Origin of the sequence: Sphingobacterium lumbrici, from assembly GCF_006476045.1 — a bacterium.
In the GTDB taxonomy this organism is placed as follows: domain Bacteria; phylum Bacteroidota; class Bacteroidia; order Sphingobacteriales; family Sphingobacteriaceae; genus Sphingobacterium; species Sphingobacterium lumbrici.
Genome location: NZ_SRZY01000006.1, coordinates 1 through 41927 on the forward strand (window position 1 = coordinate 1; position 41927 = coordinate 41927).

A 41927-nucleotide genomic window follows, 5' to 3' on the forward strand; every position below is an offset into this window, starting at 1 on the left:
GTACTTGTACGCAAACGACAGGTAGTTCGGGGCAGACTACATGTCGTCTGAAACAAACTGCCTGTCGTTTCTTACGCTAACTCCTACGTTTGCCCTTGGAGGCAAGCAGTATTTTGTTCAGATCACGGGGGAAATAGTAATCGATCTTCCCCAGCCACATGGGCTACAGCTTTCCTTCGTCCACATAGGCACGGTAGGTCGAGTCGGCGATATCTAATTTTGCCATTACCTGAGGTTTGAGAAGCAATGGCTGGTCTAAAAGGCTGAGCAGGTCATTGGTCCTGACCGCTTGTTCAATCAGTTGCTGGAAGTATTTTTCCATGTTAATAGGGGGATGTGCTGCCGCACCATTTCCGGAGCATGCTCATTATTTCCCGATCAGCCAGCTGTCCCTCTGGCGCGAGCCCAATGTCGTTAAGTTAGCACGTTTTGTCATCCTGACGAACGGAAGCCTGCCTGACGGCAGTCAGGGATATGTAAGCTATGCCTTTCTGTGCAGCGAACAGATACTTATTCGTCAATACTTATTCCTAAGGTACTCATGAGCTTGCTTCGCGCGGTTCGGCAAGCCTCAGTATGTCAAAAAAGAACGATTTAGTTCTTAACTTAACGACATTGAGCCTGGGCTAGCCTGGGTGGTCAGTAAAGAACATAATATTCATATTCAATAATATCCTTGTTTATCCGCTCATCAATATACGTCTTAAGTTTTCTATCCAATAAGGAAGATATTGAAAATTCCTTTCCATCAGGCATTATAATAATCAGGATTAATCAGTAAAGGAATATTAGGTCTTGTTAATCCAACATGCCCGTGAAATATTACACCTTGTGCCTCTGTCAAATTGATTTCCCTGCCACCTTTTAGTACTAAAAATAAGTTGTTGCTAGAAATCCCTATTTTTTTCCCCTCATCACGCAATTGATATTTAAAATGCAGGTACAATGTTGGCAATATCAACCTGGGTCTGCAACCCGGAGACATATAATCCCGATAAAACAAATATCAACAAGCTTGCTCTTTTTAACATGGTTCTGATCTGTATTTATATAGTTGTACTTAACGAAAACGAAACGAATTCCCTCCAACAATCTAAACCCATCTTTAAAAACATGCTTGCTCTTCACAATTCAGGCCGGCGTCATAACCACAAGCAGGTTACTATCAGACAAGTATAAAAAATAATATATTGAATTACAAAATATATGTTGTTTTTTTTACGCGTTCTATCGAAATGACGAAGCTCCGGGAATTGTGCAGGCGGCGAAGCGCTTTCTGCAAAGATTATTTGATACCTATCAAATTACACTATCGTTAAAAGGATACATATCACTAAAGAAAAGGTAAGGCATGGGTAACCCAACGGGCAAACAACTTCCGAACAACTTCCGAACCAAGAGCGAAGTAAGTCTCCCGAAATGACGCTATACAACTATTCAGAAGAACTGCTCTTCTTAGTAACCTCGTCTTCAAATAGAATTCGGATGGAAGGTGTGCAAGTATCCTCATGTTGGCCACTCTTATTGGCCCAGAAAAAAGCAAATAAAAATATGAGTGCGATCACCACACTGCATCCAATTAACATAAATATGATATTCATCTTTAAAATTCAAAAGTTAGATCCTTCGTGACTCAGGATGACAAATTAAAAAAACAATTGCACAACAGGCTAAACTAATCTTCTTCGTTTCGCATACCATCGGGTCATCAGACTGGTGAATGAAATAATAGTGACCGTACTGATAGGCATTAATATCGCAGCAAACAACGGCGACATCGTACCCTGAACAGCAAAACTTAACCCAATAATATTATAGGAGATCGATATAGCAAAACTCATTTTTATTACTTTTACCGCATCCTTAGCAAATCCAAAGAATTGAGGTAATTTATCGAAACGCTCTCCGTCTAATATGGCATCACAACCCGGAGAAAAATTATTGATATCATCCGAGACAGCAATTCCAAAATTCGCTACGCGAAGAGCACCAGCATCATTCAGCCCATCGCCGAGCATACATACATTTTTACCCTCATGTTGCCACGACGCTATACGTGTCAACTTATCCGTCGGTGTCTGATTGAATAACAATTTTGACTGCTGTGGGAAGATTAACCGAAGTGTATCTGCACGTCGGTCATTATCACCAGATATCAAATGCAGTTCGTATGTATTATTTTTCAATTCATTTACCACATCAGACAAACCCATACGCCACGATTGCTCCAATGTGAAATAGCCTTTGATTTGCCCATTTATATTGATATACACCACAGCCTCCACATGTGCTGCCCCACGGTGTTTAACAAAACTTGCGCTACCTATGCGGACAACGTAATCTTGATAAACCGCTTCTTGCCCTTGCCCCACTATTTCAACATACTGCTCTACAGGTAAAATATGCTCTTCATCCAACCACTTGACAATCTCCCGGCTCAACGGATGGCTAGAATTTCGACAAATAGAAGAAACAATCTGTCTATCTATTTTTGCCAGTTCACCATCAAAGCACATCGCTGACGATGTTGGCGAAGAAATCGTTCCTGTCTTATCAAATACAACCGTATCTATTGCCGCCATCTGCTCAATGACAGACGTATTTTTTATATACAGTTTATTCTTATCAAAAATACTGAGTGCTGCCGACAAGGTAAATGGAGAACTCAATGCCAACGCACACGGACAGGCAATAATTAATACGGCCGTAAATGCTTCCCAGGCTCTATCAGCATTTTCGCCTAATATCCAAAACAAAGCCGCTATCAGTGCAATCGAAATTAACGCGATGGTAAAGTACTTACTAATAAACTCAACAAAGGTTTCGAATTTTTTCTCATAGCTTTTAAAAGCTTCATTATTCCAAAGCCGGGTAAGGTAACTCTGCGACACGGGTTTAATAACTTCCAACTCTATGGCTCCGCCTATCTGACGTCCACCGGCATACACCAACTCACCTAAAGTTTTATCAATGAGCTTGCTTTCTCCGGTAACGAAGCTGAAGTCCACAGCTGCATTTCCTTTCAACAAAATAGAATCTGCGGGAATGATTTCATTATTACGTACCAGAATCCGATCGCCTACCTGTAAATCTGAGATTTGCTTAGGCTGATCTACTTTATTTTGCAATACCGTGACCGCCACCGGAAAATAAGAACGGTAATCGCGCTCAAACGAGATATGATAATATGTTCGTTGCTGTACCCATTTACCAATAAGGATAAAAAACACCAAACTACAGAGTGTATCCGTAAACCCGGCTCCCGTGTGGGTTAAAATCTCATAAGCCGACCGTAGAAACAGCACCAGAATTCCGAGTGCTAAAGGCACATCCAAGTTCAATCTCTTCTGCTTCAAACTATACCAGGCAGATTGAAAATAGTCAGACGCGCTATAGAGCAAAACAGGGATACCGAATATCAAATTCATGTACCCAAAAAAGTTAGCATACTCCCGCTCAAAAGCACCCATTCCAAAATAGTCGGGAAAACTAATCATCATGGAATTACCAAAGCAAAATCCTGCAACCGTAATTTTCCTTAAAAGCCCTCCTTGGTTGATTTTCTTCCCTTCCTTCACGACATCTTGCAAAGTTATCTTTGGCTCGTATCCGATATTGACCAGTAATTGAACCAGCTCCCTCAGCGAAATCTCCTGATTTTTAAAGGTAATACTAGCTTGCTTTTTCATAAAATCCACTTGCGAGCTTGTTACAGCGGGATTTAATTTGTATAAATGCTCTAGCAACCAGATACACGAACTGCAATGGATAACCGGAATATAAAATGTAACAACAGTGATCTCGGAATCTTGATAATCAACAATTTTTGCAATGATATTCGGTTCTTCCAGATAACTTAAATCAGCGTGAGCTGCCTTTTGCGATTTTCCGGGATGGGCATTATATCTGTAATAGCTTTGAAGATTATTTTCGTTTAAAATCTGATATACAGCCTGACACCCTAAGCAACAGAATGCCCGATCTTCCAACAAATAAGATGTATCGGCTACCGCTTCTCCACAATGATAACACGATGTCGCGATTTCCACACTATTGTGTATTGCCATAATTCTAAATTGCTTGACTAAATAAATTATTACATTCGTTGCTTTCCTGAAGTCTTTCGTCAAACGCCATACATATATTTCTTAAAAACGATTTACCGATTTCCGTCGCCGTGATGAAATGTTGATCGACCTCTACTAATCCATCCAATACCAGTGGTTGTAAACGTGCTATAATTTTGACATTCAACGGGAATCCATCTATTAAATTCACTTTTCCGCGGCACATCATATCCAATATATATTGTCGGATATAGATGTCCTCCTCATGCAACAAGTGCCCTTTAACTACTGGCAATTTATTTTCGGCAATTAATTGATGATACTCTTCCACCGTTTTTACATTCTGTGCAAAGGCAGTCCAAACATCACTTATAGATGAAACGCCGAGCCCAATCATCATCGGCGTATAACGATCAGCGTAGCCCATAAAATTGCGATGTAGCTTCCCTTCTTGCGAAGCACTATATAATTTATCGGTTTTTTTTGAAAAATGATCCATACCCACGTCTTGATATCCAGCTTGTTGAATTATTTCCCTTCCTAATTTATAAAGATCTAATTTTTCTTTTCCAACAGGAAGGTCTTGCTCTGTAAAACGACGTTGCCCCGGTTTAATCCAAGGCACATGAGCATAGCTATAAAAAGAAATGCGGTCCGGAGCCATCGACAGGGATCTTTCTACAGTCATCTTGATCGATTCGGAAGTCTGCAAGGGAAGACCATAGATCAGGTCGAAATTAATAGATTCATATCCAATGTTGCGTGCTTGTTCCATCACACGTGATACGTCTTCTATTGTCTGATGCCGATTAATAATAAATTGCACGCGCTCATCAAAATCCTGTATCCCTAAACTCAAGCGCTTAAATCCTAAATCGTATAAGATTTTAAGATGTTCTACAGTCGTATTGGCAGGATGAGCTTCAAAAGAAAAAGAGGCATCGCTGCTTTTTTCATTTCCGGCTAAAATACCGTTAATAAGCAGCATTAAATTTTCCGGACGAAAAAAAGTAGGTGTGCCGCCTCCTAAATGAATCTCGCTTATTTTAATAGAACGACCTCCCAATATGTTTTTGTACATTTCCCACTCTTTGAGCACAGAACGAATATATGGGTCTTCTACATGATGATTTTTAGTAATACGGGTATTGCAACCACAATATGTACAAAGACTTTCGCAATAGGGCAAATGGATGTAAACACTTATTCCTTCAGCTTCAGATTTTGCATAATTATCATGAACCTGAAACTTCCAATCTCTTTCGTTAAATGAAGCATTTTCCCAAAATGGCACAGTAGGATAGCTCGTATACCGCGGAGCAGCTACATTATATTTAGAGATCAGCGCGTTTAAACCTATTTCTTTCATCTTTCAAAAATTTTTCTTTTTTTGCACATTTCATCGTACACTGACATGCAGATCCTGTACAGCCACTATTGCTCCACTGATTCAAATTCAACACCACTTGTTCTGCGATACCCTTCAGCGATTGGTCTTCAAAAGGTGTATTGGCTACATGCAATTCCAAAAAACCAGCATGAACTATATCAATATGAGCCGTTGATATGGAGCGTGTAACGATATGTTTGATCCCAATTCTATTCAATTCATTGAGCAATTGAGAATCTAACGTGTCTTGATCTGAAATTATTATCGCATCCTTTCCTATAGCATAGTGAAGAGTATTAAAACTCAACCTATTAGAAATCAGTGTTAAATCATGAACCTTGGCATTTGCTTTGGCAAGCAACTCCTTTTCGTATTCTTTGATATTGTATGCTACTACTTTCATGATTAAGGTCAAAGCTACGAGACAATTGGATAGTTGTGAATGTAGTGCATCAACTTAATAAATGACTTTCATCACAGACGGATCCGCTGAACTATTTTGTTCAGCAGATAAAAAAAAGAGAGACACACTCTTGAAGTGCATCTCTCTTTTTAGTTTATTTCCGCTATAAGAACGTAATAATCTTTATTGTTTGATATTTCGAAGCCTTTCGACCGAATAAATCCGAATTGCATTTCCTTCCTTCGTAATCAGTTTCTCATCTTTAAAATCAGCTAACATGCGACTAATGGTTTCATTGGCCGTGCCCGCTAATGCTGCGAGATCATCTCTGGATATCCGAATCACGATTTCACCCTTATCTTCCCGCTTTACACTTTTTTCAGCGACGTTTACTAATGCATTTGCTACACGCTTACGAACAGAGTCATAAGCAAAACCAAGCATCTGTTCTTCTTTTTCCTTGATATTCCCGGATAATAGTTTGATAAACTTACCTGCAATAGCCGGCTTTTTGAGCAACAGCTCATAAAATCGTTCTTTTGGAATCAACGCTAACTCCGAATCTTCCAACGCAGCGGCATTGTCTGTATATTTTTCATTTAACAACAGTGATTCATATCCGAAAAACTGATCGTCGATGTGGATCCCTGTAGACAATTCCCTTCCATCCTGATAGTAAAGAAATGACCTAACTTTCCCCTTTATAATAAAATAAAGAAATATCGGATTGTCCCCTACTTCAAAGATAGACTGTTTTTTTCGAAAGGTTTTAACACGGGAATCTTTTACCAAATCCTGGAGAAGATAATTTTGTTCTTCGTCACTCAATTCCAGGTTCATCTTACCTTCCGTATTCAATAATAGTTTATCTCTTTTTCTAAAACGGCTTTCGATGGCATTAAATAATTCAATATCGTCAAAGGGTTTTATTAAATAATCGTCAGCTCCCATCTCCATTGCTTTACGCATATCAGCACGTTCGGATTTGGCTGTTAAAAAGATAAAGGGAATATTTGCAGTCGAATCATACTTATTAAGCATGTACAACACTCCATAACCATCTAGCTCGGGCATCATGATATCGCACAAAATCAAATCAGGCAAATGTTTGGTGGCCATTTCTACCCCTATCTTGCCATCCTCTGCAGTAAGAATATTATACCCTCCTGTCAATTCTAATATCTCGGCAGTTCCTTCTCTAATTTCCAGGTTGTCTTCAATAATCAAAATAGTTTTCTTTTCCATATATTATGTATTTTGTAGAAAGGTCATTTTAAACATAGCTCCCTGATTGATTGCAGATTGGTATTCCAGATTGCCTCCCATCAGTTTTACATATCTTTTAACGATATTCAGACCCAAACCCGTCCCCGGAATATTACCGGTATTATGTGCTCTAAAAAACGGTTCGAACAAATTTACTTGGTCTTCTTGCGGAATACCGATGCCATTATCCTTAACAATGATCGTACAGACATCTTCGTTAATCTCTGTCGAAAACTCAATAAAAGTATCCTCGCCTGAATATTTTACAGCATTAGAAATCAGATTAATAATGCTGTTTTTTAAAAGATGTTGATCCAACAAAAATTCAGCTTTCGATCCGGTATGTTGATAAACGATAAGTTGATTCGTTTTGCATATCATTTGCATTTCTTCCGTAATTTCTTCCCCCAGATGAACCAGATTAATAACTCTATTATTTACCGCTACAACTCCGGCTTCGAGCTTTTCTAAAGATAAAAAATCGTTCAGTATATTATTTAACAGCTGAACGGCTCCTTTAATACGAGCCGTATGTTTTTTTACCGCCGGAAAGTCAGGTCGTTCAATATATTTTTCGATCAATGAAGCTGAAAGCTGCACAGAACTTAATGGTGTCCGGAATTCATGAGAAGCCATCGACACAAATCTGGACTTCAATTGGTTGAGTTCCTTTTCTTTTTCCAGAGAAGTACTCACATCTGCCTTTGCCCGCTCCAATTCCGAAACCAAACTAATTAGATTTTTGGTACGTTCACGAACAATCTCTTCCAATTCCAGGGTATGTTGCAATAAGCGATCCTCAGCCTGTTTTTCTTTTGTCAAGTCATGAATAAAGCCCGTAAAAATACTTTTATCTTTATAGAACACTTCGCTCACAGCCAAACGGAAAGGGAATGTCGTCCCATCTTTCTTTTTTCCCCTAACCTCACGACCAATACCTATAATCTTCTTCCGGCCTGTTGTTTTATAATTGTGAATATAGCCATCGTGATTACTTCTATCAGGTTCAGGCATCAGTATAGAGACATTGTTTCCAATTACTTCGGAAGCTTCATAACCAAAAAGTTCGAGTGCCGCCGGATTAATGGATTCTACTACTCCCCTACTATCAATCGTAATTATACCATCGATAGCCGTATCAATGATGGCCTCTAATAATCTTGCGGTCTCTAACACGTTACTTTACTAATTTCTTATATTTAATACGTTTCGGTCCTGTATCTCCTAAGCGCTTTTTACGATTTTCTTCGTATTCTGTATAATTTCCTTCAAAGAAGTACACTTGTGAATCACCTTCAAAAGCAAGAATATGTGTACAAATACGATCTAAAAACCATCTATCATGCGAAATGATTACCGCACATCCTCCAAAATTTTCAAGTCCTTCTTCCAGGGCACGCAACGTATTCACATCAATATCGTTGGTAGGCTCATCCAACAGCAAAACATTCGAAGCGTTTTTCAATGTAATTGCCAGATGTACACGATTTCGTTCCCCTCCCGAAAGCACGCCGACTTTCTTTTGTTGATCTGCACCATTGAAGTTGAACTTCGAAACATAAGCTCTGGAATTGGTCGGACGGTTACCCAATAAAATATTGTCGTTGCCCTCTGTTATATTCTCCCAAACCGACTTATCCGGGTCGAGATCATTATGCAATTGATCCACATATCCCAATACAACCGTTTCTCCAACTTTAAACGTACCCGTATCCGGCACTTCCTGCCCTGTTATCAATCGGAAAAGCGTTGTTTTACCTGCACCATTAGGGCCAATAATTCCTACAATTCCGGCCGGAGGTAACGAGAAACTCAAGTTTTCGAATAAAATACGATCTCCATACGATTTGGAAATATTATTTGCTTCAATAACCACATTGCCCAATCGCGGTCCCGGCGGAATGAAAAGTTCTAGTTTCTCTTCGCGTTCTTTTGTCTCCTCCGAAGCTAATTTTTCGTAATTATGAAGACGGGCTTTAGATTTGGCATGTCGCGCTTTAGGGGCCATTTTCACCCACTCCAATTCCCGTTCGAGTGTTTTCTGACGTTTTGTTTCTTGCTTTTCCTCTTGTGCTAACCGCTTTGATTTTTGATCCAGCCAAGAGGAATAATTTCCTTTCCAGGGGATTCCTTCTCCTCGATCCAATTCAAGAATCCAACCTGCAACGTTATCCAAGAAGTACCTATCGTGCGTTACTGCAATTACAGTTCCTTTATATTGTTTCAAATGCTGTTCTAACCAATCGATCGATTCGGCATCCAGGTGATTGGTCGGTTCATCCAACAGCAACACATCCGGTTCCTGAAGCAACAAACGACACAATGCCACCCTTCTACGCTCTCCTCCTGACAGATTGGCAATTTTCGCATCTGGCTCCGGACAACGCAAAGCATCCATGGCACGCTCCAGTTTACTATCTAACTCCCAAGCATTTGTTGCATCAATTTTATCTTGAAGCTCACCTTGGCGGGCCAATAATCTATCCATTTCATCTGGATTTTCGTAAACTTCAGGAAGACCGAATTTTTCATTGATATCTTCGTACTCTTTTAAGGTCGCCGTTATTTCAGCAACACCTTCTTCTACAATCTCCCGTACTGTTTTTTCGGCATCTAATTCGGGTTCCTGCGCCAGGTAACCCACAGAATACCCTGGAGAAAACACCACTTCACCCTGATAAGATTTATCAAGACCGGCAATAATCTTCAACACCGAAGATTTACCGGAACCATTCAAACCGATGACACCAATTTTGGCACCATAGAAGAACGATAAATATATGTTTTTTAAAACTTGTTTTTGAGGGGGATAAATTTTATTTACCCCAGCCATAGAAAAGATTATTTTTTCGTCAGACATAGATCTAAGTCAATATTTTCAATAAAAATCACTTACCTCTCAAAGGTATTAAATTTACTCCGCTAAATAAAACGTGATGTCGCATTAATTCTGCCTCATTCGTTTACTCTACGTGTCTACAGCTGACAATTTGACTATTATCAGCTATGGCGTGATTGTTGATAAATTATAGAAAATAATAAGGCCGGATTTTATAATTATTTCCTACATTTATAACATCCTTAACTTATTTTAATACAGAAAGGTAATTATCCATGGAAGCAAAATTCTCACCAAGAGTAAAAGATGTGATCTCATATAGCCGCGAAGAAGCTTTACGCCTTCGCCACGACTATATTGGCACGGAGCATCTTTTGCTAGGGCTGATCCGAGAAGGTGATGGTGTAGCGATTAAAATACTTAGAAATCTTACTATAGACACCGGAGCAATACGCCAATCGATAGAAGATGCCGTAAAAGGCTCTTCTATTTCAAGAGCACCGATCGGAAATATGCCATTGACAAAGCAAGCAGAAAAAGTTCTCAAAATAACATATTTGGAAGCTAAAATTTTCAAAAGTGACATTATCGGAACCGAGCATTTATTATTGGCTATTCTACGCGATGAAGACAACATTGCGTCTCAGATATTGCAACAATATAATGTATCATACGACTTGTTCAAAAACGAAGTGGAGCAAAATAAAACGACGGTAACCGATGAGGCTCCGGGTTCTCCTGCGAATGATGATGACTATGCCGAAGAAGAAAACTTCTCTGCACCTAAGAAAGTATCGGACATTAAATCTAAAACTCCGGTTTTAGACAATTTTGGCCGCGATTTGACCCGAGCAGCAGAAGATGGCAAGTTAGATCCCATTGTTGGCCGTGAAAAAGAGATCGAACGTGTCTCTCAGATTCTTTCCCGCCGTAAAAAGAATAATCCTATTCTGATCGGTGAGCCAGGAGTTGGTAAATCGGCTATTGCTGAAGGTCTCGCTTTGCGTATTGTACAACGTAAAGTTTCACGTGTACTGTTCAACAAACGCGTGGTTACGTTAGATCTTGCTTCTTTGGTAGCAGGCACTAAATATAGAGGGCAATTTGAAGAACGCATGAAAGCCGTTATGAATGAATTGGAAAAATCTCCGGATGTGATCCTTTTCATTGATGAGATTCATACTATCGTAGGTGCTGGTGGTGCATCAGGCTCTTTAGACGCATCCAATATGTTCAAACCAGCTTTAGCAAGAGGCGAAATTCAATGTATCGGCGCAACAACATTGGATGAATATCGTCAGTTTATTGAAAAAGATGGTGCTTTAGATCGTCGTTTCCAAAAGGTAATGATCGAACCGGCTAGTCATGACGAAACGATTGAAATCTTAAACCGTATCAAAGACAAATACGAAGAACATCACAATGTTAATTATACACCCGAAGCAATCAACGCTTGTGTGACATTAACAACACGCTATATCACGGATCGTTTTTTACCGGACAAAGCTATTGATGCATTGGATGAGGCCGGTTCACGGGTGCATTTGACAAATATTCACGTACCACAATCGATTTTGGATATTGAAGAAAAAATCGAGGAGGTAAAAGTAGAGAAAAACAAAGTAGTTCGTTCTCAAAAATATGAAGAAGCAGCTAAACTTCGTGATACAGAGAAAAAACTTCTCGAAGAGCTAGAACGTGAAAAAACGGCTTGGGAAGCGGAAACAAAAACCAAACGTTATGAGGTAACGGAAGATAATGTAGCCGAAGTCGTATCCATGATGACCGGTATTCCGGTACAGCGGGTAAGCCAATCCGATAGCCAAAAGCTATTGAACATGGGCGATTCGATGAAAGATAGAATTATCGGTCAGGATGATGCTGTTCAAAAGTTAGTAAAAGCGATTCAGCGCACACGTGCAGGGTTAAAAGATCCTAAAAAACCGATTGGTTCGTTTATCTTTTTAGGCCCCACCGGTGTTGGTAAAACGGAATTAGCAAAAGAACTTGCGCGATTCATGTTTGATTCCGAAGATTCATTGATTCAGGTCGACATGAGTGAGTATATGGAAAAATTTGCCGTTTCTCGTTTGGTTGGAGCGCCTCCGGGATATGTGGGATATGAAGAAGGCGGACAGTTGACCGAGAAGGTACGCCGTAAACCGTATTCCGTTGTATTATTAGATGAAATCGAAAAAGCTCACCCCGATGTATTCAATTTATTACTTCAAGTGCTAGATGAAGGTCAATTGACCGATAGCTTGGGTCGTAAAGTAGATTTCCGTAATACGATCATCATTATGACTTCTAATATTGGTGTACGCCAATTAAAAGAATTTGGTCAAGGTGTCGGCTTCACCACTGCAGCAAAAGAAAATCAAGCGGATGCACATTCACGAGGTGTGATTGAAACCGCATTGAAACGTGCCTTCGCTCCAGAATTTTTAAATCGTATTGATGATGTAATTGTTTTCAATTCATTAACAAAAGAGAATATATTCAAAATTATCGATATCGAACTGAAATCTTTATTTGGTAGAATCGAAGCATTGGGTCATACCATCGAATTGACACCCAAAGCAAAAGAACATATTGCAGAAAAAGGGTACGACACAAATTTCGGAGCCCGCCCATTGAAACGTGCTATTCAGAAATATTTAGAAGATCCTATTGCAGAAGAAATTCTGAAAGGAGAATTAAAAACCAATGCAGTTTTGTATGTCGATTATGATGAAGACAAAAAAGACATCATAGTCAAGGGACAGTCTGCTGATGACGATGACAATTCTGTTTCATCCGATCTAAAAGGCAAAAATAACAAATAAAAGAAAACGCCGTTCAATTCAATTTGAGCGGCGTTTTACAGTATAATATATCTGCTCCTAAAACAGGGACAATTGCCCCTCCTTCCTATTTTTATTTCCGAACGAAAACCGCTGCATTATCTCGTACTGCCCTTTATCCGGATTAAATTTGCGCAAGGAGAAACTATCACAAAAAAAACTTTTGTCGATATGCGTAAATAACTTCTTCGATACAATCATTTTATCTTCATCCAGTTTACGCGCTATCGTAATATGCGGATCATTACCCTTGTCGCTTAATCCAACGATGTACGGCCTGAGATGGTTAATTACCCGGCGAAATATATCTTTCAAATAGGCCTTGGAATATAAAGAAGGCTCTATGAAAAATGTATGTTGCTTGTAATAATTAAAACCACTCAAATAAACATATTGAGCCTTTTCAAATTCCGCCAAATGAATGAGTTTTGTCTTAATTTTTTCAATATCAACTTCATCAGATTCAAATTCAAATTCACATATACTAATATGTGCTAAAGAATTGACACTAGCATACCATCCAATTTTTTGCTCCAATTTCTTTTTCAAATCCTTTACGTAATCTATAAAGTCTATACCCGGATGTATGACTACTGAATATTTCATGCTAAAAAATGTACTTTCTACAATATAGTAATATTGTACAACAAAACCTCATTTTCATCCAGTGCTAAAGACATAACGATCAATTTCAACAGATAAAAAGAGTTGCCTTTTTTGACGAAATTTTGATTGAATATTTTAAGAGAGCTATTTTACGATTCTTTTTTTGATTTCTTAGGGAATCCTGAACCGAAAATTATATCCCACAAGTAAGAGCTCACCCCAAATCCCTTTTCCGGGTCAGAATAATGATGCAACATCTGATGATCTTTTATTTTCTTGAATAACCCGTTGTGCATTATTACTTCAAAACTGTCATCCTGACGATAGGAAGCCTGCCTGACGGCAGTCAGGGATCTAAAGATCGGGTTATAGATGGTTATCTTCGATGAGCTCCCTGAGGTCGGTTCGACTTCGCTCAACATGACATTAAAGCGTTTTACGATTTCATAATGCACAACGGGTATTAATAAAATACATCTATATGGAATTATGATTTGTATCCGAACTTAACAAAGATTTTCTTAATTTTACCCCAATTGAAACAAACAATTTTTAATTGGAGACAATTAGTAAACAGCTTAAATGAGTGACGAAACGAATTATCCTGACGAGAACAACTCAGAAGAGTTAGTACCACACGAAAACGAACAAACTTCAAATACAATACCATTATCTGGGCTCTATGAAAATTGGTTCCTAGACTATGCATCGTATGTAATTCTGGATCGTGCTGTACCGCATATAAATGATGGATTCAAACCCGTACAACGTCGGATTCTACATTCATTAAAAGAAATGGATGATGGCCGCTTCAACAAAGCGGCTAATGTTATCGGTAATACCATGAAATATCACCCCCACGGCGATGCTTCCATTGGTGATGCTATGGTACAGTTGGGGCAAAAAGATCTATTGATTGATTGTCAAGGTAACTGGGGAGATCCTGTAACCGGAGACTCCGCCGCTGCACCTCGTTATATTGAAGGAAGGCTCTCCAAATTCGCTACTGAGGTTGTGTTCAATGCAGATACCACAGAATGGCAATTGAGTTATGACGGACGAAACAAAGAACCCGTAACTTTGCCGGTGAAATTTCCTTTGTTACTCACACAAGGGGCCGAAGGTATAGCTGTAGGCCTTGCGACCAAAATCATGCCCCACAATTTTATCGAACTAATCGATGGTTCTATCCAGGTTTTAAAGGGAGAACGACCGAATATTTTCCCGGATTTCCCGACAGGTGGTTTAGCTGATGTTTCTAATTATAACGAAGGGCAACGTGGCGGAAAAATTCGTGTCAGAGCAAAAATTGAAGAACGCGACAAAAAAACCTTAGCTATTACTGAAATTCCTTTTGGTACCACGACTGGCGCATTAATTGAAAGCATTGTTTCGGCCAACGATAAAGGGAAGATTAAAATCAAAAAAATAGAGGATAATACCGCAGAATTTGTAGAAATCATGATTCACCTTGCGCCGGGTATATCACCCGACGTAACCATAGATGCACTATATGCTTTTACTTCCTGCGAATCTTCCATATCTCCAAATACCTGTGTCATACAAGATAATAAACCTCATTTTCTAAGTGTCAATGACATCTTAATTGAAAATACAAAACAGACAAAATCTCTTTTAAAGCAAGAATTAGAAATACGCTTAAAAGAATTGCTTGAGAAAATTTTCTTTAGCAATCTGTTGAAGATTTTTATTCAAGAAGGAATGTACAAAAATCCGGATTACGAAAATTCAGGCGATTTCGATACTGTTGTACAGGTTTTAAGCAATTTGTTTACACCATTCTTTGATCAATTCTATCGTGAAATCACGCCAGAAGATTATAAAAAGCTGATCGATAAACCGATGAGTAGCATTACGCGCTTTGATGTTAAGAAAGCGGATGAACAAATGAAAGCTCTGGAAGAAGAGATCAAAGAGATAAAGAAGAATCTACGACACCTAACTGAATATGCCATAGACTGGTTTGAGCATTTAAGATCAAAATATAGCAAAGGCCGTGGGCGTAAGACAGAATTACGAGTATTTGATAAGGTTGAGGCGGCACAAGTAGCGTTGGCAAATGCTAAACTATATGTAAATCGCGCCGAAGGATTCATTGGTACCCACTTAAAGAAAGATGAATTCGTAAGCGATTGTTCGGATATCGATGAGATCATCGTATTCCGTGAAGACGGAAAATACATGGTTACCAAGGTACAGGATAAGGTTTTTGTCGGTAAAGATATTATTTACGTTGCTGTATTTAAACGAGGTGATGAACGCACGATCTACAATGCCATATATAAAGATGGGTCTACGGGTACAAGTTATGTCAAACGTTTTGCGGTTACCGCTGTTACACGTGATAAAGAATACGATATTTCAAAAGGAGCCAAAGGTTCTAAACTCTTGTATTTTACAGCTAACGCTAATGGAGAAGCCGAAATGGTAAATGTACAGCTTAAACCTCATACGAAATTAAGAAAACTTGCATTTGACCTTGATTTTGCCGAAGTAGCCATCAAAGGTCGAAGCTCTCAAGGTAATATCGTATCTAAATATCCCGTTAAGAAAATAAATTTTAAAAGTGCCGGTGTTTCCACGCTCTCAGGCCGCAAGATTTGGTATGATCCGATTCTTAAACGGTTAAATGTAGATGAGCGAGGAACATTTTTAGGTGAATTTGACGGAGACGACAAAATCTTAATGGTCATGAATGATGGTTCGTATGAATTGTCAAATTTTGACCTCAACAATCACTTTGAAGAAAAGATGACTCGAATTGAAAAATATTTAGCAGATCATGTTTATACAGCAATTCATCAAGATGGTAAATCGGGCACCTATTATGTAAAGCGTTTCAAATTTGATGACATTCCATTAGGAAAACGTATATCATTTATCATAGATGACCCGAAATCAAAACTTATTCTTTTAACAAATAATACATCAGCAGTAGTCAAATTGGATATTCTTAAAGGAAAATCCCAAACATCTGAAACGCTGGAACAACCATTAAATGAAATTATAGATCTTAAAGGAATGAAGGCTCAAGGAAATAGACTTTCTTTTCATACTGTGAAAGATATTAAGCTATTAACAGATGAGATCGACTTATCTTTGAACCTCAACTCCGGAAACGAAGATATACCCAAAGAGCTTAACTCAAATGGGGAAATTTCGCTGGAAATCACGAATCCCGATGATGTCCAGATAGATGACGACGGACAAATCGAACTGTTTTAAACATATCGGTTTAGGATATGTCGCTGAAACGCGACATATCCTAAATCTAATCAACTATAAATAAAGCACTTAAACAACAAACCACTTTTTCAGCAAGATATAACCATATATTGGCATCATGTTTGGCTTATTAAATTGTAGCACAAATACCTCTTTTATCGTTTTATTATAGATGAATTTTTTTAGCGGATTTTTTAGCGGTAACAGTTTTAATAACAAAAAGATAGCCGATTTAAGTTGGATGGAAATAGACATCCACAACCATATTCTCCCATCTATTGATGATGGCAGCAAAAGCATAGAACAGTCCCTCGATTTATTACGAAACCTCAACAAAATGGGATTGAAAAATTTTGTATGTACGCCTCATGTAATGGAAGATATTCACCCTAATACACCTGAGACAATTGCTGAAGCACATCGAAAACTTACCCAAGCTTTGAAAGAAGCCGACAACGACACGAAAATTAAGTTTAGTGCTGAATACATGATTGATTCGGGTATAGAAAAATGGATAGGTTCTAATCAACTATGTCCGCTACCTAACAATTACATGCTTATCGAGATGTCCTACTTAAACGAATCTAAGGCGCTCTTTAAAACTATTCAAGATATTCAAAATTTGGGATTAAAACCCATACTGGCTCATCCGGAAAGGTATAATTATTACCACATGAATTTTAATACCTATAAGCAGATTAAAGATGCGGGGTGCGCGCTTCAATTAAACCTGCTGTCTGTTAGTAGATACTACGGTGAACCTGTAAAATCGACTGCACTAACCTTAATTAAATCGGGAATGTATGACTTTGTAGGAACCGATTTACATCACGAAAAACATCTAAACGCATTAAATGAGGTTGCTTTGAAATACGATATACCGGATTTATTGACCCCCTGCACGATAAGAAATGGTGAACTTCTTTAATAAATAGAAGATTCAACATGAAAGATCATTCATATTATACAAATTAATATACCATGAGTTTATCGAATTGGGAAACTAAAAAAATGGGGAAGTTTACCCTAAGATACCAACCGTACACTTTGGCAATGCGACACGTATTTACCGTTGCATCCTTCAGTCGTACCACCACACCTGTTGTATTAACCGAATTAGAATACGATGGAATAATTGGATACGGTGAAGCAAGTATGCCTCCGTACCTGGGCGAGTCACAAGAGAGTGTGATCTCTTTCCTAAAACAAGTGGATTTGACATCGTTTAGTTCACCTTTTCAAACCGAAGAAATTTTAAGCTATGTGGATGCTCTCGCAACAAAAAATACCGCAGCAAAAGCAGCTATAGATATCGCATTGCATGATCTGTTAGGCAAGATCATGAATCAACCATTTTATAAAATCTGGGGATTAAATCCAGACTTAATCCCTCCTACTTCTTATACAATAGGCATTGATACGGCCGAAATGATTCGTAAAAAAGTTGCAGAAGCAGATCAATTCAAAATCCTGAAGATAAAATTAGGATTGGAAACAGACAAAATGATTATAAATACGATTCGCTCGGTTACTAACGTTCCGCTCTGTGCTGATGTAAATCAAGGCTGGAAACATAAAGAAGAGGCTTTAGAAATGGCGTATTGGCTTGCTGAACAAAATGTAGTTTTCCTGGAACAACCAATGCCAAAAGAACAAATAGACGATAATGCCTGGCTTACGGCTCACTCTCCGATTCCAACTATTGCAGACGAAGGCTGTCAACGTTTATCAGATGTAACCAAACTTCAAGGTGTGTATACGGGAATTAATATCAAACTGATGAAGTGTACGGGTATGCGTGAAGCAAAACGGATGGCAGAATTAGCACGATCGTTGGAAATGAAAGTCATGCTGGGCTGTATGACGGAAACATCATGTGCCATATCAGCTGCGGCACAACTGGGCCCCTTAGTGGATTGGGCAGATCTTGATGGCGCACTATTAATCGGTAACGACATTTATAACGGTATGACGGTTGAAGATGGGATCTGTAAATTACCCGACCGAGCAGGCATTGGTATTATCAAAAATTAATCCTTTTTAATGAACTCTATTTTTAATTATCAAATCGTTAATGTTCTTCGACAAATCGATGAGATAACCATTAAATACAGCATATTTCAAATTACCGTATAAATCGCCTAAATAAAAATTGGTAGTCCCACCCAAATCAATCGAAGAAGTGGTAAAAAATTGCTTCTGTGTAAATAAATGAACAGGTAAACCATGAAGGCCACTTTCTCTTGTTGCTCCAACTGCTTTAACAGGAATAGCCATAAATCCTTGTTTCAACAAAGCATAAGCTTGCTCCATAGTTAACGAAGAAATATCATTAACCACATTGGCAGACACCTTTCCTGCAATAAAATGAAGTCCCTCGGCATCTACCTCCTCATAACCAATAGATTCGGACAAATCACCGATATCTTCTACTCTTCCTCTTACGAAATAATCTCTTCCCACCGTTGTTTCCCCTCGTCGTATAGCAATATCAGTTTTCAATGCAATGCTATCCGTCCCCACGGACAAATTCCGAATGACCACATCATGTAAAAGAGAAGCATTGAACGGAATATCTTCATAATCTGCTGCTTCGTACTTCTTATAGCTTCCTTCGGCGATTTGAATCAACGCATTTAAGATGATGATAAAATTCAAACGTCGGATTTCCTGTTTCTCCGGGTCTCCTTTAAGTCCACCCGATTCTATAAGTACCGTACTTGCACCCCAGGATTGGAAATTGTCTCCAAATCCCCTAGGCGTATACGTGTCATCATACTTTGCTACTGCATCGGGAATATATTGTTGTAATATCTCATTCATTCCTACAATCAACTGCATCGCTCCTATACGTACATCGTTGATTTCCCGTTCTTCATTGTAAGCCGGTGCCAACAGCGAAATGGTCACCGGGTTTTTAGTATCGGGCACATTATAATAGATACTTTGATCGTGGAGATTAAATCCATACTGTGGCACTATTGCTTTTGCCCGGGCTTTAAGCAGGGTCCCTTCTACCGTTTGTCCGGCTCGTGCATCCCGATTCAGGTCAATACTTTGTGCATTTCTTCTATTATAAATTTCTGCGCCATCGGGATTGAGCATAGGAATAAAATGAATCCGCAATTTATTTTTAAGTAGATCTCTTATTCCAGATGAACCATCGTCTTTTCCTTCTAAATAATTAAACAGGTCAAACAATGCCATGGTTGCTGTCGGTTCATCTCCATGCATCTGCGACCATAGCATTACTTTAATATCTCCCTCTCCATAAGTCAATTCATAGATCGATCGTCCTTGCACGGATTTCCCGATTTGTTCAATGAGGAGCACATTTTTTTGTGCATGTATCTTTATCAGCGAATCGATATCGCTATGTTTAAAACGGCGATGAAACAATGCAGTTTCTTTATATTTTTTATGTAGCGTATTAAACTGTGCTGTATCTAATGTCATTGCTATTGAAAAGTCTGAATCAGAGGTTGATGAGAGTGAGTTTCCGCAGGAGGCGAAAACCGTAATTGCAAACAAAACGAGCAGTAATTTCATACGTATATAATTTGCTTTTTTTTGACTATATAGAATCCACATGTGGTTTGTCTTTATTGGTAATTGTCTGCTTTAATTTGCATCAATGAACTCACTACATTCGGTTTCTGAAACATGAATATTTCACATGTATATAACCTGTTTTCTAATGATTTGTTCAATCACCGCGTCAGAAAATTTGTCTATCAAACAAAAATTATTCTCAACCCGTTGTGCATTATGAAATCGTAAAACGCTTTAATGTCATGCTGAGCGAAGTCGAACCGACCTCAGGGAGCTCATCGAAGATAACCATCCATAACCAGATTTTTAGATCCCTGACTGCCGTCAGGCAGGCTTCCTATCGTCAGGATGACAGTTTTGAAGTAATAATGCACAACGGGTTATTCTTAATATTCTTTTATCTATCAGCGATTAAATAATAAACGATGACCTGTACCCACTTCAATGATCTTCTCTTTGGAGTAAGCCAGATTGCCAGATACAATAGTGTGCTCAATAGTTGATGAAAACGTATGATTTTCAAACGGAGACCATCCACATTTCGATAAAATATTTTCCTTTTTCACGGTATATGGCTTATTCAAATCCACTAAAACTAAATCGGCCCAATAACCTTCACGGATAAATCCGCGTTGTTCGATTTGGAAACAAATAGCTGTATTATGTGCCGTTTTCTGAACAACCTGTTCCAACGTCATCGTACCTTGCTTTACCATATCCAAAAGAGCCAGTAAAGCATGCTGTACTAAAGGCCCTCCAGACGGAGCCTGTAAATAAGATTGTTCTTTTTCTTCCAGCGTGTGTGGGGCATGATCCGTAGCTATAACGTCAATATGATCGTCTAACACCGCCTTCAAAATTTGATTTCTATCTTCTACCGTCTTAACAGCCGGATTCCATTTAATAAAATTTCCTTTCGTACTATAATCTTTATCTGAAAACCACAAATGATGTACACATGCCTCTGCCGTAATTCTCTTTTCAGCAAGTGGTATAGAATTATCGAATAAAGAAGTCTCCCGACCCGTTGAGATATGTAAAATATGTAATCGCGTATTGTTCTTCTTTGCAAGCTCTACCGCCTTAGCCGACGATAGGTAACAAGCCTCGGCTGAACGAATTTTCGGGTGCATTTCTATCGTTATCGCCTCACCAAATCGCTCTTTATAACTGGCCAAATTCGCTTTTATAGTCGCTTCATCTTCACAATGTGTCGCAATCAAAGTCGGGGAATTTCTAAAAATATTTGACAGAGCGGTTTCATTATCGACCAACATATTTCCGGTAGACGATCCCATAAAGACCTTTACTCCACATACATCGCGGGGATTCGTTTTTAAAACTTCGTCCAAATTATCGTTACCCGCCCCCATAAAGAACGAGTAATTCGCTAACGAGGAATCTTGCGCAATATCGTATTTATCTTGAAGGAGTTTCTGTGTCAATGTATTGGGTACGGTATTAGGCATTTCCATGAAGGAAGTGGTCCCTCCGGCTACTGCAGCACGGCTCTCGGTAAAGATATTGGCTTTGTAGGTCAACCCCGGTTCGCGAAAATGCACCTGATCATCTATCAAGCCAGGCAAAAGATGTAATCCATCTGCATTTATCTCCCTATCCGCTAGTTTATCAATTTGATTGCCAATAATTTCTATACGCCCATTTTTGATATATATATCCTGAACCTGTACAGTTCCTTCATTTACAATTTGGGCATTTTTTATAAGTAGGGTCGACATGAAGTGTGTGTATTTAATCCGTATTACAAACTTAATAAAAGTATTTAGAGTTCTCCTTAAATTAGGTGTCAAAAGTACCTTCAGGCACATAAAATAATTCTAGTTCCTTTTTGTCTTTTAATATACGGCAACCTCCATTCTGTAATAACAAGATCTTATTACTAATCGCCAATACGTTGGTATAATCGTGGTCTGAAATCAAAAAGCCTTTTTCAGCACACTGATTTACAATCAGATTTTGTATTTTTTCTTTATATACGGGGGATACGCCAGAGAATGGTTCATCCAACAGAAAAAATGTCGCCTTTTGATTTAGCAATAATAAGATCTCTAAATAACGTAATTCTCCCCCCGAAAGATCGGCAATTTTTGTTTGCCAAATAGGTTTTAAAACCCCATCCTCTTGAAACTTCGCCCTGCTATTCTTTTCACGCACCATAAAATGGACAACCTTATCAACAGTTTTTGCTGTAGGCAGAAAATTTTGTTGCGGTAGATAACAGACTTCATTAGTCAGAAAGGCTTTTTTATGTATACGTTTACCATGGAGTCGAATATAAGCAAACTTGGGCTTTAGCGTTCCAAAAATGATCTTCATTAACGTAGACTTTCCACTCCCATTACGTCCGAGCAATCCGACAATTTCTCCAATTTTTATATGTAAGTATACGCCACTCAATAATTGTCGATTATTCGAATAACTAAATTCAATCGAATCTACATATAGCTCCCTCTGATCTATATCCATATAATCGCTAACAAAAATAACGTAATAAGGCTATTAAACAACAGCGATCCCAATAACAGCTTTGTTCTCGAGAAACCTAAATTATAGTACAAGTACATCGTATTATTTTCAAAGAACCAGACGAAAAAACAGGATAAAACAAAGCCTATAGTTGCGAATATATATGGCAACATACTGAAGTCGCCAAATCCAAAAGCTACAGAAAGGCTAACATTAACAATAAGTATTGTTTTATAATAATTCCAATAAATGTACATTTTTAGCCGTATTAAATAATCCCGTATAAAGAGCCCCCTTTCGTGCCTAGTCGATCCACTCTTCGTTCAACTACCTCGTCTTTTATCAAGTCAGGTGCGTGATGAGGTTTACGACGCGCATCTATAATTACAGGGCCACGACAACCCCAATGCTTATATTTTGTAAAACTATTTACGCCATATATATCGTAAGCCGGATTTGAACGTGTAAAAGTAACCCAAACAAAATTGTTGATATTCTCGGCTGTATACGCGGCATCGTCGGCCAATACAATCAGTTGAATACCGTTAAAATTTATTTCACGCATGGCATTGCACCAATTGTCCAGGATTATTTCTTCCTGTTCATACGAACTAAAATCAGCTCCATCGACAACAAGGATACCAGGTAAAGCCATCTTCACTTGATTAAAGGGACGAGGGATATCCAAATCGTTCGGAATTTCGGTAGCAAGCATCCTTTTTTTGGAACCTGCTGCTGCAAAAACGACCTTAGAGCCCGCATTCAATCCATCCCCGGAATAATCTAACGTGTCTATTGTCGTATTCGTATGAAAATGGAGATCACGGGACAAATCAATACGTTCTAATATATGGGTAAAAAATCCCGCTACATCATGAATATCCAATGCCGGATTATCTTCTATTGCTCCTATAAATAAGTATTTAGCTAGACTTAGTTGATTCTTACCTAAAGCCTGACTTGCAATCGTCAAAATTTCTTGCGGCCGATCCACTTTATGATACGGCGTATAACTCTCTCTACCTATCGCAAACAGCAGCGGATGCACTCCCGCTGCATCTACAGCATGTACCGCCTGCAGTCCATTAATTTCTTTTGGAATGGCCGCTCCCGTTATCTCATGGATCAGATTACCAAAGCTGGTATCTTCTTGAGGAGGTCGCCCTACCACCGTGAAAGACCAAATAGGATCCTTTTTGTGGTACACGTTGTGCACTTTCATCAACGGAAAAGGATGCGTCAACGAATAGTAACCAATATGGTCTCCAAATGGGCCTTCCGGTTTAGTTTCATTCGGATATACAGTTCCCGTAATGACAAAATCCGCATCCGCAGAAATACAAAACCCTTCTTCATCATAAAAATAGCGGAAACGTCTATTTCCTAGTGCCCCTGCAAATATCATTTCGGAGAGTCCTTCTGGGAGGGGCATGACGGCAGACAAGGGATGCGAAGGCGGCCCACCAACAAAAATACTCACTTTCAAAGGCCGTCCCAGTTCATTAGCTTTCATTTGATGGATTCCAATCCCCCTGTGCAGTTGATAATGCAAGCCAATCTCCTCATCCTTAATATATTCGTTTCCGGAAATCTGAATACGGTACATACCTAGATTAGCCTTCATAATACCAGGACTACTTATATCTTCTGTGTACACCTGTGGCATAGTCACAAATGCACCACCATCCATTGGCCAATTGACTATCTGGGGTAACTTACTGATCTGGGTTTTACCGTACAAGATCGGAGCATTCGATTTCTTCTTCCATGGTAATGCACCTAATGCAACCGCTGAAGATCCAATATATTTGAATGGATTTTTTAACACGGCTGTAGGATCCATCTTCACATCGACTAATTTTTTGATGTGATCTAATGTATCACGGAACATAAATTTAGATCGATCCAATGTACCGAACAAATTGGAAACAGCAGGAAATTCGGATCCTTTGATATTTTCGAAAAACAAAGCAGGACCTTCTGCATCAAAAACACGCATATGAATAGCTGCCATCTCTAAATATGGATCCACCTCTTCCTTGATACGTATTAAATGACCATTTTTCTCTAAATCAGCCACACAGGCTGCCAAACTTGAATATCCCATTTTTTGTGCAGTAGTTGAATCACAAAAATAGCAGAATATTTGGCTTAACTATAACAAATGCGGAGATAATAAGGGTTAAATCCCTTCATCGATAGCCGTATATTCAAAGTCAAACTGCTTTTCCCAAGACGAATTGTCGACAGGTGGAGATTTACTTAATTCCAAGATATAATCGCTATATAAGTCACATTTGATCCCATAGAAATATTTATTACATAGCTGAGGGAGCAGTTTATTTGTGAAAGGCAGTATTTTGAATTTTATATCAGGTTTTCTTTTCTCAGCATATTTTTTAAAGACATCATAAAAATCAACTAGTTTAGGCCCTCCAAACTCCACATATTGGTTGATGAACGACGTACCCCAATCAATATTCTTGATCCATCTAAATACATCTTTTAGTAACACAGGATTAAACTTAATTGACGAATGAGGTTTAAATAAAAAAACCACAGGATGTTTTAACATTTCATTCATAAAGCGATCGAAGGTTGTTCCTATACCAATAGCTATATCTTTCAATAAGATGGTAAATACGACATTTAGCTCTCGAAAAAGTTGTTCCACTTCTTTCAGGTGCTTCCTATCATACAACCTTCCTACATAAATAATTCTGTTGCAGGAATTTTTCTGCGAAAGATGGATAAAGTTACGAAGAGATAATAATTCATAATTCTTCGCTATTTTATCATCCAGATCCGGTATTTGTGTAAAATAAAAAGCCAACATAAGATCATGTAATTGGAAAGAGTCAAAATCTACTCCTTTTCTAATTAAATCCACGGAGCTAATACTTGCCGCTATGGGTAGCTCCATGTTCTTCTTAAAAAGAACTTCATCTCGTACTGAACCGTGAATACGATATGTTTCATCTTGCATGTAACTCACGCAGGCTTTTCCCAAATATGAATGTAACCCACAAACCAAGATATTCATAATCCTTTATTTCAATATGCTGAAATTATAACCTTGTTTATTGTGTTTTTGTTTTTCACCGAGCCAAATTGCTTTCAAATGTTTATATAGTGTCAATATTGGTTCTTTATATGTAATACATGGCTCAAATGATCTATATTTGTTGTATTTCAAGCAATTTAAATAGTAAATCAGGCATGAGCAAACGGGTTATCTTAGTATGGTTTAGAAACGATCTTCGCACACACGATAACGAAGTTTTACATGCCGCAATCGAGAAGGCGGATTTTGTAATTCCTGTTTACATCTTTGATCCACGATATTATCAAATAAACAAGTCCGGATATACCAACACAGGTAAACTCAGATCATTATATATCTTAAATACCGTCCGTTCCCTGAAAGAAAAACTTCAATCCCTGGGAGGCGATTTAATGACATTCGAAGGTTTACCTGAAGAAATTATTCCTCATCTTGTACAAAAATATGATGTCAATGAGGTATACCATCATCGTGAAATCGCGCGAACTGAAACTTCCATTTCGGAAAGAGTTGAAGAAGCGTTGTGGAAAATACAATGTAATTTAAAACATTTTATAGGACACACCTTATACCACAAAGAGGATCTCCCTTTTCCTATAAAAGACATTCCGAACAGTTTTAATATATTCAAGAAAAAAATAGAACGCGAAAGTAGTGTTAGAAGCCCTTTGTCAGAAATTGCTTCGATTACCATTCCTCCTCATTTAGAGAAAACCGAACTCTCTGAATATGGGGAGACCGAGCATTACAGTTATGGAGAAAAAGCGGCAATCAATCAATTAAATATGATCTTCAGTCAACCGTTGGGGAATGAAGATTTGTATATAAGACTTTCGCCATTTCTTGCTATTGGATCGTTATCTCCTGTATATACTTATCATTATATTAACGAGCGTATCACCACGTCTAATAAAAAACAAGTAGCTAAGATAACAGAGCGTCTATTGTGGCGGGATTATTATCGGTTTATGCTTAAAAAATATCCGAACAAATACTTTTTAAGTCAATCCACTGCAGATCCGGATACTATAAAAATAGAAAACTGGAGAACAGGCAATACCGAAAATCCAACCATCAACATGTACATGCAGGAATTGAATAATACAGGCATCATCTCTTATATACAAAGAGAAGCTCTTGCTTTGTTTTTTACCTATGAATACCAACAGCCTTGGCTACAGGGTGCGGTCTGGTTTGAAGAAAAACTGATCGATTATGCTCCCGCAACGAACTACGGATTCTGGGCACATATTGCCGGCGAAGGCACCAGTGAAAAAGACAACAAGTCAAGTAAAGAATGGGAAAAGGAAAAAGCCAATTTATTTTAGTTTTGTACCGAAAAAGTAAAAGTTTAAGGTAAAAATAAAATGAGATTTTGAGAACCTGAAATAAGCCGGAAATATTGATTTATAATGACATTTCGGGCATACAAAATATTAAATTTCACTAGCCAAAACTGCTTTATTATTTATAACTTTGGCAAATTCTATAGATTACAACAAATAAATGGATAAATTGACATATTTGAGTAACGCTGACTCAAGTTACATTGACGGGTTATATCAAACGTACAAAGCTGATCCAAATTCGGTAGACTTTGGTTGGCAAAAGTTCTTTGAAGGTTTTGATTTTGGTCAAAAAGCCGGGAGCAGTTCCGTGGATGTAGAAAATGTGCCGGAACATGCTTTAAAAGAAATCGATGTATTGAATATGATTCACGGATACAGAGATCGTGGTCATTTATTCACAGATACCAATCCCGTTCGTGAACGACGCAAATACTACCCCGGAAAGGAATTGGAAACTTTCGGCCTTTCTGAAGCTGATATGGATACCGTCTTTAATGCAGGGGTTGAAATCGGCTTGGGCCCGGCAAAACTACGTGATATCCGTCAATTAATCGAAGATACTTATTGCCGCTCAATCGGGGCTGAATTTAAGTATATCCGTAACCCTGAAAAAATCAAATGGTTGCAGGATAGAATGGAGGCCGACCGCAATCAACCCAATTATACAAAGGAGCAAAAAAGCAGAATCCTACAAAAAATAAACAGAGCAGTTGTATTTGAAAGTTTTCTGGGTACTAAATTTTTAGGGCAGAAAAGATTCTCTTTAGAAGGAGCTGAAAGCTTAATCGCAGCACTTGATTCCGTTATTGAACAAGGTGCAAATCTAGGGATTCAAGAGTTCATGATCGGTATGGCGCATCGTGGTCGTCTGAATGTATTGGCCAATATCATGGGCAAACCTTACAAAACGATATTCTCTGAATTTGAAGGTAAAATGTATGCGGAAGAAGATCCTGAATTACAATTCGGTGGTGATGTTAAGTATCATCTGGGATATTCGTCAGATATCAAAACAGATTCGGGCAAAGCGATCCACTTAAGTCTTGCTCCAAACCCATCCCATTTAGAAACTGTAGACCCTATCGTCGAAGGTATGGTTCGTTCTAAAATCGACACGAAATATGACGGAGATTCTTCCAAGATCGCTCCAATCTTAATTCATGGTGACGCTGCTATTGCTGGTCAAGGCGTGGTATACGAAGTGACTCAAATGTCGAAATTGGAAGGTTACCGCGCAGGAGGTACTATCCATATTGTCATCAACAATCAAGTAGGTTTCACGACGAACTATAAAGATGCTCGTTCAGGTACGTACTGTACAGATGTTGCAAAAATCACTTCTTCACCAGTGTTCCATGTAAACGGCGATGATGCAGAAGCGGTTGTGTACGCGATTAATCTCGCGGTAGAGTACCGCCAAAAGTACAAAACTGACGTTTTCATCGATTTATTGTGTTACCGTCGTTATGGCCACAATGAAGCGGATGAACCCAAGTTTACACAACCCCTGTTGTACAAAGCTATCGAGAAACATGCCAATCCGAAGGAAGTATATGCTAAAAAATTAATCGATGAAGGTACAATTGACGTTGCTTATGCAAAAGAAGTAGAAAAAGAATTCAAAGATTATCTTCAAATACAACTGGATGCGGCTAAGAAAGTCACTAATCTTGAAGAAGAAGTGCCGATGTTTGGGGGTGCCTGGAAAGGACTATATCCTGCTAAGAAAGCTGATATTTGGAAGACGACCGATACCGCGGTTTCATCTGAAACGTTCCTGGATTTAGCAAAACAAATTACCGCTCTTCCTAAAGACAAAAAGTTCTTCCGTAAGATCTCCAAATTGTTTGAAGATCGCGCTGCTATGATCGAAAAAGATTCATACGACTGGGCAATGGGCGAATTGATGGCTTATGCAACTTTATTGAATGAAGGTAAACGTGTGCGTATCTCCGGACAGGATGTACAACGTGGGACGTTTTCACATCGTCATGCTGTATTGACGCTTGAAGATTCAGAAGAGAAATATGTACCATTGGCTCAAGTAAACGGTGGAGACAAATTCAACATTTACAACTCTTTACTATCAGAATACGCGGTACTCGGATTTGAATACGGATACGCATCGGCTAACCCACAATCTTTAACCATCTGGGAAGCACAGTTTGGAGATTTTTACAATGGTGCTCAGATCATCATCGATCAATACTTAAGTAGTGCTGAGACGAAATGGAAGCGTTCAAACGGTTTGGTAATGATGCTTCCACATGGTATGGAAGGGCAAGGACCGGAACACTCCTCAGCACGTATCGAGCGTTTCTTGGAATTATGTGCTAATGACAACATGGTGTTGGCCAATTGCACTACTCCGGCTAACTATTTTCATTTATTAAGACGCCAATTGGTACGCGATTTTCGTAAACCATTGATTGTATTCACACCAAAAAGCTTATTACGCCATCCAAAAGTTGTTTCGTCTCTTGCTGATTTCACAAAAATGACCTTCCAGGAAGTAATTGATGACAGCAATGTAGAAGCAGCTTCTGTAAAACGCGTATTATTCTGTTCTGGAAAAATCTATTACGATTTACTTGAAAAACAACAGAATGAAAAGCGTACAGATGTAGCTGTTATTCGTATTGAACAATTATTCCCGACACCTGTCAAAGAATTGGAAGCCATTCGCAAAAAATATAGCAAGGCAAAAGAATTTATCTGGGTACAGGAAGAAAACGAGAATATGGGAGCCTGGCCTTACTACTGTCGTAAATTACGAAAAACAAACATCGAGTTTACGGATGTCATTGCACGTACCGAAAGTGGTAGCACGGCAACGGGATATATGAAAAAACACGTGATGCAACAAGATGCAATAATTAATAAATCATTCGAATAAACAATATAATTAAACCCTAACATCGTATATTTCTTAGGTAAATACGTTCTTAAAACAGAGTAGAACAGGACCATCAGGGTCACCGAAGATAAACGGATAGATTTGCATTTATATTCAAAACAATTATAATTGCATATAAAAGCAAATTTATCTAAGTTTAAAATATATATAGAAGTTGGTTTTACAGAAATAGATATATGAGCTTAGAAATCAAAGTACCTACGGTTGGTGAATCGATCACCGAAGTGACATTATCACAATGGCTAAAGCAAGATGGCGACTACGTCGAGATGGACGAAAATATCGCTGAATTGGAATCAGACAAAGCTACATTTGAATTACCTGCTGAAAAAGCCGGTATATTAAAAATCATTGCTCAAGAAGGTGATACTTTAGAAATTGGTGCAGTGGTATGTACGATTGAGGATGGTGAAGCTCCAGCTGCCGGTGGTGAAAAACCTGCTGCCGAAGCTCCGGCAAAACAAGAATCAAGTGCTCCGGCACAGGAAGCTTCTGAAAACCCGGACTCTTATGCTGCCGGAACAGCTTCTCCTGCTGCAGCTAAAATATTAAGGGAAAAAGGCATCGACGCGTCTACCGTCAAAGGAACAGGCAAAGATGGCCGTATTACAAAAGAAGATGCTGAAAAAGCACAGTCTGCTCCTGCAGCTCCAAAAACAGCATCTAAACCTGCTGCGAGTGCGGCAATAGCAGCTCCTGTAGTAGCTGGTACACGTAACGAACGTCGTGAAAAAATGACTTCATTACGTAAGACTATTGCAAAACGCTTGGTATCTGTTAAAAATGAAACGGCTATGTTAACTACGTTTAACGAAGTAAACATGCAGCCGATCATGGATCTAAGATCGAAGTATAAAGATATTTTCAAGGAAAAACACGGTGTAGGTCTTGGTTTTATGTCATTCTTTACAAAAGCGGTGACTACAGCCTTAAAAGAATGGCCTGCGGTAAATGCACGTATCGAAGAAAATGAATTGGTATATTCTGATTTTGCGGATATTTCAATTGCAGTTTCAGCTCCTAAAGGGTTAGTCGTTCCGGTAATCCGTAATGCCGATTCATTGTCACTGTATGGTATCGAAAAAGAAATCATCAATTTGGCGACCAAAGCTCGTGATAACAAGTTAACTATCGAGGAAATGACAGGCGGAACATTTACCATCACGAATGGAGGTGTATTTGGATCTATGCTGTCTACGCCTATTATCAACGCGCCTCAATCGGCAATCTTGGGTATGCACAACATTATCCAACGCCCTATCGCTGAAAATGGTCAGGTAGTGATTCGTCCGATGATGTACATTGCATTGTCTTACGACCACCGCATCATTGATGGCCGCGAGTCGGTAAGCTTCCTGGTACGCGTAAAACAGCTATTAGAAGATCCAGCAAGATTATTATTGGAAGTATAATTAAGAATTTACATATCTTTGAGGCTACCTACGATTAGGTAGCCTTTTTTATCTTTATGCAAATAGATCAACAGCTCATCATCAAATTTCTGATGTTCTCCATCGTCGGAGCATCAGGTGTAATTGTTGATTTTTCCATTACATGGTTATGCAAGGAGAGGGCAAAAATCCACAAGTATGTGGCGAATTCCCTTGGTTTTATTACGGCGACCGTCAGCAACTACCTGTTAAATAGATATTGGACCTTCTATACAGAAAATGCACAGGCGAAATTTGTTGAATTTTCTAAGTTCTTCTTCATTGCCGTAGTCGGACTAGCCATCAATAATGCGATATTGTACTTTTTTCATGAAAAATTGAAATGGAATTTCTACGTATCCAAGTTAGTTGCTATTGGTATCGTATCCATTTGGAATTTCTCTTTTAATTATCTTTATACTTTTACGACTGTATCGTAATGGCATCACTCATCAAGAATTTCAAAATCCAATATTTTCTGCTGTTTTGGGCTTGCATAAACTTGATTCAGGGAACATTTATGGAGCTCCATGTAGATGAAGCCTACTATTGGATATACAATAAGTTTCTGGATTGGGGGTATTATGATCATCCTCCTATGGTAGCCGTTTTTATAAAGGTCGGGACATTTTTCACGCACTCAGCGCTGGGGGTACGACTGATCAGTATCATTAGCAATGTATGCGCTATTTATTTTCTCTGGCAAATTGTAAAGCCCTATGCCAACAATGTTTGGCTTTTCGCCTGCCTCTATTGCAGCTTTGTCATATTCCATGTATATGGCTTTATTAATTCCCCAGACAGTCCGCTCCTCTTCTTCGCCATCCTCTATTTCTATTTCTTAAAAGGATATCTCCACGAAAAACGATTCAACATCCAGACTGTCCTGTGTCTCTCACTCGTCATTACGGGTATGCTGTACAGCAAATATCACGGAATTCTACTTTTGTTCTTCACGATTCTTGCAGATTGGAAATTACTAAAGAGACCTTCCTTTTGGTCCATTGTACTATTATCTCTGGCGCTATATCTGCCACATATTTTATGGCAAATCAAGAATGATTATCCGTCGATCCAATTCCACGTGTTTGAACGAAATGCACGGGAATATAAGATATCGTTCACATTGGATTATCTGCTAAGTCTTATTCTCGTAGTGGGACCGCTATCCGGTTGGTATTTGTATTATCGGTTTTTCAAGTTAAAAAATGAAGATACCTTTCTACGTATATTAAAATTTGTTTTTTGGGGATTTTTAATTTTCTTTTTTCTTTCCTCTTTCAAAAGCCGAGTACAGGCGCAATGGGTTTTATTGGCTTATATCCCCCTATTTATATTGGGGTATATTGCACTCGCCAGATACCAGGTGCCCAAATGGTTTTATACATTACTATATAGTACCATTGCGCTGATTATGGTTATTCGATTAGCCCTTATCATTCCTGTTCCAGCCCTGCAAAAGATCCAGTCGGTAAATGCGTACTGGGGACATGCCGATCTGGCAAGCCAACTAAAAGAAAAAGCCAAAGGCAGATACCTTATTTTTGACAATGGGTTTCAGGATGCCTCATCCTATAATTTTTATACAAATACCACCACGGCTCTATCCTATAACCCGCGTACTTATCGTAAAACCCAGTACGATTATTGGCCGATAGAAGATAGCCTGCGCAACAAAAACGTCTATTTTGTCAGACCCTATTCCTTTGAAACCATTGAACAAGATACCATAACATCCGAGTTACGTGGTGCCTGGTATGGCACCGCTATCGATACGGTTCGTTTATATCAAAAAGTAGAAATTTCATGCGATAATCTTCCGGACACCATACAGCAGGGCAAGAAATACCATATCAGGCTTTCCATCACGAACCCGTACGACGAGGAAATCACCTTCGATAATACGAAAAGTAAATGGCCTTTGTTTTTCGAATACGGATACACGAAGTACGTCTATGAATCTGGAGAGTTTTTCGAGTTTGATGAAGACTATCACGTTTTAAAAATTGCACCGAAGCAAACGAAACATGTCGATGTAAGCATCACTGCCCCTTCTGAATTGGGCGAAAGATTAATTATGTTTTCCCTGCGAACCGATCCTTTTATTGGCCCGCGAAATAGTAAAAAATATCCGATATATGTTACTGAAAATTAAAATTTTAGCATTAGGAATATGTTTGTGTTCCTATCAGGCCGTTCATGCACAGCAAACAGAAGGACAAATTGATTTTCATGGTTTTGCAGACAATCGCGAATATTCAAACTCAGATCGATATCCTCAAACTATTTTTGGAACCAGAGTCACACCAGAGCTAGGTTTGCTCGTAGACAGTATCCACCGTATCCGCATAGGAGTCAGCTATTTGCATGAATTCGGAACCAAAAACATTAAAAATCCCGTTCGTCCGGTCGCCTATTACAATTACGACAATAATGGATTCGATTTCAAGATCGGGATGTTTCCCCGGCATGAATACCTCGACGAATACCCCAAAGCTATTTTGAGTGATACCATCGGCTATTACCAGCCCAATATCGAAGGGATGTTGGTTAAATATAAAAATGAGCACTTTCATCAACAGATTTGGATAGACTGGAACAGTCGTCAAACGAGAGCGGATCGCGAGCAGTTCATGGTAGGCATATCGGGAAATGTCAATCTGAACAAGACATTTTACATCAAGCATTTTGCTACCTTATGGCATAATGCCGGACCGATGGTCGATACGCCAGATCCCGATGATCACATACGGGATAATGGAGCAACCTCGTTACATATCGGAGCCGATTTAAGCGACAGAGGTTGGTTGGACTCCATCAACATTAATATCGGCGGAATTATCAATTATGACCGCCTTCGTAATGTCTACGACTGGCAGTTGCCAAAAGGATTTTTAAGTGAAATCTACCTGGAACATTATAAATTCTTCATCCGGAACACCTTCTATACCGGCGAATCATTAGCTATCCCTTATGGAGACGTCTTCTATACATCCAAACAGTATGACCGGTTGGACATTGGATGGATTCCGCTACGCTATAGAAATCTGGAAGGACGATTTATAGCCGGATTTCATTTTTCTGAAGGTGTAGTGGATAGTCAACAGCAATTTATTCTGCGCTATACGATAGGACATCTTTTTAATAGAAAGAAATAATTACATTTGTGTCTATGCAAGCGAAACCAAATCAAATTCTGTTCCCCGCCATCATCACGTTGGGAAGTATTTTAATTTCATATTATTATTACTTTACCGATTTGCCGGTATTTTCCGAACTGGTAGAAGAAGATGGGGTTTTCGAAAATTTAACGTCTTTATTTCTGTTTTTAACGGCGGTTTTCCTCATTCTCATTTTTGCTAAATTCCAATCGAATCATAAACTGAACTGGAAAATAGGATTAGCTATTATGATTGTAGGTTTGATCTTTGGAGCAGGTGAAGAGATTTCCTGGGGCCAACGTATTTTTGGTGTCGAGTCTTCCGACTTTTTCAAACAAAACAATGCGCAGGGAGAAACAAATCTCCATAATATGGTTGTAGGCGGAACAAAGATCAACAAAATTATATTTTCTTATGCTTTTTCGGTAATCTTCGGTATTTATTTTATCATACTTCCAATACTTTACAGGAGGAACGATAACATCAGGAGACTTGTTAACCAGTTTGGTATTCCTGTTGCTACAAATTTTCAAAGCATCCTCTTTTTAGTTGCCACCGTATTGGTCATGCTTCTTGATCATTCGCGTAAATGGGAACTATGGGAATTTATATTCGCATTTACGATATTCACCATTTTTGTTAATCCACTAAATAAAAGAGAAATCCAGACGGGCGTAAAATCCTAATAGCTGAGATACTCGGCATACACATTTTGATTATAAGCCTTCACTATATTCAGAAGGCTTTTTTCGTCTCCCGAAGAAGAGATCACTTGCTGTGACTGAGGGTCAAATACCAATGTACCGTTTTCGGAAATTACCCCAAAGGAATGCTTGGTATTAAAAAATGCATAGGATGTAAACTGCGTATCGAAAACATCCCTGCTCCAGCTATACCGATCCGAAGATATATTCAATTGATTCAAGATAGAAGAAGCCAAATCGACCTGACCCATTATTTTATTTATTTTCTGTCCTCTAAATTCCTCTTTTAATACATCACCAAAGAAAATTAAAGGAATATGGAAGCGCTTAGGATCGGTGATTTCACGGTTATATGGCAATCGGTGCCCATGATCTGCAGTAACTATGAAAAGCGTGTTCTTATACCAGCTTTCCTTTTTTGCTTTTTCTAAAAATTCATTTAAAACCGAATCGGTGTAAAATGCCGTACTCTTAAACTTGTTAGCCGTGGTATTATTACCAAATTTGTAGGTTGTTTTCAGATCAAAAGGCTCATGATTCGAAATCGTGAAAACGGTCGAAAAGAAGGGTGTTTTTTCACGATTCAGATCCGCAAGCATCTTTTCAAGCACATTATGATCATATACACCCCATGATGATTCGTTATATGAGGACGGAAAATCAGCCATATCGACGACACGATTCACCCCATGCGACATCATATAGGATTTGAAATTATAGAATTCGCTTTGTCCTCCGTAGTAAAACGAAGTCTGGTAGCCCGCACGATGGATCTCCTCCCCTATCCCAGCAAGCTTCTCGTGCTTTTTGATCGATTTAATTATGCTTTCCTTGCCCTGTGCCGGAAAGGCCGAAAAAACGCCGATAATCCCCTTATCTGAACGATCAGCCGCAGCATAGAATTGCGTAAAGGATAGTCCTTGTTTCGAAATTCGATCTAAATTCGGGGTCACCTCTTTTTCTCCACCTAAGTTTTCGATCAGATCCGCTGTAAAGCTCTCCAATAAAATCAATACGATATTGGGCCGTTCTGTATTTAAGATGGAAATGGATGAGTCTCCCTTTTCCGGAAATACCGGAGCGAGAATACGATCCATATCATGACTATCGTTGAAGTAATGGTATGGGTTGCCTCCGCTAGCGCTGTTTACCACATCATTAATAAAAGACCAATGTGTATTTACAGCCGCATGATTATAAAACTGATTAGATGAATAATAGGCCATACTTTCATTCAATGGAGACGTACCATAGCCCCCACGAATACACGTGAATAGAACGATCAAACCGACAAAGAAACTCAAAATATGAAGCGTAAAATGTGTCTTAAATTTTACAAAGGCACTCCTGAACAACAGATTGAAAACCATGCTTCCGCCTATTGCAATGACGACAAAGACGAGAAGGGGAATCCACAAATTAGTAGATACAGCAGATAAAAGGGCTTCTTGTGGTGTTTCAAAAAATGTCTCGATGGCACGCTGGGAAACCTTATCTGTCCACTCGGTATAGAGATTGACGCTGATACACGATAAAAAACCGAGAATAGCCAAGATGGAATAGGTATACATCCGTATCCATTTCGTTGAAAAAGACCAGTTTGGAACTATTGACCAAAGGAAATAACCGATAAAAGGCAGCGCACAAATATAGGCTGTCATCGATAAATCCAATTTAAATCCTGCCATATATATACGCGCAATCTCCTGAAAGGTGAATCCTGTATTTACCGGAGCAGCAAACAATAAAAACAACAACCTGTCTATCCAAGCTATGAAGAGCCAGAAAACGAAATATAAAAGTAAAAAGTATACCGATTTGTATTGTTGTTTCACGTTGCCTATTATCAAAATGTAGGCAAAGGTAATTAACTTAAATTTAATCTAAAATTTACACCCTGAATTTGCTATTGGCCCACTTGCTGTGATACCACTTCATCTGCTGAAATAAATAAATGAGTAATAACGTAACAACCGAGCCTACGATCGCTCCGACATAGACATCTCCGGTCCAATGTTGCGACAAATAAACACGCGAATATCCGGCCAGACAGGCTAAAATAAAGAATAATGGATTGCTGCGCTGGGAGGGGAAAACATAATACAATACCATCATTAGTGCAAAAACGCTGGTCGTATGCCCCGACGGAAAACTGTAATTTCCGTGAATATGATAGTCTGGCAAGGTATACCATGTCGGATCATCTTTGAATACCGATCCCGGACGGGGCATCTTTACCGATTTTTTAATAATCTGCGCAACCAGTCCCGAAAGTAAAAAAGAGATAATAGTCAGGATAGCATACTTATATCGTGTAAAAACCAGCAGCACCCCTACTGCCACCACAAATACCCCATCTCCAATATTCGTAAACACCCTGAAAAACCAATCTGCCCATTCGTGATGAACGGCATTTACGGTTCGGAATTGTTCTGTTTGATCGTATTTCAGACTAACGAATCCGCAGACAATCTCTACGAGAAGTAACGACAACAGTACAAAACGTAAATCAAATAGCAGCTGTTTAAAACGTAATGAGGTAGATTGCATGTCTAATATTTTGGTTTCACAAACTTAGGCAACTCGTATTTTGTTCACAAGTGTTTATTGATATTTATATCATTTATTTCCTTAAATTTCATCCGAATAACTTGCCTTTGTATGTCACGCTATTATAATTGTATATAAAGGCAAATTACGAATTATGTATTTTTGCATTCGGTATTCGTGAATGCAAAGCAATTTCTCTAAGTTTGCATTCTTATTTACTGAAGTAAACAATGAGCATAGCAAAAACTTACAATCCGAAAGAAGCAGAAGATAAATGGTACCAATACTGGATGGAAAACGGCTTTTTCCGTTCTACTCCTGATGCACGTGAGCCTTATACCATCGTAATGCCGCCACCAAACGTAACGGGGGTATTGCACATGGGTCACATGCTAAATAACACCATTCAAGATGTGTTGATCCGCAGGGCTCGTATGCAAGGAAAAAATGCCTGCTGGGTACCCGGAACAGACCATGCCTCGATCGCGACAGAAGCTAAGGTAGTAGCCATGCTCAAAGAACAGGGTATCGACAAGAAGTCCCTTACCCGGGAAGATTTCCTGAAACATGCCTGGGAGTGGAAAGAGAAATACGGCGGTATTATCTTAAAACAGTTAGAAAAACTGGGCGCTTCCTGCGATTGGGAACGCACCAAATTTACGATGGATGCCGATCTTTCCGAATCGGTAATCGATACATTTATCAAATTCTATAAAGCCGGCTACATCTATCGCGGTGTACGCATGGTCAACTGGGATCCGCAAGGGAAAACTGCGTTATCTGATGAAGAAGTAATCCGTAAAGAAGTACAGCAAAAATTATACTACATCCGCTATCAGATCAAAGATAGCGACGAATACGTCATCATTGCTACGACCCGTCCGGAAACGATTATGGCAGATGCTGCTATCTGTATCAATCCAAATGACGAACGTTATCAGCACTTGAAAGGTAAAACCGTAATCGTGCCCTTAGTAAACCGTGAAATCCCGATTATAGAAGATACCTATGTAGAAATGGAATTCGGAACCGGCTGTCTGAAAGTGACACCGGCACACGATTTAAATGACTATGAACTAGGACAAAAGCATAATTTAGAAGTTATCGACATCTTAAATGATGACGGTACCCTAAATGAAAAAGCCATTATTTTGGTTGGAGAAGACCGCTTCATCGCCCGCAAAAAAATTGCGAAACAATTGGAAGAGGTCGGTCAAATCGAAAAAATTGAAGATTATAAATCTCAAATCGGCTTCTCCGAGCGTACAGATGCCGCTATCGAACCGAAATTGTCTATGCAATGGTGGTGTAAGATGGACGAACTGGCTAAACCCGCTTTAGATTACGTGTTAAGTGGCGAAGTCCGTTTGATTCCGGACAAATTCACAGCCTCTTATAAGCATTGGATGGAAAATGTGAAAGACTGGTGTATCTCACGGCAGTTGTGGTGGGGACAGCGTATTCCGGCATGGTATAACGAGAAGAATGAATGGGTTATCGCCAAAACACAGGAAGAAGCTATTCAGGAATTCAAAAGCCAAGGAAAACCGGCAGAGCGCATTCGGCAGGAAGAAGATGTACTAGACACCTGGTTCTCCTCCGGACTATGGCCTATGTCTGTTTTCGATGGTGTACGTAATCCCGAAAACGAAGATTTCAAGTATTACTACCCGACCAATGATTTGGTAACTGCACCGGAGATCTTATTTTTCTGGGTGGCCCGCATGATTATCATGGGACACAACTATACGGAAAAAGCACCTTTCAAGAATGTGTACTTAACAGGTATCGTGCGTGATAAATTAGGCCGCAAAATGTCTAAGTCTTTAGGAAATTCGCCCGATCCAATCGAATTAATGGAGCAATACGGTACGGATGGTGTTCGTGTGGGAATGTTATTGTCCTCACCTGCCGGAAACGATTTAATGTTTGATGTGTCCTATTGCGAACAAGGACGTAACTTTGCCAATAAAATATGGAATGCATTCCGCTTGGTAAAGGGTTGGGAAACCACGGATTCGCCAGCTACAGCAGCCCCAAAAACTGCCGCTCAATGGTTTGAAAACCGTTTCAACCAAGCGGTGGCAGAAATAGACGAACATTTCAAACATTACCGCCTGTCAGACGCGTTAATGACAACTTACAAATTGATTTGGGATGATTTCTGTGCCTGGTACCTGGAATTGGTTAAACCGGCTTACCAAATGCCTATTGAACAGGAAACCTTAGAAACGGTAAAAAACTTCTTTCAAAAAATCCTTTCATTAGCTCATCCGTTTATGCCTTTCCTGACAGAAGAGTTGTGGCATGATGAATTGTTCGGCCAACGCGATGCAAAAGATTGTATCATCGTGGCTCCATATCCTGAGATTGCAGGTTTCAACGAAAATATCATTAAGGAATTTGCTTCGGTTCAACAGATCATCTCCGAAGTACGCAATGTGCGAAATTCCAAAGGGATTTCGCCGAAGATTGCTTTACCGCTGGCCATTAATGCTACTGAGATCGATTATTCGAAATACCAGGATAGTATTATCAAATTAGCGAACATTGAAGAATTAACATTCGTAAAAGATAAAGTAGCTGGAGCAGTCAGTTTCTTAGCGGGAAGAGATGAATGTTATATTGCCTTAGCCAATAATATTGATATCGATGCCGAAAGAGAGCGTATTCGCAAAGAAATCGAATACCTTCAAGGTTTCTTGGTATCCGTGGATAAGAAATTGTCTAATGAACGCTTTGTCGCTAATGCGAAGCCGGAAATCGTAGAAAATGAACAAAATAAAAAAGCAGATGCCGAAGCTAAAATCAAAATCTTGACAGAAAGCCTGGCAAGCTTAGGATAAGCTAGTATCCGATAGCCAAAAGGGCTTCCGTTTTGGCTATCGGATACTTCAAACCACATTCACCGAAAAAACCATTACTTTTACCGAGTACATCAGTCTATCTGCCTAATCCGCATTCCCATTCCCTCCCCAATAGCATATCTTTGAAATGTACAAATTAAATATAAAGCTATGTCAATTAAAGAAACATTTTCGATAAAAGGAGAGAATTTACTCAAAAAGATTCAAGAATTAATCGCTGAAGGCAATGTTACAAAAATCAGTATAGCTGATAAATCGGGAAAAGAAATCATGAGCTTTCCAGTAACCTTGGGCGTGATTGGTATATTATTAGCCCCTATTTTTGCTGCCGTTGGCACATTGGCTGCACTGCTTACAGAATGTAAAATTACGGTCGAACGCAATAACAAAGATCGTGTAAACGACGACGAAGCTGCTCAATAAATTAATTAAACGGCCCTGTTATGTATTGGTAACAGGGCTTATACTTTTAAATGCGCTCAATTTAATTACTTTATGATCTTAATTGCTGTTCTCCTTCCTTGGTTATCCTTCATTTTAAGGGGGAAAATTTTCTCAGGCTTTGTATGTCTTATTTTGCAATGCACGTTAATAGGTTGGCTTCCTGCGGCAATATGGGCGGTGGCATCCAGAATAGACGGAAAGAATAAAGCGCGCATTAGAATTCTAGAACGTCGAATGAACTATTAATAAAGACCCTTCAGTGATCTCCATTGTACTTCGGGCACCTGTACCTTTCGGTAGCTGTACTCATACATGCGTACCTTGGACTATTAAAAATTATCATCTTCATCTTTACTCCTTCTTTATCTTCCGATGGGTCTGCACACTCCACTTGGATCGTCTGCATCTAGTATTTTCTATTCGGTTTTCGTGAATGCAAAGCATTTAACTACATTGGTATATAGTCTTTATAAAGAAAGCATTATAAAAGCAATCACAATACATCCGGAATCTATAGAACAATTAAAATAGCAACAAATCAAGATTTTACTGTTTTATAAATGATAATCTAAAAAACGATGAACAATTTTAGGATCAAGCGGAATCTTTGGGGGCAATAAATAAATTCTTAGTTTAGCAGTCTTAAAATATATTACCTTGCAAGACGCAGAACGTAGACTTTTGACCTTATTGATGCCCGAAGGGCTGTTAGATTATTTCGATATCATGGAAGTTATCCAGG

General features: G+C 38.9%; 31 protein-coding genes. 14 read left to right on the forward strand and 17 right to left on the reverse strand.

What is annotated here, in order from left to right; translation table 11 throughout:
• Positions 1–163: 163 nt before the first annotated feature.
• The 8 genes from E4F24_RS13710 to ettA all read right to left on the reverse strand — a co-directional run bounded on the left by E4F24_RS13710 (position 164) and on the right by ettA (position 9986).
• Complete coding sequence (locus tag E4F24_RS13710; protein ID WP_181182330.1) at positions 164–322, reverse strand: hypothetical protein; 159 nt, start codon at positions 320–322, stop codon at positions 164–166.
• A 1111-nt stretch (positions 323–1433) separates the two neighbouring features.
• Entirely contained in the window at positions 1434–1601 is a 168-nt protein-coding gene (ccoS, locus tag E4F24_RS01310; RefSeq protein ID WP_140936804.1) for a cbb3-type cytochrome oxidase assembly protein CcoS, read from the reverse strand.
• Positions 1602–1670: 69 nt separating this feature from the next.
• Positions 1671–4067 carry a heavy metal translocating P-type ATPase gene (locus tag E4F24_RS01315; RefSeq protein WP_140936805.1) on the reverse strand — a complete coding sequence of 799 codons (2397 nt, stop codon included), beginning with the start codon at positions 4065–4067 and terminating at the stop codon, positions 1671–1673.
• A 4-nt stretch (positions 4068–4071) separates the two neighbouring features.
• The gene (hemN, locus tag E4F24_RS01320) at positions 4072–5436 is read right to left on the reverse strand and encodes an oxygen-independent coproporphyrinogen III oxidase (protein WP_140936806.1); all 1365 of its coding nucleotides are present in this window, start codon (positions 5434–5436) and stop codon (positions 4072–4074) included.
• Positions 5402–5860: a Rossmann-fold NAD(P)-binding domain-containing protein gene (locus E4F24_RS01325; protein ID WP_140936807.1), complete on the reverse strand. Its 459-nt coding sequence runs from the start codon at positions 5858–5860 to the stop codon at positions 5402–5404. Before E4F24_RS01325 ends, hemN begins: the two co-directional genes overlap by 35 nt.
• Before the next feature lie 183 nt (positions 5861–6043).
• Positions 6044–7105, reverse strand: coding sequence for a response regulator (locus E4F24_RS01330; protein ID WP_140936808.1), 1062 nt, complete (start codon positions 7103–7105; stop codon positions 6044–6046).
• Between the two features lie 3 nt (positions 7106–7108).
• Positions 7109–8302: a PAS domain-containing sensor histidine kinase gene (locus tag E4F24_RS01335; protein WP_140936809.1), complete on the reverse strand. Its 1194-nt coding sequence runs from the start codon at positions 8300–8302 to the stop codon at positions 7109–7111.
• Between the two features lies 1 nt (position 8303).
• The gene (ettA, locus tag E4F24_RS01340) at positions 8304–9986 is read right to left on the reverse strand and encodes an energy-dependent translational throttle protein EttA (RefSeq protein WP_140936810.1); all 1683 of its coding nucleotides are present in this window, start codon (positions 9984–9986) and stop codon (positions 8304–8306) included.
• Positions 9987–10240: 254 nt separating this feature from the next.
• Here ettA and E4F24_RS01345 point away from each other — a divergent pair, with 254 nt between their 5' ends.
• A complete protein-coding gene (locus tag E4F24_RS01345) occupies positions 10241–12790 on the forward strand; it encodes an ATP-dependent Clp protease ATP-binding subunit (RefSeq protein ID WP_140936811.1) in 2550 nt (849 codons plus the stop codon).
• 57 nt (positions 12791–12847) lie between these two features.
• Here the strand turns inward: E4F24_RS01345 and E4F24_RS01350 are convergent, their stop codons facing one another.
• A complete protein-coding gene (locus E4F24_RS01350) occupies positions 12848–13414 on the reverse strand; it encodes a 2'-5' RNA ligase family protein (protein WP_140936812.1) in 567 nt (188 codons plus the stop codon).
• A 149-nt stretch (positions 13415–13563) separates the two neighbouring features.
• The gene (locus tag E4F24_RS13715; protein WP_181182331.1) at positions 13564–13869 is read right to left on the reverse strand and encodes a hypothetical protein; all 306 of its coding nucleotides are present in this window, start codon (positions 13867–13869) and stop codon (positions 13564–13566) included.
• Positions 13870–13996: 127 nt separating this feature from the next.
• On the opposite strand from E4F24_RS13715, the gene E4F24_RS01360 reads away from it, so the two are divergent.
• From E4F24_RS01360 to E4F24_RS01370, 3 genes are all read left to right on the forward strand, one after another.
• A complete protein-coding gene (locus E4F24_RS01360) occupies positions 13997–16660 on the forward strand; it encodes a DNA gyrase/topoisomerase IV subunit A (protein ID WP_140936813.1) in 2664 nt (887 codons plus the stop codon).
• A gap of 172 nt (positions 16661–16832) precedes the next feature.
• Positions 16833–17588 (forward strand): tyrosine-protein phosphatase, encoded by a 756-nt coding sequence (locus tag E4F24_RS01365; RefSeq protein WP_140936814.1) that lies wholly within the window; start codon positions 16833–16835, stop codon positions 17586–17588.
• 53 nt (positions 17589–17641) lie between these two features.
• Positions 17642–18694 carry a dipeptide epimerase gene (locus E4F24_RS01370; protein WP_140936815.1) on the forward strand — a complete coding sequence of 351 codons (1053 nt, stop codon included), beginning with the start codon at positions 17642–17644 and terminating at the stop codon, positions 18692–18694.
• A 6-nt stretch (positions 18695–18700) separates the two neighbouring features.
• On the opposite strand, the gene E4F24_RS01375 is transcribed toward E4F24_RS01370, so the two are convergent.
• The 5 genes from E4F24_RS01375 to E4F24_RS01395 form a co-directional block, all read right to left on the reverse strand.
• The gene (locus tag E4F24_RS01375; protein WP_140936816.1) at positions 18701–20209 is read right to left on the reverse strand and encodes a M14 family zinc carboxypeptidase; all 1509 of its coding nucleotides are present in this window, start codon (positions 20207–20209) and stop codon (positions 18701–18703) included.
• Positions 20210–20616: 407 nt separating this feature from the next.
• A complete protein-coding gene (locus E4F24_RS01380) occupies positions 20617–21951 on the reverse strand; it encodes a dihydroorotase (protein ID WP_140936817.1) in 1335 nt (444 codons plus the stop codon).
• A gap of 61 nt (positions 21952–22012) precedes the next feature.
• Complete coding sequence (locus E4F24_RS01385; RefSeq protein ID WP_140936818.1) at positions 22013–22699, reverse strand: ATP-binding cassette domain-containing protein; 687 nt, start codon at positions 22697–22699, stop codon at positions 22013–22015.
• A 268-nt stretch (positions 22700–22967) separates the two neighbouring features.
• The gene (locus E4F24_RS01390; protein ID WP_140936819.1) at positions 22968–24806 is read right to left on the reverse strand and encodes a UbiD family decarboxylase; all 1839 of its coding nucleotides are present in this window, start codon (positions 24804–24806) and stop codon (positions 22968–22970) included.
• A 75-nt stretch (positions 24807–24881) separates the two neighbouring features.
• Positions 24882–25742 (reverse strand): Rossmann-fold NAD(P)-binding domain-containing protein, encoded by an 861-nt coding sequence (locus E4F24_RS01395; RefSeq protein ID WP_140936820.1) that lies wholly within the window; start codon positions 25740–25742, stop codon positions 24882–24884.
• Positions 25743–25918: 176 nt separating this feature from the next.
• Between E4F24_RS01395 and E4F24_RS01400 the strand changes: the two genes are divergently transcribed.
• The 7 genes from E4F24_RS01400 (at position 25919) to E4F24_RS01430 (ending at position 35306) form a co-directional block, all read left to right on the forward strand.
• Entirely contained in the window at positions 25919–27091 is a 1173-nt protein-coding gene (locus E4F24_RS01400; protein WP_181182332.1) for a deoxyribodipyrimidine photo-lyase, read from the forward strand.
• 178 nt (positions 27092–27269) lie between these two features.
• Positions 27270–30008, forward strand: coding sequence for a 2-oxoglutarate dehydrogenase E1 component (locus tag E4F24_RS01405; protein ID WP_140936822.1), 2739 nt, complete (start codon positions 27270–27272; stop codon positions 30006–30008).
• Between the two features lie 197 nt (positions 30009–30205).
• Positions 30206–31441 carry a 2-oxoglutarate dehydrogenase complex dihydrolipoyllysine-residue succinyltransferase gene (gene odhB, locus E4F24_RS01410; protein ID WP_140936823.1) on the forward strand — a complete coding sequence of 412 codons (1236 nt, stop codon included), beginning with the start codon at positions 30206–30208 and terminating at the stop codon, positions 31439–31441.
• A 56-nt stretch (positions 31442–31497) separates the two neighbouring features.
• Positions 31498–31899 carry a GtrA family protein gene (locus E4F24_RS01415; RefSeq protein ID WP_140936824.1) on the forward strand — a complete coding sequence of 134 codons (402 nt, stop codon included), beginning with the start codon at positions 31498–31500 and terminating at the stop codon, positions 31897–31899.
• Entirely contained in the window at positions 31899–33614 is a 1716-nt protein-coding gene (locus E4F24_RS01420; RefSeq protein ID WP_140936825.1) for an ArnT family glycosyltransferase, read from the forward strand. Before E4F24_RS01415 ends, E4F24_RS01420 begins: the two co-directional genes overlap by 1 nt.
• On the forward strand, positions 33598–34617 hold the full coding sequence (locus E4F24_RS01425; protein ID WP_140936826.1) for a hypothetical protein: 1020 nt from the start codon (positions 33598–33600) through the stop codon (positions 34615–34617). Before E4F24_RS01420 ends, E4F24_RS01425 begins: the two co-directional genes overlap by 17 nt.
• Before the next feature lie 14 nt (positions 34618–34631).
• A complete protein-coding gene (locus tag E4F24_RS01430; RefSeq protein WP_140936827.1) occupies positions 34632–35306 on the forward strand; it encodes a hypothetical protein in 675 nt (224 codons plus the stop codon).
• Here E4F24_RS01430 and E4F24_RS01435 read toward each other — a convergent pair.
• Positions 35303–37159 carry an LTA synthase family protein gene (locus tag E4F24_RS01435; protein WP_140936828.1) on the reverse strand — a complete coding sequence of 619 codons (1857 nt, stop codon included), beginning with the start codon at positions 37157–37159 and terminating at the stop codon, positions 35303–35305. The genes E4F24_RS01430 and E4F24_RS01435 overlap by 4 nt on opposite strands.
• A 55-nt stretch (positions 37160–37214) precedes the next feature.
• The gene (locus tag E4F24_RS01440) at positions 37215–37874 is read right to left on the reverse strand and encodes a phosphatase PAP2 family protein (RefSeq protein WP_140936829.1); all 660 of its coding nucleotides are present in this window, start codon (positions 37872–37874) and stop codon (positions 37215–37217) included.
• 230 nt (positions 37875–38104) lie between these two features.
• On the opposite strand from E4F24_RS01440, the gene E4F24_RS01445 reads away from it, so the two are divergent.
• The 3 genes from E4F24_RS01445 (at position 38105) to E4F24_RS14095 (ending at position 41431) form a co-directional block, all read left to right on the forward strand.
• On the forward strand, positions 38105–40720 hold the full coding sequence (locus E4F24_RS01445; RefSeq protein WP_140936830.1) for a valine--tRNA ligase: 2616 nt from the start codon (positions 38105–38107) through the stop codon (positions 40718–40720).
• Positions 40721–40891: 171 nt separating this feature from the next.
• The gene (locus E4F24_RS01450; protein WP_140936831.1) at positions 40892–41164 is read left to right on the forward strand and encodes a DUF4342 domain-containing protein; all 273 of its coding nucleotides are present in this window, start codon (positions 40892–40894) and stop codon (positions 41162–41164) included.
• 72 nt (positions 41165–41236) lie between these two features.
• Positions 41237–41431 (forward strand): YqaE/Pmp3 family membrane protein, encoded by a 195-nt coding sequence (locus E4F24_RS14095; RefSeq protein WP_140936832.1) that lies wholly within the window; start codon positions 41237–41239, stop codon positions 41429–41431.
• Positions 41432–41927: the final 496 nt, after the last annotated feature.

What these genes read in the sequence shown, in the direction of transcription:
- E4F24_RS01350 (WP_140936812.1), bottom strand. Translation starts at nt 13,414, where the DNA reads ATGAAATATTCAGTAGTCATACATCCGGGTATAGACTTTATAGATTAC.
- E4F24_RS01330 (WP_140936808.1), bottom strand. Translation starts at nt 7,105, where the DNA reads ATGGAAAAGAAAACTATTTTGATTATTGAAGACAACCTGGAAATTAGA.
- E4F24_RS01425 (WP_140936826.1), top strand. Translation starts at nt 33,598, where the DNA reads ATGTTACTGAAAATTAAAATTTTAGCATTAGGAATATGTTTGTGTTCC.
- ettA (WP_140936810.1), bottom strand. Translation starts at nt 9,986, where the DNA reads ATGTCTGACGAAAAAATAATCTTTTCTATGGCTGGGGTAAATAAAATT.
- E4F24_RS14095 (WP_140936832.1), top strand. Translation starts at nt 41,237, where the DNA reads ATGATCTTAATTGCTGTTCTCCTTCCTTGGTTATCCTTCATTTTAAGG.
- E4F24_RS13710 (WP_181182330.1), bottom strand. Translation starts at nt 322, where the DNA reads ATGGAAAAATACTTCCAGCAACTGATTGAACAAGCGGTCAGGACCAAT.
- E4F24_RS01315 (WP_140936805.1), bottom strand. Translation starts at nt 4,067, where the DNA reads ATGGCAATACACAATAGTGTGGAAATCGCGACATCGTGTTATCATTGT.
- E4F24_RS01445 (WP_140936830.1), top strand. Translation starts at nt 38,105, where the DNA reads ATGAGCATAGCAAAAACTTACAATCCGAAAGAAGCAGAAGATAAATGG.
- odhB (WP_140936823.1), top strand. Translation starts at nt 30,206, where the DNA reads ATGAGCTTAGAAATCAAAGTACCTACGGTTGGTGAATCGATCACCGAA.
- hemN (WP_140936806.1), bottom strand. Translation starts at nt 5,436, where the DNA reads ATGAAAGAAATAGGTTTAAACGCGCTGATCTCTAAATATAATGTAGCT.
- E4F24_RS01450 (WP_140936831.1), top strand. Translation starts at nt 40,892, where the DNA reads ATGTCAATTAAAGAAACATTTTCGATAAAAGGAGAGAATTTACTCAAA.
- E4F24_RS01380 (WP_140936817.1), bottom strand. Translation starts at nt 21,951, where the DNA reads ATGTCGACCCTACTTATAAAAAATGCCCAAATTGTAAATGAAGGAACT.
- E4F24_RS01370 (WP_140936815.1), top strand. Translation starts at nt 17,642, where the DNA reads ATGAGTTTATCGAATTGGGAAACTAAAAAAATGGGGAAGTTTACCCTA.
- E4F24_RS01440 (WP_140936829.1), bottom strand. Translation starts at nt 37,874, where the DNA reads ATGCAATCTACCTCATTACGTTTTAAACAGCTGCTATTTGATTTACGT.
- E4F24_RS01360 (WP_140936813.1), top strand. Translation starts at nt 13,997, where the DNA reads ATGAGTGACGAAACGAATTATCCTGACGAGAACAACTCAGAAGAGTTA.
- E4F24_RS01430 (WP_140936827.1), top strand. Translation starts at nt 34,632, where the DNA reads ATGCAAGCGAAACCAAATCAAATTCTGTTCCCCGCCATCATCACGTTG.
- E4F24_RS01400 (WP_181182332.1), top strand. Translation starts at nt 25,919, where the DNA reads ATGAGCAAACGGGTTATCTTAGTATGGTTTAGAAACGATCTTCGCACA.
- E4F24_RS01345 (WP_140936811.1), top strand. Translation starts at nt 10,241, where the DNA reads ATGGAAGCAAAATTCTCACCAAGAGTAAAAGATGTGATCTCATATAGC.
- E4F24_RS01365 (WP_140936814.1), top strand. Translation starts at nt 16,833, where the DNA reads ATGAATTTTTTTAGCGGATTTTTTAGCGGTAACAGTTTTAATAACAAA.
- E4F24_RS01390 (WP_140936819.1), bottom strand. Translation starts at nt 24,806, where the DNA reads ATGGGATATTCAAGTTTGGCAGCCTGTGTGGCTGATTTAGAGAAAAAT.
- E4F24_RS01325 (WP_140936807.1), bottom strand. Translation starts at nt 5,860, where the DNA reads ATGAAAGTAGTAGCATACAATATCAAAGAATACGAAAAGGAGTTGCTT.
- E4F24_RS01385 (WP_140936818.1), bottom strand. Translation starts at nt 22,699, where the DNA reads ATGGATATAGATCAGAGGGAGCTATATGTAGATTCGATTGAATTTAGT.
- E4F24_RS01375 (WP_140936816.1), bottom strand. Translation starts at nt 20,209, where the DNA reads ATGAAATTACTGCTCGTTTTGTTTGCAATTACGGTTTTCGCCTCCTGC.
- E4F24_RS01415 (WP_140936824.1), top strand. Translation starts at nt 31,498, where the DNA reads ATGCAAATAGATCAACAGCTCATCATCAAATTTCTGATGTTCTCCATC.
- E4F24_RS01420 (WP_140936825.1), top strand. Translation starts at nt 31,899, where the DNA reads ATGGCATCACTCATCAAGAATTTCAAAATCCAATATTTTCTGCTGTTT.
- E4F24_RS01405 (WP_140936822.1), top strand. Translation starts at nt 27,270, where the DNA reads ATGGATAAATTGACATATTTGAGTAACGCTGACTCAAGTTACATTGAC.
- E4F24_RS01395 (WP_140936820.1), bottom strand. Translation starts at nt 25,742, where the DNA reads ATGAATATCTTGGTTTGTGGGTTACATTCATATTTGGGAAAAGCCTGC.
- ccoS (WP_140936804.1), bottom strand. Translation starts at nt 1,601, where the DNA reads ATGAATATCATATTTATGTTAATTGGATGCAGTGTGGTGATCGCACTC.